Annotated in this window: 40 protein-coding genes and 1 pseudogene (1 of these 41 only partly in view); 25 read left to right on the forward strand and 16 right to left on the reverse strand. The window is 41.0% G+C overall.

Going from position 1 to position 46,522, the window contains the following annotated elements; all coding sequences use genetic code 11:
- The 9 genes from KZZ04_RS05970 to KZZ04_RS06010 form a co-directional block, all read left to right on the forward strand.
- Positions 1–748, forward strand: partial view of an FAD-dependent oxidoreductase gene (locus tag KZZ04_RS05970; RefSeq protein WP_219422129.1) — the 3' portion only. Its footprint begins 1,406 nt before the window's first position; only the last 748 of its 2,154 coding nucleotides appear in the window; its start codon lies beyond the left edge, outside the window; its stop codon occupies positions 746–748.
- 1 nt (position 749) lies between these two features.
- Positions 750–1,556: a DUF547 domain-containing protein gene (locus tag KZZ04_RS05975; RefSeq protein ID WP_219422130.1), complete on the forward strand. Its 807-nt coding sequence runs from the start codon at positions 750–752 to the stop codon at positions 1,554–1,556.
- Positions 1,543–2,820, forward strand: coding sequence for an ABC transporter substrate-binding protein (locus tag KZZ04_RS05980; RefSeq protein ID WP_219422131.1), 1,278 nt, complete (start codon positions 1,543–1,545; stop codon positions 2,818–2,820). Before KZZ04_RS05975 ends, KZZ04_RS05980 begins: the two co-directional genes overlap by 14 nt.
- Positions 2,817–4,571: an ABC transporter permease gene (locus KZZ04_RS05985; RefSeq protein WP_219422132.1), complete on the forward strand. Its 1,755-nt coding sequence runs from the start codon at positions 2,817–2,819 to the stop codon at positions 4,569–4,571. Before KZZ04_RS05980 ends, KZZ04_RS05985 begins: the two co-directional genes overlap by 4 nt.
- Positions 4,572–4,593: 22 nt before the next feature.
- Entirely contained in the window at positions 4,594–5,232 is a 639-nt protein-coding gene (locus tag KZZ04_RS05990) for an ATP-binding cassette domain-containing protein (protein WP_219422133.1), read from the forward strand.
- 27 nt (positions 5,233–5,259) lie between these two features.
- Positions 5,260–5,904, forward strand: coding sequence for a CDP-alcohol phosphatidyltransferase family protein (locus tag KZZ04_RS05995; protein ID WP_219422134.1), 645 nt, complete (start codon positions 5,260–5,262; stop codon positions 5,902–5,904).
- The gene (locus tag KZZ04_RS06000) at positions 5,897–6,685 is read left to right on the forward strand and encodes a sterol desaturase family protein (RefSeq protein ID WP_219422135.1); all 789 of its coding nucleotides are present in this window, start codon (positions 5,897–5,899) and stop codon (positions 6,683–6,685) included. The genes KZZ04_RS05995 and KZZ04_RS06000 overlap by 8 nt, the downstream gene beginning before the upstream one ends.
- Positions 6,686–6,951: 266 nt before the next feature.
- Complete coding sequence (locus KZZ04_RS06005) at positions 6,952–9,615, forward strand: glycoside hydrolase family 16 protein (protein WP_219422136.1); 2,664 nt, start codon at positions 6,952–6,954, stop codon at positions 9,613–9,615.
- Between the two features lie 74 nt (positions 9,616–9,689).
- Positions 9,690–12,683, forward strand: coding sequence for a TonB-dependent receptor (locus KZZ04_RS06010; RefSeq protein WP_219422137.1), 2,994 nt, complete (start codon positions 9,690–9,692; stop codon positions 12,681–12,683).
- A gap of 55 nt (positions 12,684–12,738) precedes the next feature.
- Here KZZ04_RS06010 and KZZ04_RS06015 read toward each other — a convergent pair.
- Both KZZ04_RS06015 and KZZ04_RS06020 read right to left on the reverse strand, forming a co-directional pair.
- Positions 12,739–12,921, reverse strand: a pseudogene (locus KZZ04_RS06015) (peptidase); the annotation flags it as partial.
- Between the two features lie 74 nt (positions 12,922–12,995).
- A complete protein-coding gene (locus tag KZZ04_RS06020) occupies positions 12,996–13,295 on the reverse strand; it encodes a hypothetical protein (RefSeq protein ID WP_219422138.1) in 300 nt (99 codons plus the stop codon).
- Between the two features lie 203 nt (positions 13,296–13,498).
- On the opposite strand from KZZ04_RS06020, the gene KZZ04_RS06025 reads away from it, so the two are divergent.
- The gene (locus tag KZZ04_RS06025; protein ID WP_219422139.1) at positions 13,499–15,160 is read left to right on the forward strand and encodes an asparagine synthase-related protein; all 1,662 of its coding nucleotides are present in this window, start codon (positions 13,499–13,501) and stop codon (positions 15,158–15,160) included.
- 55 nt (positions 15,161–15,215) lie between these two features.
- Here KZZ04_RS06025 and KZZ04_RS06030 read toward each other — a convergent pair whose 3' ends face one another.
- Both KZZ04_RS06030 and KZZ04_RS06035 read right to left on the reverse strand, forming a co-directional pair.
- A complete protein-coding gene (locus tag KZZ04_RS06030) occupies positions 15,216–15,632 on the reverse strand; it encodes a nuclear transport factor 2 family protein (protein WP_257903560.1) in 417 nt (138 codons plus the stop codon).
- Positions 15,633–15,834: 202 nt separating this feature from the next.
- Positions 15,835–16,722 carry a tetratricopeptide repeat protein gene (locus KZZ04_RS06035; RefSeq protein ID WP_219422140.1) on the reverse strand — a complete coding sequence of 296 codons (888 nt, stop codon included), beginning with the start codon at positions 16,720–16,722 and terminating at the stop codon, positions 15,835–15,837.
- A gap of 393 nt (positions 16,723–17,115) precedes the next feature.
- On the opposite strand from KZZ04_RS06035, the gene KZZ04_RS06040 reads away from it, so the two are divergent.
- Complete coding sequence (locus KZZ04_RS06040; protein WP_219422141.1) at positions 17,116–18,147, forward strand: LacI family DNA-binding transcriptional regulator; 1,032 nt, start codon at positions 17,116–17,118, stop codon at positions 18,145–18,147.
- A 52-nt stretch (positions 18,148–18,199) separates the two neighbouring features.
- Here KZZ04_RS06040 and gtfA read toward each other — a convergent pair whose 3' ends face one another.
- The gene (gtfA, locus tag KZZ04_RS06045; RefSeq protein ID WP_219422142.1) at positions 18,200–19,669 is read right to left on the reverse strand and encodes a sucrose phosphorylase; all 1,470 of its coding nucleotides are present in this window, start codon (positions 19,667–19,669) and stop codon (positions 18,200–18,202) included.
- A gap of 176 nt (positions 19,670–19,845) precedes the next feature.
- On the opposite strand from gtfA, the gene KZZ04_RS06050 reads away from it, so the two are divergent.
- The 3 genes from KZZ04_RS06050 to KZZ04_RS06060 all read left to right on the forward strand — a co-directional run bounded on the left by KZZ04_RS06050 (position 19,846) and on the right by KZZ04_RS06060 (position 24,714).
- Positions 19,846–21,075, forward strand: coding sequence for a sugar MFS transporter (locus KZZ04_RS06050; RefSeq protein ID WP_219422143.1), 1,230 nt, complete (start codon positions 19,846–19,848; stop codon positions 21,073–21,075).
- A 167-nt stretch (positions 21,076–21,242) separates the two neighbouring features.
- Positions 21,243–23,639, forward strand: coding sequence for a TonB-dependent siderophore receptor (locus tag KZZ04_RS06055; protein ID WP_058404898.1), 2,397 nt, complete (start codon positions 21,243–21,245; stop codon positions 23,637–23,639).
- Between the two features lie 127 nt (positions 23,640–23,766).
- Entirely contained in the window at positions 23,767–24,714 is a 948-nt protein-coding gene (locus KZZ04_RS06060; protein WP_219422144.1) for a carbohydrate kinase, read from the forward strand.
- Positions 24,715–24,809: 95 nt separating this feature from the next.
- Here the strand turns inward: KZZ04_RS06060 and KZZ04_RS06065 are convergent, their stop codons facing one another.
- From KZZ04_RS06065 to KZZ04_RS06080, 4 genes are all read right to left on the reverse strand, one after another.
- On the reverse strand, positions 24,810–25,214 hold the full coding sequence (locus tag KZZ04_RS06065) for a hypothetical protein (protein WP_219422145.1): 405 nt from the start codon (positions 25,212–25,214) through the stop codon (positions 24,810–24,812).
- Between the two features lie 171 nt (positions 25,215–25,385).
- Entirely contained in the window at positions 25,386–25,766 is a 381-nt protein-coding gene (locus tag KZZ04_RS06070; protein WP_219422146.1) for an STAS/SEC14 domain-containing protein, read from the reverse strand.
- Between the two features lie 103 nt (positions 25,767–25,869).
- Positions 25,870–26,562: a cupin domain-containing protein gene (locus KZZ04_RS06075; protein ID WP_219422147.1), complete on the reverse strand. Its 693-nt coding sequence runs from the start codon at positions 26,560–26,562 to the stop codon at positions 25,870–25,872.
- A gap of 77 nt (positions 26,563–26,639) precedes the next feature.
- Complete coding sequence (locus KZZ04_RS06080) at positions 26,640–27,263, reverse strand: glutathione S-transferase family protein (protein ID WP_219422148.1); 624 nt, start codon at positions 27,261–27,263, stop codon at positions 26,640–26,642.
- Between the two features lie 202 nt (positions 27,264–27,465).
- Here KZZ04_RS06080 and KZZ04_RS06085 point away from each other — a divergent pair, with 202 nt between their 5' ends.
- On the forward strand, positions 27,466–27,993 hold the full coding sequence (locus KZZ04_RS06085; protein WP_219422149.1) for a TetR/AcrR family transcriptional regulator: 528 nt from the start codon (positions 27,466–27,468) through the stop codon (positions 27,991–27,993).
- A gap of 68 nt (positions 27,994–28,061) precedes the next feature.
- Here KZZ04_RS06085 and KZZ04_RS06090 read toward each other — a convergent pair whose 3' ends face one another.
- From KZZ04_RS06090 to KZZ04_RS06110, 5 genes are all read right to left on the reverse strand, one after another.
- Positions 28,062–29,528, reverse strand: a complete 1,467-nt coding sequence (locus KZZ04_RS06090; RefSeq protein ID WP_058404907.1) for a carbon starvation protein A — start codon at positions 29,526–29,528, stop codon at positions 28,062–28,064.
- A 302-nt stretch (positions 29,529–29,830) separates the two neighbouring features.
- Positions 29,831–30,748 (reverse strand): carbohydrate kinase, encoded by a 918-nt coding sequence (locus tag KZZ04_RS06095; protein WP_219422150.1) that lies wholly within the window; start codon positions 30,746–30,748, stop codon positions 29,831–29,833.
- Positions 30,749–30,750: 2 nt separating this feature from the next.
- Positions 30,751–32,271 carry a mannitol dehydrogenase family protein gene (locus tag KZZ04_RS06100; protein ID WP_219422151.1) on the reverse strand — a complete coding sequence of 507 codons (1,521 nt, stop codon included), beginning with the start codon at positions 32,269–32,271 and terminating at the stop codon, positions 30,751–30,753.
- A 39-nt stretch (positions 32,272–32,310) separates the two neighbouring features.
- Entirely contained in the window at positions 32,311–34,032 is a 1,722-nt protein-coding gene (locus KZZ04_RS06105) for a cytosine permease (RefSeq protein WP_219422152.1), read from the reverse strand.
- A gap of 133 nt (positions 34,033–34,165) precedes the next feature.
- Complete coding sequence (locus tag KZZ04_RS06110; RefSeq protein ID WP_219422153.1) at positions 34,166–34,834, reverse strand: HAD family phosphatase; 669 nt, start codon at positions 34,832–34,834, stop codon at positions 34,166–34,168.
- Between the two features lie 364 nt (positions 34,835–35,198).
- Here KZZ04_RS06110 and KZZ04_RS06115 point away from each other — a divergent pair, with 364 nt between their 5' ends.
- The 9 genes from KZZ04_RS06115 (at position 35,199) to KZZ04_RS06155 (ending at position 45,143) form a co-directional block, all read left to right on the forward strand.
- A complete protein-coding gene (locus KZZ04_RS06115) occupies positions 35,199–36,731 on the forward strand; it encodes a catalase (protein WP_306430515.1) in 1,533 nt (510 codons plus the stop codon).
- Positions 36,732–36,794: 63 nt separating this feature from the next.
- A complete protein-coding gene (locus KZZ04_RS06120) occupies positions 36,795–37,289 on the forward strand; it encodes an ankyrin repeat domain-containing protein (RefSeq protein ID WP_219422154.1) in 495 nt (164 codons plus the stop codon).
- A gap of 231 nt (positions 37,290–37,520) precedes the next feature.
- Positions 37,521–38,174, forward strand: coding sequence for a TetR/AcrR family transcriptional regulator (locus KZZ04_RS06125; RefSeq protein ID WP_219422155.1), 654 nt, complete (start codon positions 37,521–37,523; stop codon positions 38,172–38,174).
- Positions 38,175–38,177: 3 nt separating this feature from the next.
- Positions 38,178–38,660 (forward strand): putative 4-hydroxy-4-methyl-2-oxoglutarate aldolase, encoded by a 483-nt coding sequence (locus tag KZZ04_RS06130; protein WP_058404883.1) that lies wholly within the window; start codon positions 38,178–38,180, stop codon positions 38,658–38,660.
- Positions 38,661–38,998: 338 nt separating this feature from the next.
- Positions 38,999–40,207 (forward strand): amidase family protein, encoded by a 1,209-nt coding sequence (locus KZZ04_RS06135; protein ID WP_219422156.1) that lies wholly within the window; start codon positions 38,999–39,001, stop codon positions 40,205–40,207.
- Positions 40,204–41,772, forward strand: coding sequence for a gamma-glutamyltransferase family protein (locus KZZ04_RS06140; RefSeq protein ID WP_219422157.1), 1,569 nt, complete (start codon positions 40,204–40,206; stop codon positions 41,770–41,772). Before KZZ04_RS06135 ends, KZZ04_RS06140 begins: the two co-directional genes overlap by 4 nt.
- An 8-nt stretch (positions 41,773–41,780) precedes the next feature.
- Positions 41,781–42,605, forward strand: coding sequence for a sulfite exporter TauE/SafE family protein (locus KZZ04_RS06145; RefSeq protein ID WP_219422158.1), 825 nt, complete (start codon positions 41,781–41,783; stop codon positions 42,603–42,605).
- A 3-nt stretch (positions 42,606–42,608) separates the two neighbouring features.
- Positions 42,609–43,838, forward strand: coding sequence for an alanine--glyoxylate aminotransferase family protein (locus tag KZZ04_RS06150; protein WP_219422159.1), 1,230 nt, complete (start codon positions 42,609–42,611; stop codon positions 43,836–43,838).
- 15 nt (positions 43,839–43,853) lie between these two features.
- Positions 43,854–45,143, forward strand: coding sequence for an allantoate amidohydrolase (locus KZZ04_RS06155; RefSeq protein WP_058404878.1), 1,290 nt, complete (start codon positions 43,854–43,856; stop codon positions 45,141–45,143).
- 196 nt (positions 45,144–45,339) lie between these two features.
- Here the strand turns inward: KZZ04_RS06155 and KZZ04_RS06160 are convergent, their stop codons facing one another.
- Positions 45,340–45,741, reverse strand: a complete 402-nt coding sequence (locus KZZ04_RS06160; protein ID WP_235591470.1) for a hypothetical protein — start codon at positions 45,739–45,741, stop codon at positions 45,340–45,342.
- Between the two features lie 180 nt (positions 45,742–45,921).
- A complete protein-coding gene (locus KZZ04_RS06165) occupies positions 45,922–46,326 on the reverse strand; it encodes a hypothetical protein (protein WP_219422160.1) in 405 nt (134 codons plus the stop codon).
- Here KZZ04_RS06165 and KZZ04_RS06170 point away from each other — a divergent pair.
- On the forward strand, positions 46,316–46,459 hold the full coding sequence (locus tag KZZ04_RS06170) for a hypothetical protein (protein ID WP_160327103.1): 144 nt from the start codon (positions 46,316–46,318) through the stop codon (positions 46,457–46,459). The two genes, KZZ04_RS06165 and KZZ04_RS06170, sit on opposite strands and share 11 nt — an antisense overlap.
- Positions 46,460–46,522 lie beyond the last annotated feature (63 nt).

Genomic DNA, 46,522 nt, shown 5'->3' on the forward strand with positions numbered 1-46,522 from the left:
AACCTCGCATCAGGCACTGCGCTGTGAAGCGCGCGATGGCAAAAAGTTCATTGTGGTAAAACATAACGATACCGAAATCGATATTGAATACGATGAGCTACTATGTGCTGTGGGCCGAAGCGCTCGCCTTAAAGGTTACGGCCTTGAAGAACTCGGTATTGAAACTAATCGTACCGTAGTCACTAACGAATACCTTGAAACACTCTACCCTAATATTTTTGCCGCTGGCGATATAGTAGGACCGTATCAGTTTACGCATGTAGCCGCTCATCAGGGGTGGTACGCCGCAGTAAATGGCTTATTTGGTAACCTTAAAAAGTTTAAAGTAGATTACCGTGTTATTCCGTGGACCACATTTATTGACCCAGAAGTAGCACGTGTTGGCTTAAACGAGCAAGAAGCGATTGAAAAAAGCATAGACTATGAAATTACTCGCTTTGAATTTGAAGAGCTAGACCGCGCCATTACCGACAGCGCCACCAAAGGCTTTATTAAAGTAATTACACCAAAAGGCAAAGACAAAATCCTTGGTGTTACTGTGGTATCTGAGCACGCTGGCGATTTAATAGCTGAGTTTGTACTGGCAATGAAACACGGTTTAGGCCTTAACAAAATACTAGGCACAATTCACAGTTACCCTACGTGGGCTGAAGGTAATAAGTACGCAGCGGGCGAGTGGAAACGCGCTCATGCACCTGAAAAAGTACTTAACATGCTTGAAAAATACCACTCATGGCGCAGAGGTTAATATGTTTAAAACACCTCTAAAAGCGCTATTGTTAGGGTCTGCTTTGCTTGCAACATCGTTTGCAAGCAATGCTCAAAACATGCACGACAGCTGGAACGTATTATTAAACAATCATGTTGTAGCTATTAATCATGGCCACAGCACAGAGGTCGATTATTCAGCAATTAAAGCCAAGCACAGTGAACTTAAAACCTATTTAGATTCACTATCGGCGGTTACGCAAAATGAGTTTGATGAATGGAGCAAACATAAGCAGCTGGCTTTTTTAATCAATGCGTATAACGCCTTTACTGTTGAGCTTATATTGACTAAATACCCAAGTCTTAAATCGATTAAAGATTTAGGCAGCTTTTTTAGCTCGCCGTGGAGCAAAGAGTTTGTGCCATTACTTGGTAAAACTCGTAGCCTTGATGATATTGAGCATGGTTTAATACGCAGCAGTGGTAAATACAACGACCCTCGTATTCACTTTGCTGTAAATTGTGCCAGTATTGGCTGCCCAGCACTGCGCGAAGAAGCCTACACAGAATCTAAACTCGAATCACAATTACACCATCAAACTGACCGTTTTTTATCTGATATGACACGTAATATGGCGCACGATAACACACTAAGCGTGTCTTCAATATTTAAATGGTACGGTGATGATTTTGAACAAGGTTTTAGAGGCGCTAATTCGTTACAACAGTTTTTCTCACAATACGCAGACGAGCTAAAACTGATACCCGCTCAGCAAAAAGCGCTTGAAAATGACGACATGAAAATTAAGTTTTTAGATTACAACTGGGATTTAAATGCTCGCCAATAAATTTTGGCAAACATTATCGCGATACAGCTTATGCTGTGTCGCTTTTTGCATTTGCCTTGTTATTGGTTTTAAAAGCCTAGCAAGTACACAATTACAAAGCCGCTGGCAGCAAGTTGAGAGCCTAGGCAAAGACCAAAGCGTATATTTTTATGCGTGGGGTGGCGATGCGCAAATAAATGCGTATATTCAATGGGCTGCGCAGCAAGTAAAAACCAAATACAACATTAACTTAGTACACGTAAAGCTAAGCGATACCAGCGAAGCAGTAAGCCGGGTACTTGCAGAAAAATCAGCTAATAATAACGATAAAGGCAGCGTAGATTTAATTTGGATAAACGGTGCTAACTTTGCCACCATGAGCGAGCACTCATTATTACTTAACCAATGGGCTAATAAGCTGCCTAATTTTAGCTACACCGACCCTAGTAATAACCCCGCTGTTAATTTTGATTTTGGAATACCCACCAATGGAATGGAAGCACCTTGGGGCCAAGCATCGCTCACCTTTTATTACGACAGTTTAGCAATTGACGACACTGCAAATAACACACTACCAACAACCCTAACCCAATTACTTAGCTGGAGCGCACAAAACCCGGGGCGCTTTAGTTACCCAAAGCCACCTGATTTTTTAGGAATGAGCTTTTTAAAATACGCGCTTGTCATGCTACATCAACAAAGTGATGACACACTTAAAGCGCAGTTAAATCAGCCAGCTACTGCACAAAACACAGCCCAAGTATTAAACCCGTTATGGGACTTTTTAAATAAGCTGCACCCAACACTTTGGCGCGATGGCAGCCATTTTATGCAAAGTGGTGCACAAATGCGCCGCTTAGTAGGCGACACTGAGCTAAGCATAGCGTTTACGTTTTCAGCGCCCGAAGTACCCGCCGCCGTTAAACGTTATGATTTACCAAAAAGTATTCGCAGCTATGCAATGCAAGATGGCAGTTTAAGTAACACTCACTTCGTCGCTATTCCTTATAATGCAAGCCATGCACAAAGTGCGCAATTGGTGGCTAATTTTTTATTAAGCCCGGAGGCGCAAGCACATAAGCAAAAACCTTCAGTTTGGGGGGATAAAAGTGTATTGATTCAATCTACATTGAGCCAAGAGCAGAAAGCCTTGTTTAAAACGGTGGAACCGCATCCAAGCGCATTACCCTTAAATAGCATTAAACGCACGCTAAGTGAGCCACACCCAAGCTGGGTAAACGCTATTATGCAAGGTTGGCAAGCGCGCTTTGGGGTTAGCCAATGAGTGTTGTTTCAAATAAGTTAGCAGCAAGCCCAACGCTTAAATCACATAAAAGCGCCGATATGTTTAGTAAATTAGTTAAATTAAGCCCACGCTTTTTACTGGCATTGCTTATTTTGCCCGTAATAGGCGGATTAATTAGCGTACTATTACCCGCTTTTGGCTATGCGCCGGTACTTGAACATACAACACTTGGCCTGCATGGCTTTACTATGCTTATGCAAACACCCGGCCTTACACACATGGTTATGCTAAGTGTTGGCACCGGATTAATAAGTACCTTACTTGCCTTTATTATTACGTTAATGATTTTAGCTGCATTTTTTAATAGCCCGTGGCTTAACCGTATTCAACGTTTACTGAGCCCAATACTGGTAATACCCCACGCAGCAGCGGCTATAGCGGTTGGTTTTTTAATTGCTCCTTCGGGTATGATCTCGCGCTTAGTATCGCCTTGGTTTAGTGGGTGGGAACTTGCGCCTAACGGCATATTTCCGCATGATTCGTTTGGTATTAGTATAATTTTAGGCTTAACCCTTAAAGAGCTGCCTTTTTTACTGTTAATGGCGCTAGGTGTGCTTGCCCAACCTGAGCTTGGCAAAAAACTGCGCCACCAACATAAAGTAGCGCTTAATTTAGGCTACTGCCCTATCACTGCCTTTTTTAAAGTGATACTGCCAAACCTTTATCCATTACTGCGCCTACCTATTTTAGCCGTATTGGCTTATGCCAGCGCAAGTGTAGAAATGCCACTTATTTTGGGGCCAAATACACCGCCCACCTTAGCTGTCGCCATTATGCATTGGTTTAACGATGTAGATTTAAACCTGCGCATTAAAGCCTCTGCGGGGGCATTATTGCAGCTTGTACTTACTGGTGGTTTACTAGCTCTTTGGCTTGGCGGCGAAAAAACTATAAAAGCATTATGTAGCGATTTACTCACCAATGGCGAGCGAGAATATGGCGGTGTTTATTGGCAAAAAATAACGACCGTATTAACAGTATTTGTAATTGGCTTTATTTTGCTTTCATTAATTGGCTTAATTATGTGGTCGGTTGCCGGATTTTGGCGTTTTCCGGCGGCACTGCCCGAACAGCTCACGCTATTTCACTTTAAAAGTGCACTAATGCAAATGCAAAGCCCGCTTTGTAATACCCTTGCGATAGGGCTAGTTACTACGTTATTTGCCATTATTATTACGCTTTTGTGCTTAGAGTCTGAGCAGTTAAATGCAAAACCCCTATCGCGCTTTACCAGCTTAATTATTTATTTACCGCTGCTTGTACCAAGTATTGCGTTTTTATTTGGCCTAGTGTGGCTGCAGCAACTAGCAAATAACCAAGCCGCGTTTTTTAATGTGGTATTTACCCATTTATTGTTTGTACTACCGTATGTGTTTTTATCGCTTGCGAGCAGCTATAGGCGATTAGACCCTCGCTTTGCTCATGTAGCAGCAAGCCTTGGCGCAACGCCCTGCAAAGTGTTTTTACAGGTAAAACTACCCCAGTTGTTTGCACCTATTTTGATTGCGGCTGCACTTGGTTTAGCCATTAGCTTTGGCCAATACTTACCTACACTTTTAGCCGGTGGCGGGCGCATAGCAACCATAACAACCGAAGCGGTTACCCTTGCTAATGGCGCAAGTAGGCGTACCAGTGCTGTGTATGCCATTATGCAAATGGCATTGCCACTCATTGGCTTTATCCTGGCGTGGGTTTTACCTAAGTACTTTTTTAAAAGCGCACATCGCTAACCCATAAATTAAAAGGTTTTTAATGCAGTCATCTTTAGAGATTAAAAATTGTGAGCTTTATCGTCAACATGAGCAATTACTAAGCTTAAACGAGCAGGTAAAAGGCGGCGAAATACTTACTATTATGGGGCCATCAGGCAGTGGTAAATCAAGTTTATTAAATTGGCTTACCGGCACATTACCCAACGGCTTTAACGCAAGTGGCGAAGTGTGGCTTAACGGTGAAAATATTAATAACTTGCCTGCTCATTTACGTCACATAGGTGTGCTTTATCAAGATGCGTTATTATTCTCGCATTTGTCGGTAAGCGGTAACATTGCCTTTGCTATGCCTAAAGGCAATAAAAAACAGCGCTTTGAAAAAATAGAGCACGCGCTTGAGCAAGTAGGATTAAAAGGCATGGCTAATCGCCACCCCGACAATCTCTCTGGTGGGCAACAAGCCCGCGTTGCTTTACTGCGTATGCTATTGAGCGAGCCAAAAGCTATTTTGCTTGATGAGCCATTTAGCAAGCTCGATACCCAATTAAGAGTAGATACCCGCGAACTGGTATTTAGCCAAATACGTGAGCATAAATTGCCCGCTATTATGGTAACCCACGATCATAGCGATGCAGAGGCTGCAAACGGCAAACTGATCACCTTAAATTTAGCCAAATAAACGCACAAAAAGCACAAGGCACTAAGTATGTTAGACAAATACATCACCCCGGTAATAAAGCCACTCTTAATTCCGGTTGTAGCGTTAATGTACAAGCGCGGTATAACGCCCGACCAACTCACTGTGGTTGGTTTTTTAATAGGGCTATTAGCTGTGCCATTAATTGCGTATGAAATGTGGTACGCAGCGTTAACAGCTATTGCTTTAAATCGTATTTTAGATGGGCTAGATGGCGCATTGGCACGCCATGCAAATTTAAGTTCAAGCGCTGGCGGTTTTTTAGATATTACCCTCGACTTTTTATTTTACGCGGCAATTCCGCTTGGCTTTATTTTGGCAAACCCCGAGCAAAACGCCATTGCAGGTAGCGTATTACTGGCCACCTTTATAGGCACAGGCTCAAGCTTTTTAGCTTTTGCCATAGCCGCCGAAAAATTTAAGCTCGAAAAACCTCAGTTTAAATACAAAAGTTTTTACTATTTAAATGGCTTAACCGAAGGCACAGAAACCATAGCGCTGTTTATTGCCTTTTGTATTTGGCCGCAGCACTTTGCCATAATGGCGAGTATTTTTGCCACTGCGTGCGCTATTACTATTTTTACACGTATACATGGAGGATATAACACGTTAAAACTCCAAGAAGTTGATGAGGTTACACAAGCCAATGAGTAATGAAATTTGGTGGCGTTTAGGGTTCTTTTTCAGCATTTTGGTTATTATGATGCTGCTAGAATCGCGTATGCCTGCGCGTAAATCGCCTATAAAAAGTAACACCCGATGGTTTGCTAATTTTGGACTCGTGTTTGCTTCATCATTAATTGCGCGCTTAAGTGTGCCCATAGGCTTAACCGCCGTAGCGCTTTATAACCAAGAGCACGGCATAGGTTTATTTAATCAAATAGCCACACCAAGTATTGTTGCTATTATTTTAAGCATGTTACTGCTTGATATACTTATTTATTGGCAGCACCGGCTTTTTCATCAGGTGCCTATTTTGTGGCGCTTGCACCGTGTACACCACGCCGATGCCCATGTAGATACCAGTACAGGTTTGCGTTTTCACCCTATCGAAATTGTACTCAGCATACTTATAAAGCTCATTGCCGTTACCGCCTTAGGTGTGCCCGCTATTGCTGTATTAATTTTTGAAATAGCACTTAATGGTTTAGCGCTGTTTAACCATGCGAATATTCGCTTGCCAAATGCAATAGAAAAACCACTTCGGCTCATATTAATGACTCAAATACTGCATCGTATTCACCATAGTCAACGTGTGAGCGAAACCAATTCGAACTACGGATTTAGCGTTATATGGTGGGACAAACTGTTTGGCAGTTACAAAAATGAAGCGCAAAAAGCCGATAACGAGATAGATATTGGCTTAAAAGAATACCCAAGCCAAAAACAAAATGCGTCTCTTTGGGCTTTGTTAATCATGCCATTTAAAAAATAAGTAACACCTATTCTCTTAAAAAATAAAATATTAAAACAATATTACGCAGTTTGATTACTTTAGAACTACAGTTAATGCGTTAATCAGTAAATTAATTGTAAATAATTTAGACAAATATGTTGACCAAATCACAACTGCACAATACTATTTGTAAGCGCTTACAATTGCACACACAAATGTAAGCGCTTACAGAAAGTATAAAAGCTATAAAATCAACTAAACTTAAACACATATTCTGACAATTATCAGTTGAACGGGGTTCAGTTATGAACATTGAAACAACACGCATTACACGCCTTTTGGCAGCTATTTCATTAGCGTCTTTGGCCGGCTGTGGTGGTGACGCTGCAACAACAAACACGAATACAGAAGTCGTTAATTCTTCAGAGCCAGTCTCAGATTGGCGCATGGTATGGAATGACGAATTTGACGGCACTAGCATTGATACAAACAAATGGAACTTTGAATTAAATTGTGCTGGTGGTGGTAATAACGAAAAGCAATGTTATACCGATAGCGAAGAAAATGCCTTCATCAAAGACGGCATGCTTAATATAGTTGCTCTTCCCGCAGAAGAAGGCGCACCAAAACCTTACACATCAGCCCGCCTTAATACCCGTTACAACGCAGATTTTACTTATGGCCGTTTTGAAATGCGTGCAAAATTACCGTCTGGTCAAGGTAGCTGGCCTGCATTTTGGATGATGCCAACTGATGAAGAATACGGCACATGGCCACGTTCTGGTGAAATTGATATTTTAGAAGCTGTAAATCTTAAAGTAGCCGCTGAAGATGGCACTGTTGAATCATACGTACACGGTACTCTTCATTACGGTCGTGAATGGCCAAATAACTCTAGTTCAGGTAAAGCTTATTTATTACCTGAAGACATGAACCCAGCTGATGATTTTCATACCTACGCTATAGAGTGGCAAGAAGGTGAGATCCGCTGGTATGTAGATGACTATTTATACGCTACACAACGTCGCTCAGAAGTTCGTTACAATTCAAAAGACGAAGCTGTTGGCCTTAAACATAAAGGCTGGTTTGCTGAATACTTTGAACAAGGAAGCGGCGAACTTACAACGCATTGGGATAACGCCCCTTTCGACAAAGATTTCTACCTGATATTGAATCACGCAGTTGGTGGAGATTGGCCTGAAAACGTTAACAATTTAGGTATTGATGCAGACGCGTTTGCACAAGGTCAAAGCTTTGAAATTGATTACGTTCGAGTATACGAATGTGCATCAAACCCAAGCACTGGCAAAGGCTGTGAAACAGTTCGCCCAGGTTACGACAGCCTAGAAGACGCACTTGTAGAAGGTGCAGCACCTGTGCCTACACCACCAAGCGACGGTGTAGCCAGAAACCTTGATATATTTAACGGTAACCTAGACGCCAACTGGATTGCATGGGATTGTTGTGGCGGCACTGTACCAGAAGTTATCACTGATGCAGACAAAGGTGACGTTGTTAAATTTAACATAAATGATAACAACGGCACCGTGCTTGGCTTCTCTACACGCGGTGGTCACTTTGCAGACGATTTCACAGGGACATCGTCTCCATTTGATGCATCTCCATTACTAGATTTAAACGGCCGTTTAACGTTTGATATGAAAGTGGTAACGCCTCCAACATCAGATACTACGTGGATACTAAAAGCAGAAGCAGGTGATGGTGGCCCAAATACAGGCGACGTACCATTAATTGAAAGCAATGAAGGCGTAACGCCTGCAACTGGTCAATGGCAAACATATACTTTTCCATTATCACTACTTCAAGAAAAAGGCTTAGATTTAAGTGCAATTGATGTACTTATGGTGTTTCCAGCATGGCAAACAGGCGAAGGCGCTGAGTACCTTATCACTAACGTAGCAATTGAAGGTGATGTTGGTGCTTCTCCTGAGGTTGTTTTATTCGACAACGGACAAAGTTTAGATTGGCCTATGTGGGATTGTTGTGGTGGTTCAACCCCTGTTGAAGCATTAGACGACGAGGAACACGGTTTGACTGCAGAATTTAGCATTGGTGAAGCGCCTACAGTAATGGGCTTTAACACACGCACTTCTGCGGGTGGAAGCGGCACACCGTTCGATGCGACTAGCATTTTAGAAAATGGCGTTCTTCAGTTTGAACTAAAAGTAATGTCAAATCCTAATAACCCAGATTCAACTTGGTTAATGAAAATAGAATCAAATGAGGGTGACTCAGCAGTAGAGCTTCCGTTAACAGACGCAGGTGACGCACCAGTTGCCGGTGAATGGAAAACTTACACCTATACCTTAGCTGACCTGGCAGGTGCAGGCCTGGATGTTAGCGCAATTGATGTTGTTATGATTTTTCCAGCGTGGGGCACTGGTGAAGGTGCAGTATATCGTGTAGATAACGCTAAAATTTATGACCCAAGTGCAACATCTGCAGCAGGAAGTGAAATTACAATCTTCCAAGATACAGCCGCAGAGCAATGGAGCATCTGGGACTGTTGTGGCGGTTCAACGCCAACTGAAGAAACAGACGATAGCGACCATGGTACCGTTGCTGAGTTTGTAATTGGCTCAGCGCCAACTGTTATGGGCTTTTTAGCCGATGAAGGTGTTTCTTTTGATGCCTCGTCTATCCTTGCAAATGGGGTTGTGCAATTTGAAATGAAAATGGTGACTCCACCTAACGCAACGGATGCTCAATGGTTATTTAAAATTGAGTCAACTGGTGCAGCATCAGCTGTGGAGCTCCCTCTTGCAGAAAGTGTTGAAGGTCAAGTGCCGGTTATTGGTCAATGGCAAACATACACATTTACATTACAATCACTTTTTGACGCCGGTTTAGATATCAGTGATATCAACGTGTTAATGGTTTTCCCAGCATGGGGTACGGGTGAAGGCGCGGTTTATCGTATCGATAACGTGATTATTGCAAACCCGTAGAACAACCATTGAATGGTAGGTGCCTTTAAATAGGCACCCACTAACTGTAATAAATTTAGAAAAGCAGAGCAATTATGAACACATTCACTTTTAAAAAGAGCCAGTTAGCAGCTTCTGTGTCACTTATCATCGCTGCAAGTACATTCAATTTAGCCTATGCAGCAGAAGAAAATACTGCTGAACCTGAACTAGAAGTCATTGAAGTAAAAGGTATCCGCGGATCGTTAATTCGTTCAATGGATGTAAAACGAGATGCCTCTGGTGTAGTTGACGCCATTTCAGCTGAAGAAATGGGTAAGTTTCCAGATACAAACTTAGCAGAATCATTACAGCGAATTACTGGTGTGTCTGTCAGCCGTTCAAACGGTGAAGGTAGCCAAATTACTGTTCGTGGTTTTGGCCCATCGTTTAACTTGGTAACACTAAATGGTCGCCAAATGGCCGGCACAGGTTTTACTCGCTCATTCAACTTTGAAAACTTATCATCAGAAGGTGTAAGTTCGCTTGAAGTAATGAAAACTGCGCGCGCCGATTCACCAACGGGTGGATTGGGTGCAACTGTAAATATTGTTACCGCTAAACCATTACAAAAGCCAGGTGAGCGTTTTTCTTTCATGGCTAAAGGTATTCACGATACATCTGTAGAAGAAGGCGATAAAGTAACACCTGAAATTGCAGGTATCTACAGTAATACCTTTGATGACGAGCGTTTTGGTGTGTCGGCTAACTTTTCATACCATCGTCGTGATTTTCAACGACAAGCAGCAAATGTTCGATCTTGGTTAGTTAACCCTAACCTCTCGGTTGATGCGGCTAATATTGTTGATAACCGCCCAATGGATGCTGAAGGTAACCCGGCTAAACAATTCTTTGACCCAAACGCGGGGGAAAATGGTGAATTTGTTTCAGCCGCTTTCTTTCCGCAAGAAGTTAGCTTTGCGAAAGATGACATTCAGCGCGAACGCTTAAATGCACAAGCAACATTTCAGTTTGCACCAACAGACAACCTGACATTTACGCTTGACCATACAATTTCACAAGCAACAACCGGTAATAACTCATTGTCTTGGGGGATCTGGAACGGCTCGTTCGGTGGTAATGCCAATGCTTATGAGCTTGATGAAAACGGTACAGCAGTTTATTACAACTCTGCAGGTGACGATGCATCATTTACTGCATTTCGTGAAACATCAGAAGTTGACTCAAAAGCGACAGGTATTAACGTTGAATGGTTAGCAACCGAAAATCTGAGCTTTAACTTTGATGCCCACACATCTAAAACAACAACCGATAATGGTAAAGATCCTGGTTTAGGTGCTAATGCACGTATCATTTTAGGCTCGGCAGACATTTCAACTAAAGAATACTTTTTCCGTGAGGGTGACGTACCTGGTTTTAATGTAAATTGGAATAACGGCACGCAAGAAGTTGATCCAAACCAAATTGGTTCTAACTTTAGTATATTTACTAGAACACCCGGTGAATCTGAAGTATCTCAAGTACAACTAGACGGTAAATTATTTACTTACACTGATATTGGTTTAGAAACCGTTAAATTTGGTGCAGCATACACTAAGCAAACACTTAGTGGTTGGGGTGGCTCTAATAATGCGAATGCTCCAGGCTTTAACAATGGTACATTTGCCGAGATATTCCCAGACAGTATGTTCGAGCGTGTAGATTTAAGTGGGTTCCTTGACGAATTTTCGTTTGGTCCTAACGGTGTAGCGCCAGGCTATGCTTATACTTATGATCTTGATGAAGCATTTGCTCGCCAAAGCGCTTTTTTAACTGAAGACGTAATAGGCAGTGATGTTTACCAAATAGGTACTTTTGATGGCTTCCCAACTAATAAAGTAGAAGAAGAAACAATCAGTGTTTATCTATCTACAAATTGGGTATTTAACGTTAGCGACTACGATGTTTTTGTAAATTTAGGACTTCGCTACGAAGAAACTGACATTGTTAGCCCAGCTAAAAGCCGTGTTGCTCAGCAGGTATATTGGGCTGGTGGTTCTGAATGGTTAACAGAATTTGCTAGTGGTGGTGAATTAGTTGAGGTTGATTACAAAGGTAATTACGATCTTCTTCTACCTATGATAGATGTGAAAGTTGACCTTTCTGATAACTTAGTGTCACGCGTATCATGGGGTCAAACAATCACACGCCCTACTCTTGGCGACATGCTTGGCAACTTAAGCTTAACACCGTCACCTAAATTAAATTCAAGAAGCGGTAGTCGTGGTAACCCAAACCTACAACCGTTTAAATCAACCAACTTCGATCTTAGCCTTGAATATTACTACAATGAAGGTAGCTACGCTGCAGTAGGCATGTTTTGGAAAGATGTAGATAATTGGATTGATAACACACAAGTAACTACTACGTTTGAAGGCCTGCATGATGTTTATTTAGGTCAGCGCTGGAATAACGCGGTCGCCGCAATTGAAGGGCGTGGCGATCAGGCAACTGACGCTGCTATCTATAATGAGATTGTTGCAAATGGTGTAGGAATTGGCGAAAACAACCGCGTACTTCCTGACCCAGCAACTGATCCGTTAATTGAGTGGACAATCAACTCACCAGAAAACGTAGGATCTCGTAAAGTAAATGGTGTTGAGTTTGCGATACAGCATTTATTTGGCGAGTCGGGTTTTGGTGCTGGTTTTAATGCCACTATTGTTGATGGTGACGTAGAGTACGACAACTATTACCTCGCATCTCAAGCTGTGTTAGCGGGTCTGAGTGACTCTGCAAACCTACAAGGTTTTTACGAAAAAGATGGCTTATCAGTTAAAATTACTGGTGCATGGCGTGATGAATACTTAATTGCGCAAGGTCTACCGGACTCAGGTGCTACCGCTCCTCCACAATATGCTGAAGAATACTTACAGTGGGATATTAGCGTTAACTACGAAGTTAACGAAAGCACTACCGTGTTTTTTGAAGGGGTTAATTTAACAAACGAAACAGAGCGTTCGTTCAGCCGTTTTGAAAGTCAGTTCTTAAGCGCTGCACAATACGGACCGCGTTATGCATTTGGTTTTAGATACTCAATGGGTAACTAAACTTAAATAAATACCAAATAAAAACCGCTCTAAGAGCGGTTTTTTTATTTTTAAGCTATGGGATGCGCTTAATCTGATCTAATAGTATATTAGTTGTCCAGTCGATGCCGTTATACGCAATATCTGGCTTGTAAAAGTCCCCTGCCCCTCGCGCTCTATTTACATATACTTTATTTGGCACTACAACTTTACCTAAGCCTGAAGGTAAATCGGCTAAACGTACCTCCATATACAGCGTTATCGCCAATTTATGGAGAATAACCACACGACATAAGCTCTGCCTTGCCTAAATACCAAACAGACCCTAATCATTTAATGCTTGAGTAAACGAATCCATTCATCAGGGTTTGCTAAAATAAAATCATAAGTATCTTCATTTTCTAAGGTAATTGTTATTGCATCATATGTAAGTGGCAAAATCGCCGCCCCTTTACCAACTGATTTTTCAATTTTAATAATTGCGCTTCGTGATAATGTATAAGGTCCTAAACCAGCACGTTCATTGTATGGCTCAAAACGTACCTCACCTTGCGTTACATAAAATTTACCATCGGCTTTTGCCACACCATTTTGGTACGTAGCAGTAGATGATTTAAGTATTTTATTGTTCATTCGGCTTTCCTGCTAATTCATAAATTTACTTTTATAAAACTTTTTCACCTTACGAAGTTATACAGTTTTATGTTTTAAGGCAACTAAACTGTACCTAAAAAGGTAAATTCAGTTAGTACCGCGACTCTCTAGCAAAGTATTAATTAATCTTGGTACAAACCTTGATACCTAATTAATAACAAAACGACTTACAGGTACGGGTTATGGCGAAATTTTTTGGAATTTATTGTGCATCTGGGCTAACTCAACATCATGATTTTATTATAAATAAATTTAAAGCTGAAGATGCTAAAGTAAACAGTGGCGCAATAAACGAAGTGCAAGAAGATGCTCTTTACTTGGCTAGTTTAGATTATAAAACCTTTGGCCCGCATGCCTTTTTGCAAACAGATTCGCATATTGCGACGCTGGTTGGCCACCCACTTTTAAGCGCTAATCGAAATAGTGATTTAAGCACCCTAAACACACATTACACCAATGCCAAGCTTAAAGAGTGCGAAGGTGTATTTTGTATGGCGCGATATAACAAGGTCACTAATGTATTAAATTTAGCCACCGACGCACTTGGGATCCGTCCTTTTTATTATATGTTTTATGAAGGTGCTTTTATTTTCAGCACCCAATATAGCTTACTCAAAAACTTAGGCTTACCACTTAGCTGTAATCACGAAGGTATGATGGAATATGCAACACTTGGATATTACCTATTCGAACACACCCATTACAACGAAATCTCATGTATTCGCCCTGGAACTCGCTTAGAGGCATCATCTAGCGGCATTACTAAAACACAGTATTTTGACTGGTGCAGCCTCACTAAAAATAAGGACAATTACGAAAAAACACTGCATAGCTTAAAACAAGACCTATCTAACAATGTAAATAAATATATTAATAACGATCAGCACGTTCTCACTACGCTATCGGGTGGATTAGACTCAAGGTTAATTGCGTGCTTACTAAAAAGGCAAAATGTAAACATCACGGCGCTTAATTTTTCGCAGCATAAAACGCAAGACTTATACTGTGCCACGGCGTTCGCAAAAAGCCAAAAAATTGAGCTTGATGTTATTCAAGTCAACGATACGCAAGCAAAAACAATTGAAGACAGACTAGGTGAGCATTGGTTAAATGGCACACATCCAAACCACTCTTCAGTAACGCGTCCTCGTTTAGCATGGTCTGGCAATGGAGGCAGTGTTGGGCTGGGTGTTATCTACTACTCAGATGAAGTTTACGAAGCGGCATTAACACAAAAACCTGAGCGCCTTGCTGATGCTTATTTATCGCAACAATTTGCTTATATCCCCAAATCAATAATCCATAATGCTGATAAAATGCAAGCCACTTTAAAGGCTAATATCGTGACTTCATTAAAAGAGTTTGGAGATATCCCTCTTGAAAAAGCTTACTATTTATTTTTGTTACTTAACGATCAGCATCACCATTTAGCCATCCCATTTGATAAAGTGGATGAATATCAAATGGATTTTTGCCTGCCCTTTTACTCTTGGAAAGTACTTCGTCATGTTTTGTCGCAGCCCACAGCGCAGGTAAGAAAGCATCGCTTTTATCATGATTTTTTACGCTATGCATTCCCCGAAGCATTAGATTCGCCTTGGCAAGCATACCCAGGTCATGTTCCATGTTTATTACCAAAAGAAGGGATTGATCAATGGCAAATTAAACGACCCAAGCAGTTTAAACCAGCTAAGGTGTACCATATTTTCACGCAATTAATGAAATGCCAACATAAGCAGTTAGTTAAGCTTGTCTCGTTTAGTGCGGTTGCGTTACTGCATGCCTCTGGCATTAAAAGCTATAACGATAAGCTAAAGGTTATAGAAAATATGCTTAAGTGGTAACATTAAAGCACCTTGATGTAGGCTTCGACTCAAGGTGTTTTGAATCAAACCGTTTTTATTTAGTCGGTGGGAACCATACGTTAACAATTTTGCCATTACGCACTTCGTACACCGCAACGGCAAACATATCATCTCTACCGTTACCAAGCCCGGTTAAGCGTTCATAATCAACGACCACAGGACCATTTACAATTCTGTTTTCAAGAATCACTTTAAAAGATTTTGGCGCCGTTTTTAAAAACTGATACGCTTTTATCAAGCTTTCTTGGCCAATAATGTCAGGAGCGCCTTTTTGGCTATTTTTAATTTTTATGTCAGCCGAGTGACAGCTTGCAAATAGCGCTATATTTCGCGCGTTATAAGCCTCTAGTTGCGCTTGCACAACGTGTTCAGGGTCGCTACTTGCAGAGCACGCTAACGCATCACTCGCATAACAAAGGCTAAACAGCGTAAGCATTGATACAACTTTCATAACAATCAACATCCTTGAAAATAAACTGGGTAGTAAAAAAGCTAGTTGTGAAAATGACTACGAAAACTTAAAAAATACAACACTAGCAAGCAGCAAATATAACCTAAAGCAGATTGCAAAATAAAATTAAGTGAAATTACTTGAATACAAAAAAAGGAGAGCATACGCTCTCCTTTTTCAAACGGTCAAGGCCTATCAATTTCTAAAACGATGTACCTGTAACAACATAAGGTATCATGCCTGGAGAGTTTCTATTAAATTGTATATAACAACCATTGCCCGCATCTGAACATGCCTGACCTTGTATTCTAGAAACAGTGCTTCTACCGTCATAATCCGTAGTCTTTAGTTTGGCAATCAAATCTTTAATTTCTGAATGGACGTCCAGTAAAACAGGATCTAAACGCTCAATGTCTTGACTTACCTTTAAACCGTCAATGTTTATATTTTGCTGTTCAATTATTGCAACTAATTTATCTAATTTTTCTTGCGCACCTTCATGACCACGAATAGCCAGCGTTTTATGCATTTTAGCTGACTGATACAAACTAGCTTCAGTACCTATACCATGTTCATAAAAAACAGCTAACAGCTCATAAGCTGGCAAATAAGTTGACTCTTTTGCCTTAATTAGTAGATCGAATGCTAATTTGTCTGAATTTTTATTATTTTCAGCAAACAATTGTTTTGCCTTATCAACCAAAGCAGGCGGGAAACCTCTATCGACAACTCGGTTTAATAACTCATCAGCTCTTGCTATATCTTTATCAAAGATATGCCCTGTTCTATACCAACGCGAAGCCTGATGGATAGCAAAAGGGTCTTTCCACTTAATAGCTCTTAACATAAACTTTCTGGCATATGCGTCGTCTTGGCTTACGCCTTCACCGTTTGCATAAGCAATGGCAAGTAAGCTAGCAGCTTCGCTACTACCGTTAATGGCAAAATTTCTGAGCTTTTTGAAATCCGATGTACATTCAGCAGTTTCACACAAAGGAAGTACATCTGTCCCTTGGTCTGTGTTTGCATAAGCAAAATTAGCTGATAAGGCCGACGCTATAATTAAAGGTAAAACTTTAGATATTCTCATTGTTCTCTCCATGGTAATGATTTTGGTGTACCTGATTTAGATTACAACAGTTTGTTTAAAAATCAAGCTTATAATTACAAGAACATACTGACGTTGTTTATAACTTAAAACCATAATATATATCTAAGTTTCACCGCATAATTAGAGTTTGCAACTTTTAAATATTATTATCGGGTAATAATAATTTAATTTTTCCACTCATTTAAGCCGCCAAATATTATTAAAACACCTTTTTTGTGAAGGGGTAAATTAATTACATGACTAATCGCTTGTTAAATCTAAATACGGTTATCAAATAACTAAAAGATTAACGTTAGAAACCCAATTTTTTATTATGTTAAACAGCACAATATGTTAATTTATGTAATGTAGTTTTTCGGCAAAGAGTAATTAATGAGTAAACAAATTCGATGGACCTTAAAAAGTATTGCTAAAGAGCTAGGTGTGTCTAATGCAACGGTATCTAATGCATTTAATCGTCCAGATCAGCTTTCTGAAAAGCGCCGAGAAGCGATACTCAAAGCCTGCAAAGAGCTTGGTTACTTTGGCCCAAATAAAGCGGCGCAATCGTTAAGAAACGGTACCTTTAACATTGTCGCTTTGGTGTTACCCGACAGCGTGGAATACATGGTGTCGGACCCAGTCGCCAGCAGCTTTATGCGTGGCGTTACCTCAGTACTCGAAAAAAACAATATTAACGTTTTGTTGTTCTCTGGCAGTAACAATAACCTCAATAGTGTTGTTGATTTTGTAGATGGTTTTATTTGTTACGGTCGTCCTCGTAACCACGCATTAGTAGAACAACTTAAAACTACACCAAAACACGTCGTCACTGTAGATTTTGACATTAATCGCAATGCGTCGGTTAACATTAATAACGAACAAGCTAGCTACGAAATTGCCAAGCATGTTTTGCACAATATAAACGATAAAGTCGCCATTCTAGGGCTAAGACTTCTCGATGAAAACGTATTATGCCGCGTTTATGAGCATCACGAGTTTAAAACCGGAGAGTCAATTTCTCACCAGCGTTTACGTGGCTATCAGCGCGCATTAATTGAGGCAAATATTAATGTTGCTGACGATCGTATTTGGAACATACCTGAAAGCAGTGAGCGGTTTGCTAATATAGCTGCAAAAGAAGTTTTATCAGCCTCACCTCGCCCTAACGTTATTATCTGTATGAGTGATTTAATTGCACTGGCCACAATGCGAGAAGCAATCAAGCAAGGTATAAAAATTGGTAAAGACCTGCGTATTGTAGGATTTGATGGGATTGATGAAGCAGCACGGTTTGTGCCTCGGTTAAGTACTATTCATCAAAACAGTGAAGAAAAAGGCGTAATTGCTGCAAACTTATTTATTTCTAAAGAAAACAAAGTACAAGAAGTCAGCTACGAGCTCGACATTGGTGCCAGCAGCTAATAAAAAAGCCAAGCTATCTAGCTTGGCTTTTTGTTAAGCAAAACTCTATTCGTTACAATAAAGAATCTAAACTTATCGATGTTTCTTCTTCGCCATTTACTTGTGTTATGAGAGCGGTTCTTGCTTCAAAATCTACACTTAATGAAATTGATTGCTCACCAAGTTGCCACATTAAACAACACATACTGCCCTCACCTTGCGCTGAAAACTCACCAGAGAACGCAGGGTGCTCGTTACGAAGTTTAATTAGTTCAATTAACCCTTTTACCACGGGCTTATCAAGTGATTGACTTATTTTATCTGCATTTAAATATGGGCGATTAATATCGCGGCCAACGTTTGTTTTTGCTAAAAGATCCATATCGTTTTCGCATGCAAATAGGCCTCCGTAGTACACTTGTGGAACACCTGGTGCAAAAAACTGAATGGCACGAGACAATAAATAATCAAAATCTTTGGCGCCTAACGCATTATAATAAGTACAATTAACCTGATATAAGTCAACATTACTTGCAGCAGCTCCTGTTGCTTGTCGACTTTCATTATTGCTGTTTGCATGCATAGTTTCTACAAGGTTATCAATTTGCTCAGCGTTTAATAAACCTGGTTTGTCGCCCATTGGACCTGCATCAATAATACCAATACCGTCATGTGTATCAAGAACAGTTAAACAGTTACGTGGTGATATTTTTAGCCACTTCAAAAGTGCATCAACATCATTGTTAAATAAGCTATGTAAAATAAGCGGTGGCAGTGCAAAGTCGTAAACCATGTTTACGCGCTTAGCCACCTCAACCTGAGTTTGATAATGGCTGTGTATTTCAGCAATTGTTTCCATACCTAATTCATTTGCTTGCTTAGATAAGTTATCTAAGTAACCAAACGTTTCATCTAGCATAAAACAGTTAGTACCCGCTTGCTTAATAGCGTACCCCGCTGCATCTAAGCGAATAATATTTACATTGTTAGCCGAGAACTTGGTAAGTACGTTATTTAAATACGCAACGCCTGCCTCTACCTTTACATTAATATCAATTTGATTATCGGTAAACGTAGTCCAAAAATCGTAGGTTTCGCCATCACCACATTTCATTGGTGTAAAACAACTACCAGGGCGAGGACGATAAATTGCTTTTTGCTCTGCGTCGCTCATGCCATTTGGAAATACGTCTTCTTTGGTTAAAAACAAATCCCAAAACTCAGAGGCTTTACCTTTTGCAAGCACATCCTGAAACTGAAAAGACTGCGCCGATACATGGTTAACAATTAAGTCAGCCATTAAATCATGATTATTGCCTAGCGCTTTAATATCTTCCCAAGAACCTATTCTTGAATCTACTTCGCTATGGTCGATAGGGTCAAAGCCAGCATCACTGCCGTCAATTGGATTATAAAATGGCAACAAATGCACACCGCCAAATACGCCTTTTAAAGAACTGTTTAAAAGTGTAGTGAGTGCATTAATGTCTTGACCAGTGATTCGATCAGCATATGTGATCAATTGAACTTTGTTTTGCATCATTGTGTGATTACCATGTTGAAACTTAATCGATTAAGATATATCTTTAACTAGAGAGTAAGAATTTACAAGTAATTTTTAAAAATTTTACATACAACTATCGTTGCATGAATAATACTTCACTAAGTAACTAACTGACTTAACGCGTATTAGCCTGCATTTAACGAGGATTAAATAAAATGACAAAATCACACACACAAGCAACCAGCGATCCGTTGCGACAAATACGCTGGCTCACATACATGATGTTTTTTATGTTTGCCATGACCTCTGATGCGGTCGGCATGATCATCCCTGAGCTCATAAAAGACTTTGGCTTAAGTATGACCCAAGCTAGTGCCTTTCATTATGCGCCAATGGCTTTAATTGCTTTTAGTGGACTATTTTTAGGCTTTTTAGCCGACAGCCTAGGCCGAAAGCAAACCATCATGCTGGGCTTACTCATTTTTTCTGCGAGTTGTTTCTTATTTGCAGTGAGTTCTAGTTTTAATTTTTTCTTGGTACTTCTTTGCTGTATTGGTTTGGCAATCGGTTTATTTAAAACAGGTGCATTAGCTTTATTGGGTGATATTTCACACAGTAACGAAGAACACACCAAAACAATGAACAAGGTAGAAGGCTTTTTTGGAATAGGTGCTATTGTTGGTCCTGCACTGGTAGGTATTTTACTCGTTCAAAATGTAAGCTGGACATACCTTTACATTATTGCCGGTGTTATGTGTTTGATCCTTGCTCTTCTAGCATGGCGAGCAGATTATCCGCCAGTTGTAAAAACAACCGAAAAACCCGCTTCACTTGCCACTACCATGAAAATGATTAAAAACCCTTACGCACTCGGCTTTTCAATGGCCATCGCATTATATGTAGCTACCGAAGTGGCTATTTATGTATGGATGCCAACGCTGCTACAAGACTACACAGGTTCATGGCCATTACTTGCAACATACGCACTAACCATATTCTTTATACTTCGCGCAGCGGGTCGTTTTATAGCGGTATGGTTACTAAATCGCTTTAGTTGGCAAGGCGTAATGACCTACCTAAGCCTTGGCATAGCACTGTGCTATGTAGGCACATTAATCGGCGGTGTAGATTGGGCTGTAGGATTGCTTCCACTTTCTGGTTTATTTATGTCAATGGTTTACCCCACTTTAAATTCTAAAGGCATTTCCTGTTTCCCTGTTCAACAACATGGTGCCGTAGCTGGCGTTATATTATTTTTCACCGCATTGTCTGCGGCATTAGCACCGCTTTTAATGGGTATGATCAGTGATTACTTTGGTCACGTACGTTATGGCTTTTATTTAGCAACCGGTTTTGCAGTTATTTTATTTTTGGCTATGCTTTTTAATTATTTTCGCGACCCATCAGCATCAGCTTTAGAACAAAATAACGTAGTTACTAATTAATTTGATAATTATTTAACAAAAAAATTACCCTACAAATCAATGGGTGAGTAAAAAAAGAGCAAATTAATAATAAAATAATTTGCATCTTGTAAAAATTTTGTTATTTTTACTTAATCGATTAAGTAAAAATAAATAACCACTTAGGTTCAACATAACGAGGCGTTCACATGACAACACACAACACTCCTTTATATTTAATCAGTGCATTAGCACTTGCAGTAAGCCAAGGCATTAATGCTCAAGAAGCAGAAACAACTCAGCCAGAAGCATCACAGAACAAAGGACTTGAAACAATCGTTGTAACCGGTGTTCCGCGCCGTACAACTATTATGGCTTCAAGCGTATCAGTAAGCAGTGTTTCGCTTGAACAAGTTCAAGTTTCAACACCTCGCTCTACCGCTGAAGCATTTAGAATCATTCCGGGTATCCGTTCAGAATCTACTGGCGGTGAAGGTAACGCAAACATTGCAGTTCGTGGTCTACCGGTTGCATCAGGTGGCGCTAAATTTTTACAATTACAAGAAGACGGTTTACCTGTACTGCAATACGGTGACATCGCTTTTGGTAATGCTGATATTTTTATGCGCCTTGACAACACGGTACAAACGGTTGAGTCAATCCGTGGTGGTTCAGCGTCTACAGCAGCAAGTAATGCACCAGGTGGTATCATCAACTTTATCTCTAAAAACGGCGAAAACGAATCGGGCAGCGTTGCAACCACTGTTGGCCTAGATTTCGATAGTGTCCGTACTGATTTTGAATATGGTACTTATCTAACTGACAGTGTTCGCTTTCATGTAGGTGGTTTTGTACGCCAAGGTGAAGGCCCACGTGAAACAGGTTACACGTCAAATAAAGGTGGTCAAATAAAAGCTAATTTGACTAAAGATTTCGAAAACGGCTATGTGCGTCTTTACTACAAACACTTAGACGACAAAAGCGTTGGCTACCTTCCAATGCCAATGTACTCAAATGGTGATTCAGTTCCAGGGTTTGACTCTCAGTCAGATACACCGCATTCAGCCTTATTTACTAAAACAGTTCGCTTAAATGGCCAAAACCAAATTAGCAATGGTGACATTCGCGACGGCATGAACCCAAATGTTGATTCTATTGGCTTTGAAGCTGTATTCGACCTAGACAACGACTGGCGTATTGAAAACCGTTTCCGTAAGTCATCAGTTAGCGGAAACTTTAATTCTATTATCCCTGCTGAAGTAGGTGATGCATCAGCAATGGCAGCAAGCATTGGTGGAGCAGGCGCAACACTTAGTAACGCAAATACAGGTGACGCATTCAATGGCGATTTAGCAATGCGCATCCATACGTTTGACGTAACAATGAATGACTTTGACTCTATTGTTAACGACTTTAAACTAACAAAATCGTTTGACGATGACACAAGCCTAACGTTTGGTTACTACGCATCAACACAAAACATAGCTATGTCGTGGTTATGGAACTCTTACGTTATGGAGCTTAAAGGTGACAATGCCGCACTGTTAAACGTAACCGCAGCCGACGGCACTGAGTTTTCTGAAAACGGTTTATACGCTTACGGCACGCCATTTTGGGGCAACTGTTGTCAACGCGATTACGACACTGAATACGACACACGTGCACCTTATGTTGCTTTCTCAACTAAACTTGGTGACTTGAGTATTGATGCAAGTGCGCGTTATGACAGCGGTGAAGCACGCGGTAATTACGCAGGAGCAGTAACCTCTACTGTAGACATGAACCGTGATGGTGTTATTTCAGTACCCGAGCAAAGTGTTGTAGGTATTGATCATGCGAATGCAAGCCCAGTAAATTACGACTGGAGCTATTCGTCTTACTCAATTGGTGCTAACTACCAAATAGACCCTAGCCTTGCAACATTTGCACGTATCAGTAAAGGCGGACGTGCAAACGCTGATCGTCTTTTATTTGGTAAAGTACGCTCAGATGGCTCAGTAGCTGATGAAGATGCAGTTGATGAAGTAAATCAATTTGAGTTTGGTGTTAAAAAGCGTTTTGACTCGCTATCGGTATTTGCAACAGCGTTTTACGCAGAAACTGAAGAACAAAACTTTGAAGCAACATCACAAACGTTTTTTGACCGTGAATACGAAGCCAAAGGTATTGAGCTTGAATCAACGTACTTCATGGATGCATGGGATTTTCGTGGTAACTTAACGTGGACTGATGCCGAAATAGCTAAAGATGCACTAACACCTGACGTTGTAGGGAATACACCACGCCGTCAAGCTGATTTAATTTACTCACTAATGGCTCGTTACAGCTATGAAAAAGGTGCAGCAGGTTTAAGCTTTATTGGTACAACTGATGCCTACGCGCAAGATAACAATGACCTTAAATTTGATGGTTACACGCAGGTAAATGGCTTTGTAAGCTACGACCTATCTGAAAACCTTAGCCTTGCGCTTAATGTAAATAACCTATTTGACACAGTCGGTATTACAGAAGCAGAGGAAGGTTCAGTACCAGCAAACGGGATCATTCGCGCACGTACAATTAATGGCCGTACTACATCATTAACGCTTAAATACGCGTTTAACTAACCGAGTCTGAGTGTGTTAAGCGCTGAAATGCAGTTTTATTTCAGCGCTTTATTCCTCGCTTAGCTCACACTTTATTACTCTCCCGTAAATTTAACCTAGCTTAGCTAGGTTTTTTAGGATTTATAACATGACCAAATTACTTAGCCTTGGCGAGCTGCTTATTGATATGTTGCCACAAGACTCACACAACACAGCTTATTTACCTATTCCTGGCGGCGCACCTGCAAACGTAGCAGTAGGTTATGCAAAGTTGGGCGGAAACGCAGCTTTTTGTGGTGGTATGGGTGATGATTACTTTGCAAAACAACTTACTGACGCAGTAAAGCACTATAATGTCAGCACAGAGTATTTATTTACTATAAAAAATGCGCAAACAGCTATGGTTATTGTCAGCCTAGATGAAACAGGCGAGCGCAGCTTTAATTTTTACCGCAATAACACCGCCGATCTACTGCTTACCCCTGAACATTTACAAAAAATTCAGTGGGATGAAATAAGTACCCTGCATTTTTGCTCAAATACGCTTACAAATATAGCCATTGCAAACACAACAATAAGCGCTCTAAAACAAGCAAAGAGTCATAATAAACTTGTTAGCTTCGACGTAAATTTACGATACAGCCTTTGGCATAACATTCGTGATATTGAACCTAATGTGCATGCCTGCTATGCCCATTGCGACATTATTAAATTATCTCGTGATGAGTTAAATTTTTTAGCAGAACAATCCAATCAGTCAGGTGATGAATATTTACAATCGCTTATAGAGCTGGGTGTTAGTTTAATTTTCTTAACCGATGGACCCGAGCCTGCCACCGTTTACCATAAAACGTTTACCGTAAGTGAAGCCGCTCCAATTATTGACGCAGTAGACACAACCAGTGCCGGAGACGCGTTTATTGCAGGTGTTTTATATCACTTAAATCACTACAACGAGACGCTATTACCAAGCGACAAACTCAACAACGAACAAATAATTAGAGACGCATTAAGTTTTGGCCTTCGCTGTGGCTCAAAAGCTTGTTTATCAAAGGGTGCTTTTCCTGCATTGCCCGTTTTAGACGATGTACTTTGAGCTAATACACTCTGAAGTAGTTTAAAAGTTAATCTAAAAAAGCCCCTGTAGGTAAATACCTACAGGGGCTTTTTTACAATTACTAATTTAAGCGCTTATAAGGCAAGCTCTTCTTTAGCACGTGTTAAGTTGTGCGATACCATATCATTGTTAGATAGTTGTTTTGCTTCGTATAAATCAGCAAGGCCAGCCGTTTCGTTTTTAGCTTTTAAGCGAGCTATACCACGGTTGCTTAGCGCGAATGATGTAAGCTCACGAACTTTAAATTCAGGGGCATCTGCATCTTGTAAAAGTGCAATTGCTTTAGTGCAAATTTCATCAGCTTCGGCGTAATTTTTTGACTTAACATTAAGTGCGCAGCTATTAAAAGATTGCTCAAGCGGCTGCGGTGCAGTTTTCGCTTCAATAACCATTAATTTGTAATCACTTTGATCAGCCATAGCAGCAGCTGAACATGTTAATAGTGAGCCAAGAGCGATAGTTTTGATAAGTGTTTTCATGGTCATAATCCTGTTTAGTTAAGTCGTGCTTGTTGCCGACAACTGAACTTTAGAGGATCCCTATAAAACCGACAAACGATAAAAACAAAACTAATACGTGAATAAATCTAACCTATAGACTTTAGTCTAATAACGCTGCCCTAAGCCTAAAATCATACAACCTATTTAAAACTATTGTTCAAGCCATTCAATAGCCGCAGTGGCATTTTCAAAGTAAACCATTTCACCACAAATAATACGGTTACCAATTTTTGCAACAGTCGCTTGCCATTTTTTATTACCGTAAATTGCCACTTTATTTAGCGCCGAATTGTGCTTTATACCCAAGTGAAAATCGTCAAACACAGCTTTTAACCCTACGCCTTGTATATCAATACCGTCTATTAATACATTAATAATAGGCTTGTTTACCTTTCGAAACGCTGTACCAATCTCAGAGGTAATTGACTCGTAATCGTCGTATTTTAAGTTGCCAACGGCTTTTAAAGTTAAGAAAAATTCGCGTCCTGCGCCTTCTATATCAAGTGTTAAACTAGGAGTTAAATTTGCCATTACATTTGCTCATTCTTATAGTAAGTTTTGAGCATAAAACACCTTATATTAATCAATCATGAAGCAAATCAACAAAACAGCAGTTATCCTGAGCCTTGGTTAGTTAAGCTTGCTGCACTCGCGTAATTTGGTTTTCTACATCGGTTAAATGCCCTTCTTTAACCCATAACTTCGCACCTAGTTTGCCTGCTTTAGCCATAAGCTTAGTGCTCACTGGTGTGCGCAACCAGCTATGTTTTTCAAGCAAGTCTGTCCCTTCTGTCACGGTGCCTTCAATAACTAACATTTCAGCCCCACACTCTGCATCTAGAACAAACTGCGCATTAGGCGCTAAATGAATTAAGCTAACCTCCTCAAACTCATCTTTGTATAAAGGTGTTATTGTGATCCCAGGTTGTGTCGCGAGCGCAACGCTGCCCATAAAATCAGTCTGCAACCGAACGTGCGTTCTATCTTGTGGCTGAAACTGCCAAAGCTTTACAAAAATAATACACCCCTTCTCAGATCCCGGTTTGTGCCTTGATTGCGGTGGATTTCTGATGTACGAACCGGCAGGAAAATCACCATGTTCATCCTGAAAAACACCTTCTAACACAACAAACTCCTCCCCACCGGTATGAATATGTGGCGAAAATTCACTACCAGGTGCATAACGCACAATACTGGTTGCGCGCGCAACCTCGTCACCTATACGATCAAGTGGTCGCCTATCAACCCCGGCCATAGGCGATTTTACCCACGGCAATGTATTACTGTGCACCACCACACGCTGGCTAAAATCGGCTGCTATTTTCATACTTGCTCCTTACATTGTTGTTTTGCCAATTAAACTCTATATACCGAGTTTAACTGGCCTATTGAACACACTTTCACTTACAAGCCAGCTACACTCGGCCGTGCTGCAACTGCTTTTTGCCACGCAAGTAAATGGGTTAAATTACTCGGTAATGCAATATTTGCAAACCCAGCAAACACTAATCCAGCATAAAGGGTTATGTCGGCAATACTAAAACTGTCACCTGCAACAAACGCTGTTTTCGCAAGTATATCGTTAAAATAGTTTAGGCTACTACGCGCCTTTTCACCTTGCTTTTCGCCCCATCCAACATTTTGATATGTCTCAAGTTCTGGGCCTAAACCATCAGTAGCATGATGAAAATACGTTGCAACGGCATCAAGTACCATAAACTCAGCTCGTTTTTGCATCATATTTATTACTGCGCGCTCTTTTGACGTAATGCCCATTAATGAGGGCCCTGTAAAAGCAGTATCAATATATTCAGTAATTGCCGTGCATTCAGATATAAATGTTCCGTCATCAAGCTCTAATACTGGTACACCTGCTAATGGATTTTTGGCTAAAAAAGCCTCTGTTCGGTGTTCACCATTCAGTAAATCTACTGGAATAAATTCAACATCAGCTGTCGCATTTTTCTCTGCCAGTGCAATACGAACGCGAAGCGGATTTGGGAAGTTCTCTACATCATAAATTTTCATTGTGTGACCTCTTTCAATTAACCTATCTACTGATAGGTATTTATATTCCTTAAACTAAAGTAAGTCAAACTTTAAAACAGCCATATAGGCCGAAAATTTTTAAACGATTGAAAATTAATATTTTTATTTATAAAAACATTAAGGCTTGATAATAACTATCTACTGGTCGATAATTTTAGTATCAAGAATAGGATGACGAAACATGAGCAAAAAAGAGGCCTTACTGAAAGCGGCAGAAAATAAAGTACGCCTTGGCGGATACAGCAATTTTAGCTTTAGAGAGCTTGCTAACGAAGTGGGTATAAAAAGCGCAAGTGTACATTACCACTTCCCTACCAAAGCTGATTTGGGCGCAGAACTTGCGCAACAATATACCAATGCGTTTCTGCTTTCATTAGGGGAACCCGCTGAGTTAAAAGCCCAAGGTAAAGATCCCATCGATTTTTACACATCGTTATTTAGGGGCGCGCTAGTAACCGATAAAAAAATGTGTTTATGTGGTTTACTTGGTGCCGAAAGCGACACCCTACCAGAAAAAGTACGTGTAGAAGTAAAACGTTTTTTTACTAAAAATTTAACATGGCTAAGCGCTGCGCATTCAGTTAATGGTGACGAAAACCCACAAAAAGCCGCTATTCAAACAGTAAGTATGCTTGAAGGTGCAATGATGATAAGTAAAACTCTCGACGATCACAGCTACTTTGATTTAGCAACTCGAGACAGTAATTAACCACACGATTTAACGCATAAAAAAAGCGAGCTTATATAGCTCGCTTTTTAGTCTTACACGGAAATTATTTAAACTGCTGGGCTCGGTTTGTGCTTAGCATGCACTATAGCAAGTATAATTAGGCCAACGACCGCTACCACTGCCCCAATAGGTTTACCTAAATCGCTCGATAAATTAAAGCCAATTGCAGCTGTTGTTATGTATGACAAAGTCACTGCCGTTGCAATTACCGCAGGAACACTGGCAATCCAATGAAATGTACCACGGTCAAACAAATACTTGGTCGCTAACCACAATACGCTAGTAGACAGCAGCATGTTTGAAAACGCAAAGTAACGCCAAATTAATGAGAAATCTAACTTCGTCATAAAATAAGCGATAGTCAAAATAGGAAGCGCGAGTAATAAACGATTGCGTATACTTTGCGGAATATTAAAGGCATCAACCACAGTTAAGCGCAGTGAACGAAACGCGGTATCACCTGAAGTAATTGGGAAAACAGCAACCGCAATAATTGCCATAATACCGCCAAATACACCTAAGTAACTATTTGCAATGTGGTTTACAACTAAGCCTGGACCACCTTGGTCAAGCATTGCTTTTAAACCAGCGTAACCTTCAGGGAACGCCGCAATACCAGCTAATGCCCAAACACAACCAACAATACCTTCACACATCATGGCGCCATAATACACAGGGCGTACATATTTTTCATTTGTTAAACAACGAGCAATAATAGGAGCTTGCGTTGAATGAAAACCACTAATTGCGCCACAGGTAATAGTTATAAATAACAAGGGCCAAGTTGGTAAGCCGTCGGGGTTTGGTGCTAAAAAGTCATGCGCGTGATCGGCTTCAAAATACGCCAAAAAGTCGCCAGCAACCGGTAAATGTGGCGCATTAATGAGTAACGACACGGCAACAGCTACAGTCATTACAATCATTAACAAACCAAAAATGGGGTAAAAACGTGTAATTATTTTATCAATTGGTAACAACGTTGCTAAAAAGTAATACGCTAATATAGCTAAAACCCAAAAAGTATTGTTGGCTAAAAATGTACCTTCAAATAGGTTTAGGTTACTTAATAGACCTGCTGGGCTCATAATAAATACAACGCCAACGAAGAACAGTAGCATAGCGGTAAATATAAGCATAAAGCCTTTAAATACAACGTTGTAATAATGACCAGCTATTTCAGGTAAACTTTTACCGTCTTCTTTTATACTCATTACACCTGAAAAAAAGTCATGTACGGCACCACCTAAAACATTACCTAGCACAATCCATACAAGCGCTATGGGTCCGTACAATGCTCCTAATATTGGACCAAATATAGGGCCTACACCGGCTATATTTAAAAATTGAATTAAAAAAGCACGCACAGGGTGGATAGCCACGTAATCAACACCTTCGCTAAAGCGCTTTTGTGGTGTATCAACCGTTGAATCCATGCCTGCTTGTTTTTCTACAAATGGGCTATAAAACTTATACCCCAAAATTAATATGGTGAGGCAAATAAAAAAGATAATCATAAAGCACGTTTCTCTTTTGTATGTGTATTTAGGAGCGCAGTGTGAATCGCTCCGCATTATGTTGACCTAATAACCTTGGAACAGTATCAAAGCTGTTTGTTACAAACAATTAGACGTTTAGCTAATGCCTTGGTCGTAATCGCTCATGATTTGTTCAATTTATAAAGTAATTTTAAAGCTCGTTTTTAAACCTCTCGAATGCAGCTATTTAAACGTTCACAATGTGTGTTTAACACACAAATTTTCGGCAAAAAAAAGCGGCTAAGCATATTGCTTAAGCCGCTTTTAACACACAATTATTTTTAAAGAGGACGCATAAATTCGTTAATTTGTTGATGAGTCAATGTAGGTGTAGCACCTGCGCTTTCTGCAACCATAGCCCCTACCGCACAAGCAAAATCAACCGCATGCTGAGCACAATCGCTGCTACATAACTGATATATCAATGAACCTAAGAATGAATCCCCAGCGCCCACTGTGTCTACAACACTAATTAAATAGCCTGAGTTATAATAATTCTCGCCTTTAATAGTGAGTAGCGCACCGTGGCTGCCTTTGGTTACACAAAGGTATTCGGTGTTAGTTTGCTCTGCAATAAACGCTAAGTTTTGCTCAAGTGAATGGAACTTACAGCCCATTGCTTTGGCAATCTCATAAAGCTCTTCATCGTTTAATTTTATGAAGTCGGCTTTATTCATTAAATCTACTAATGTGTCTAACGTGTAATGTGGCGCACGTAAATTTACATCAAACACTTTAAAGTTAGCCACATCAACTAGCTGGTTTAACGTAGCAAGAGAAGCTTCGCTTCGACCAATTAGGCTACCAAATACAAATACATCACTGGCTTGTACTTTTTCAATAAGGGTGTCAGTAAGCTCAATGTTATCCCACGCAGTGTCGGCTACTATTTCGTAGCTGGCTGAACCGCTTTTATCGAGAGTAACTTGTACGGTGCTGGTTTTTTTGTCGTTATTAACGGCAATATAATCGCAACTAACGCCTTTGCTTTTAATTTCGCTTAAAAGCTCAGTACCTAATTCATCGTTACCTACTGCGCTTATCATATCGGCTTTAATACCTAATGAATTAATGCGCACACACATGTTTAATGGTGCACCACCTAAGCGTTTACCTGCTGCAAAACAATCCCATAGCACTTCGCCAAAGCAACTTACGCTTACGTCTTTACCTTGTTTAGAATCAATTAAAATGCTCATTATTAGTTACCTTTAGGCTCAAGCACGTTTTTCATAATTGCTTTAATTTTACTTGCAGGTGCGTATAACGCGTCTACATTGTTTTTGTAGTGAGACGTAAATGCGCTTTGCGTGTTTAAATCGCCAAATAAGCTTGTTAGCGATAAAAACGCCAACGAATCAGTCGCCGTTTTAGCCGCGGCTTCATGTAACTCGCTTTGCATTGAATCAATTACTTCAAGGCTATTGCCTTGCTCATCTGTTTCTTTGTCGCTGTAAAAACACCATGCAGCAATAACGAGTGCAGCTAGTGATACATCGCGCTTTTGCACTAAGTTTTCATTAATAGTGGCAATTAAAAACTTAGGTAGCTTAGCTGCGCTTTCTGAACAAATACGCGATAAGCTGTCTTTAATGTTTGGATTAGCAAAACGCTCAATTAGCGTGTCTTTGTACACTTCAAGATCAATGCCTTCTAGTTGCTCTAGGTTAGGCGTTACTTCTTTATCCATAAACGCACGTAGGTATTTTGCAAATAGAGGATCTGATACTGTTTCGTCAATTGTGCCATAGCCATGTACAGAGCCCAGTAAACCCAGTACCGAGTGGCCCGCATTCAATAAACGAATTTTCATGGTTTCAAAAGGGGTTACATCTTTTACAAATTGAGCACCGGCGTTGTTCCAATTTGGGTGCCCGTCACAAAATGAATCTTCAATTACCCACTGCGAAAACGACTCACAGGTAATTGGCCAAGCATCACTTACACCATATGTATCTGACACGTAGTCAATATCACTTTGTTTAGAAACAGGTGTAATGCGGTCTACCATTGCATTGGGAAACGAAACGTTTTCTTCAATCCATTCGCTTAATGCTGCATCTTGCTCTGCTGTAAAAGCAAGTAACATTTTGCGCGTTACATTGCCATTGTGTTGAATGTTATCGCATGACTGTACAGTAAATGCTTTTAAACCCTGCTCTTTACGTAGCTTTAACGCAGCGGCTACATATCCAAATGCGGTAATAGGATCGTTCGGATTATTAATGTCGTTAATTATATCCGGGTTTTCATAATCAAACTCACCCGTTACTGGGTTAAAGTTGTAACCGCCTTCAGTAATGGTTAGCGACACAATTTTAGTATCGGGATGCGCCAATTTTTTTATAACTGCTTGTTTATTTTCTGGTGCGAACAAAAAGTCAATCATAGAGCCAATAACGGTATTGTCTATTTTCCCATTAGGGTGTCTTACCGTTAACGTATACAGGTAGTCTTGCTGCTTTAATACATCGCGAAGTCCACGGTTTGCTTCAAGTAGGCCAACACCGCAAATACCCCATTGCTCTGAACCTGGTGTTTTTAATAACTCATTAATATACATAGCTTGGTGAGCACGGTGAAAACCGCCAACACCAATATGAACTATGCCTGCTTTTACTTTACTACGGTCGTAATTGGGTGCATCTACATGGCTTGGCATGTATGCCAAACTTTGTTGGTTTAGCCCTTTAACAAGAGCGTCAGTGTGATGTTGTGTCATGGTGCGGCCTTACTAAAACAAAATTAAAAAACAGGTAAATTACAATGCAGCATTAAGCGCTTTGTGGCGCTTTAACGACCAGTAGGCTGTAACAAAATAAATAACCGTACAAATAAAACACGCTATCTCAAACTGTGATTTATTTGCGCCGTATGTGCTCATGGTATCGCTAAAAAACATGACTTGGCTGGCAAATATACAAATAATGACAAGTGAAATAGTAGAAACCGTATTAAGTATTTTGGTAAAAAATGAGCTATCGATTACAGGCTTTGGAATATCTTTCGCCTGTGCCGCTTGGTACGCTTTTATGTCACTTTGCTCTTGCTCTTCAGCGGCAATGTGTTGTTTGTAATCTTCGCCAGCACCGTATTTTTTGGCTAACAGCGTGTAAATTACAATGGTGAAAAACCAAGTAGGTATAAACAAATAATAAAACGACATTACATCAATCGCATTTAAGCCAAAACCAAACACCAAGGCTAATGCCCAAGACGCTATAGCCGGTACGCTGCGAGTAATATTTTTATACTTAGCCCAATAACGGGTTAAACCAATTTTTGGAAACAATACATGCTCAGCAAATACAATTGCCCCGACAGGCACAACTAACAAACCGGCATAAGTAAGCAGTGGCAACATTTGAGAAAATACGAACGGAAAGCATGCAATTATCACTGTGACAACTCCAACAATAGCGGTTGTGCGTTCACGAGAATGATTTACAAAAATAGATTGTGCAGCCAATCCTGCACGATAAAGATTGGCGTTAGCTGTAGTCCAACCGGCAATAATTACAATAACAAAACCAGTCCAGCCTAATGCGTGATAGGCCACATCACCCGGATCAAGTGATGAAATAGTGGTTTTAAGGAGTACAGCAACACCTGCGCCCATAATGCCGGCCGAGATCCACGCCAAGTAATGACCAAAAAACATGCCTACGCCCGAGAACAAACCATAGCTTTTACGCTTAGCAAACCTAAAAATAGCCATATCTATTAAACCAAAGTGAGTAATAGAGTTTGCAGCCCACGCAAAACCAATAACTTCAAGTAAACCTATTCCTGGTTCTCCTTCGGCATTCGTGCCCGTCCATATAGAAGAGTCGCCAATGGTCATAAAGTCACTAAAGCTTGTTAATGTGGTTGAGCCAATTACATGATTTGAAAGTTCAGGGAAAAGTGCAAACGAACCCGCTATAAAAATAACAAATAGCCAAGGCGCACAAATTTTAGAAAAGTCGGCAACAGTAGAAAACCCATACATAGCCACAAACACAACAATAGAGCCAACGGCTAAAACAATACCCACAAACGCTAAACTATTTGGGTACCAATCTAACTGTGCGGGAATATCAAATAAAAACCGCACCGCCGTAGACGATACAGTAATCATTGCGGCCGATATAACGCTAAAAATAATGACGTTAGCCCAGTTGTAAAGCTTAGTCATTGAATTACCGGCAATCTTATTTAGATAATTATATAAACTTAAGCGCGTTTCTACTGCAATAGGTGCGGTAATTAGCCACCAAGAACACATAGCTAATAAATTACCAATTAATAAACCTAATAAAATGTCGATAGTAGATGCGCCAAGTGCAACAAATGTTGCTCCAATAACAAACTCTGTGGCTGCAACATGCTCGCCTGCATATAAGCCCGCAAAGTGCTTCCAACCATGAAGCTTATTATTAGCAACCGGAAGTTGCTCCTCGTTTACATCTTTAAATGTTTGTGTGTGTGGACTCGTTGCCATGGTACTTCCTATTTATAAACACAGTAAAACTTGCCAAATACGGTGTATTTGGTCGAGTGAGCAGCTAAGCACTCACACTGTTAATTTTTACAACGTCATTCGTGTCAGTGTGGGACAAATTGACGCTGTTTTTCTATACTTTTAGTGTTGGATACATTTCATAAAACATGTGCCAATGTGTTAGGTGATCAACATCTGGGTATGCCTTGTGCACAAAATTAATTGCACCTTGCATATGCCCTCCACCGCTGTAATGCAGTACTTGCATATTTGCAGCGATCGCAGCACTCACACCGGCTTTTGAATCTTCTATTACCAAACAATTAACTGGGTTAACGCCCATTTTTTTGGCGGCGTGTAAAAATAAATCCGGCGCAGGTTTTCCATTTTTTACTTCACTCGAAGTAAACACCTCGTCAAAATAATGGCTCAACTTAACAACATTTAACGCTTTCTCTGTTCGTGCTGGGCTACTACTTGTTGCAATACAGCTAGGCATAGCTAAGTTAGCTAACACCTCTTTAATGCCATTTGTGGGCATTAGGGCTGTTTCAAACTCATGTAAAAGCGCATTTCTATAATCAGCTTCAAATCGCTCAGGCAATTCAACATTAAATGCATCAGCTATCTTTTGAGTAACCGCTTTAAAATTGCATCCTAAAAAATGTTCTTGTACATAAGCACGGTCAATAAACACAGCTTTATCTACAAGCATATCGATGAGCACTTGCGCACTTAAAACTTCGCTGTCAATTACAACGCCATCACAGTCAAAAATAACCAGTTCAATTTTAGGGTTCATTTTTCTACCTTATTGCATTTAGTTTTATGCAAACACAAATCTGAGCATAAGCCCAGCAAGTGAGCATATTCTCTTTATTATTATAATATGTCAACACGTTGTGAACTTAAAAGCTCGCTACATAGCTTAAATAATCAACACCTCAATAAAAAAGCTGTTGATTTTCATTAGTTTTTATTTTAGCTGTTACGACTAAAATCGCATGCCGTATTCATAGCAAGTGTATTTACTGCAGACGACAATCTACTTTTATGATTATTACAATCTAAACAATCAATTTTACCGAAGTTAATTTTACCCATACACTCGTTAACAGTTAAACAGCCAGCAACACTGCCGGCACATTTAAATAACGAGGTCGACAATGAAAACACAAATAAACACAACAAAAACTAAATTAACCTTAAGCGCATTAGCACTCGCTATGGCATTACCTGCAAGCGCTGCCACGACACTTACTAAAGATAACGGCGCAGCTGTTGGCGATAACCAAAACTCAATTACTGCTGGTGAGCGTGGCAGTGTATTACTCGAAGACGTGCACCTAATTCAAAAATTACAACGCTTTGCACGTGAGCGTATTCCTGAGCGTGTTGTACATGCCCGTGGTACAGGCGCACATGGCGTTTTTGTTGCTTCTAAAGAACTAGACGACTTAACTATTGCAGCGCCATTTACTGAAGCGGGTAAAGAAACAGAGGTATTTGTTCGCTTTTCATCTGTGATCCACTCAAAAGGCAGCCCAGAAACACTCCGTGACCCACGTGGTTTTGCAACTAAGTTTTATACAGACCAAGGAAACTGGGATTTAGTGGGTAATAACCTGCCAGTATTTTTTATTCGTGATGCAATTAAATTTCCAGATATGGTTCACTCGTTAAAACCATCGCCGGTTGATAACATTCAAGATCCTAATCGTTTATTTGAATTTTTCTCGTACGAACCAGGCTCTACTCACATGTTAACGTGGGTATACAGCGACTACGGCACACCAGCAAGCCTACGTAAAATGGACGGCTGGGGTGTGCATGCTTATAAAATGATTAATAAATCAGGTGATGTAAAATACGTTAAGTTTCATTGGGTAAGCCAACAAGGAATCGACAACCTTGATGCAAAAGAAGTAACCGAAGTACAAGGTAAAGACTTTCAACACCTAACACGCGACCTTTATGCAGAGATAAATAAAGGCAACTTTCCTAAGTGGGATCTGTTCATTAAAACGCTTGACCCATCGCAGTTAGATGACTTTGACTACAACCCACTGGATGCAACAAAAATGTGGTTAGACGTTAAAGAAACTAAAGTAGGCACAATGACCCTAAACCGTATGCCAACTAACTTTTTCCAATCTACAGAACAAGTTGCAATGGCGCCGGCAAATGTAATTCCAGGTATTGAGCCATCTGAAGACAGACTATTACAAGGGCGAGTGTTTTCATACTCTGACACACAAATGTACCGCCTAGGTGCTAATCACCAGCAATTGCCAATTAACCGTGCAAAAGTTGATGTAGTTAACTACAACCAAGACGGCGCAATGAACTACGGCAATACAACAAGTAACGTGAACTACCAACCAAGTCACGAAAACGTAGTAGAAAACCCAATTGCACGCAGAAGTAACACCGAGCTTAAAGGCTTTGTACAACAAGCCGCTATTAAAAAGCAGCAAAACTTTGCACAAGCGGGTGTGTTGTACCGCGGCTTTAGCAAACAAGAACGCACTAACTTAGTCAATAACTTAGCTGGCGACTTAGGCAAAGTGCAAAACAGCAGTGTTAAACACAAAATGCTAAGCCACTTTTACAAAGCCGATAGCGAGTACGGCACACGTTTAACTAACGCTGTAAACGGCGATATTAAAATGGTTAAACAATTAGCCGCTAAACTTTAATAGACTACCCAACCTAGAGGAAGGACCGACTCTCCCTTCCTCTTTTTTTAAAAGGTAAACCGTATGCGTAAATTACTTATAATATTTACTTTAGTGATAAGCTTTTCAAGCTTTGGTAGTGAACAACAAAATACTGTGAATGAGCCAACAACCGCACAAACCCAATACAACAGCTTATTTGCTTACTATTTTGCCGCAGCACGCACAAACGACACACAAGTAATAGAACAATTTGTTGATGCCGGTATACCAATTGATAGCTACAACAATAAAGGTTACACCGCACTTATGATTGCCACCTACCATGGTAATAAAAACACCGTAAATACGTTACTGCAATTAGGCGCTAATGCCTGCCTTGAAGACAACCGCGGTAACACAGCGCTAATGGCCGCAATATTTAGAGGCGAATTTAGCATAGCTAAAACACTCGTTAGCCTTGATTGCGATAACGCGCATCAAAACAAAGCCGGTCAAACAGCCGAGCAATTTGCACAAACATTTGGCCAACAAAAAGTACTCGACTTGTTAGCGCAGGTAAATAATGAAAAGAAATAACAAGGGGCTGTTGATCTTTGTGAATTAACACGATTATAAACTGGCCGTTATTTGATCAGGGCGCGAGAATTGTAATCCAGTGGACTTAGTAAAGTTCAAAATAAATTAGTAAACGTCATTAGCCGAAGCATTAGCTAATGTGTGTATTTAAGTGTTGAAGCCACTTTAGTAATTGACCTTTCGGTCAGTAAAGCTACAATCAATCAACACGTTAAACTCGCATAATAAATAATGACCACACAAACAAAACCAAATAAAAAAGAAGTCACTCGGGAAAAAAACCAACTGCTTATTTTAAATGCTGCCGAGCAATTGTTTTCTCTTAATGGGTATGACGGTGCAAGCATGAGTATGGTTGCAAAAGAAGCGAACGTGCCTAAAGCTAACATACTGTATTATTTCAAAAGCAAGGACGGCCTTTACGAAGCCGTGATAGACCGCATAATAGCAAACTGGAACTTAGGCCTTGATAACGTCACCGCTGAAGACGATCCTGCTGCAGTGCTTTATAACTACATAAAAAGTAAAGTGATACTTGCTGTAAACCAACCTCTACAATCTCGTTTATTTGCCAATGAAATTTTACGGGGCGCACCGTATTTACAAAACTACTTTAGAACAAATACCCGCCCTTGGGTTAAACAAAAAATTGATGTGTTTCAGTCCTGGATGGACGCAAAAAAAATAGACCAAGTAGACCCCCATCACCTTTTATTTACTATTTGGTCAACAACACAATACTACGCTGACTTTCAGGCAGAAGTACTTTTGGTAATGAATAAACTTGAATATGACGAAACCGACGTGGCACAAATAACACAATCAATTGCCCACATAATTTTAAAAGGTATTGGCTTAAAAATACCCGTTCAAAATGAGAGCTAACACATGGAAAACTTTACAACCCCCGACCTATTCGACGATCACCGCAACTCGGTTCAAGTAGCAGATAGTGGCTTGCATCACTTTGGTAACAAAACCACCTTTAGTGGCCAAGCAGTGACCGTTACCTGCCCAGAAGACAATTCGTTTGCCGCCGATATTTTACATAAAGATGGCAAAGGTAAAGTGTTAGTAATTGATGGATTTGCTAGCAAACGCTTTGCTTTTATTGGCGACATTATGGCCGAACGCGCGCTACAAAATGGCTGGGAAGGTGTTGTAATAAATGGTTGTTGCCGCGATATAGAAATACTTGCAACAATGGATTTACCGGTCATGGCCCTTGGTTCAACCCCTCGCAGCACACTTAAGCGCGGTTTTGGCGATCAAGACCAAGTTATTAATATGCTAGGCACCGCAATAGCGCCAAACGATTGGTTGTACGCCGACGTTAATGGCCTAATAATTAGTAAAACCCCCCTTATTTAATAAGTTCATGTAAAAAACAAACCAACTTGGTGCAGCATTGCACCAAACTGGTTTGTTTTACGCTTAAAAACACCCATTCTTAAACGTTAAAATTATAAATACCCCTCTGCAACGCCCAAAAACCTGACCAATCGGACAAGAATAAAGTTTTGGCATCTGTTTTGCTTATACTAAGTTTGCTAAAACCAAAGTCACCAATTAAAAGTGCACTAATGCTGTGTAAATAAAAATAATATATTACGCAATGAACTTAAAAAAAATAACGACAACAGTCTTTTTTAATCAATTTAAAATTAGTAAATAACCATTTGGTCAGTTTTATTTCGATGGGTTACAAAATGAACACGCAATCAAAAACTAAAAACACAGGCATATTTTGTGACCATGGACCAAGTAATTGGCAATCAAGCCAAACGGGCGCACTTAACAATAAGCGCCTTGCTGTAAAAGATGTATTTGCTATTAAAGAGCATAAAAACAGTGCAGGTAATCCACGCTGGTTTAAAACACATCCACCAGCTAAACAAACCGCAAGTAGCGTAAACAAATTAATGGATGCGGGTTGTATTTTTACAGGCTTTACCCACACCGACGAACTTGCTTACAGCTTAGAAGGTAATAATATTCATTATGGCGCAGCACAAAACCCTAAATTAAAAGGGCACGCGTGTGGGGGGTCAAGTATGGGCTCAGCTGCAGCGGTAGCCGGCAATTTAGCTGACATTGGGTTGGGCACCGATACCGGCGGCTCTATTAGAATACCCGCAAGTTACTGCGGCTTATTTGGCATTAGGCCAAGCCATAACGTGATTGAAAAAGATGGCCTAATCCCGCTAGCACCGCCTTATGATACTATTGGTTGGCTTACCCAAAGCGCAGAACTATTAGAACAAGTAGGCAACGTATTGCTTCCAAATCAAACGGTGAGTAGCGTAAATACCTTGGTGATTTGCGAGCCGTTATTTGAGTTAGTAAGCCCAGACTTGCAAGCCCCCATTAAGCAACTACTAGAAAAAACCAAACCTTATTTTAGACACCACAAAGAATTTGCGCTGCCAAAAAGCAGCATTTTAAGCGAACTTGCCGATAGCTTTAGAATACTGCAAGGTCGTGCTATAGCTAAAGCGCATAAAGATTGGCTTCAATTGCCAGGGCACCCTCCCCAGTTTGCTCCGGCAATTGCTGCCCGTTTTAAAATGGCACTGGCACTCACTGCCCAAGAAGAACAAGAGGCACTTACTATACAAACCCAGTGGCAAACATTAATCGCTAAAAACTTAAGCTCAAACAGCTGCTTATTTTTGCCAACCACGCCAACAACCGCACCTAAACTGGGCGCCGACACAAGCGCACTGCGCATGCAAATTATAACTTTATCTGCTATTGCGGGCTTGAGCCGCTCGGCGCAAGTTCACTTACCATTGGCTAATTTAGATAATGGCCACCCTTATGGGTTTTCACTCATGATGAGCCATAACAACGATAAAAGCCTACTTGCCTGCGCAACGCAATTAGCTGCATATTTTAAACAGGAAACTCTCACATGAACGCACACAACATTGCATTTACAGCCCCGCACTTTGCTGCAACAGAGGCGGGCACATTAATATTAAAACAAGGCGGCACAGCCGTTGAGGCCATGGTAGCGGCAGCCGCAGCTATTAGCGTGGTTTACCCACATATGAACTCGATTGGCGGCGACAGCTTTTGGCTTATTGATTACCCAAATCAAAGCACCCCTACCGCAATTGATGCCTGCGGGCGCGCACCTAAAAACGTAGATGCCTATAAAAATGCCAACCAAATGCCTGAACGCGGCGGTTTAAGTGCGCTTACTCAAGCAGCTACGCTCCGCGGCTGGCAAAAAGCCCTTGAGGTAGATGAACACGCAGTCCTGCCGTTAAGTACTATTTTAGGCCCCGCGATTAAGCTTGCCCGCGAAGGGTTTACTGTTACCAAAAGCCTTCAAGCAGGTTGCGAAAAACTAGCAACGGTTGCTAATACCAATGGTGCCTTTAAAGCGCTATACATTCCCAACGGTAAACCGTTACAAGCAGGGCAACACTTTAAAAACCCAAAACTAGCCAATACCTTTGAACATTTGGCAAAACATGGCTTAAGCGCTTTTTATGAAGGGCCTTTAGCTGACTCATTTGCGGCCGATTTAGCAAGCGCTGGTAGCATTATTACCCCAGCCGACATTGCCAATACACAAGCCGATGTAGTTGCCCCACTGAGCGCTAATTTGTCGGGTATTAATTGCTATAACTTACCGGCACCTACACAAGGGGTGCATTCGCTGCAAATAATTGGCGCGGTTAATAAACTAAAATACAACGCCAACACCGAAGCCGACTGGACCCATTTAATTGTAGAGGCAACCAAACAAAGCTTTACTCACCGCCCTACACTTTGGGCCGACCCAGAAGCACTCGGCGATGATTACAAAAATGCACTAACCGATGATCGCCTAAACGAGCTTGCCAACAATATTGATATGAGCCAAGCCAAAAACTGGCCGTTCAATACTGAGCCCGGCGATACCGTTTGGATGGCAGCACGCGATAAAAACGGCCAACTAGTGAGCTTTATTCAAAGTATTTACTGGGAATTTGGCAGCGGAATACTCATGAGCGAAGGTGGCTTTGTGTGGAATAACCGCGGTTTAAGCTTTAGTTTAAACACTAATGAAACCAACGTACTTAAAGCACATAAAAAACCAGCTCATACACTCAACCCTGCGTTAGCAAAATTTGACGATGGCAGGCGCCTTGCCTACGGCACCATGGGCGGTGAAGGCCAACCTCAAACTCAAGCCGCAGTATTTACAGGTTACGCGTGGCGTAATAAATCAATTACCCAAGCGGTGAGCGACCCGCGCTGGTTACTTGGCCGCACATGGGGCGATACAAGCACTAACTTAAAAATAGAGCACAACCTCGCTTTGCAAATACAAGATGAGTTAAATCAACGCGGCCACGACTGGGTAAGCGTTGAAAACAACAACGAAATGATGGGCCATGCAGGTGCAATTTTAGATACACCCACAACCCTTGAAGCTGCAACGGACCCTCGCTCTGATGGCCGTGCAACTGTTTCATCAACGCAGTAGGAACACACATGACAGAAATAATGAATCAATGGCCAATTATTGCGGCCTTAATAGCAACCGGCATTTTTGCAGGTATTTTAGCAGGCCTATTTGGTGTTGGCGGCGGTATAGTCATTGTGCCTGTGCTGTACTTTTTATTGCAAGGTTTTGGCGTAAGCCCAGAGTCGGCCATGATGATCGCCACGGCCACTTCGCTTGCCACCATAGTGCCTACTTCTATTTCGTCTATTCGCTCGCATCATGCAAAGGGCAACATTGACCTTGCTTTAATTAAATACTGGGCGCCGTTTATTTTAGTTATGGCCGTTGTAGGCAGCTACTTAGCGCACTCAATACGCGGTAATGCACTGGTACTTATGTTTGCTTGTATTGCTATTTTAGTTAGCCTTAACATGTTATTTAGAGCCGGCGCCCCTGCCCTTGTAAGTAAGTTACCGGGTAAATTTGGCCAAGGCATAATGGCAAGTATTGTCGGTGGGTTATCTGTCATGATCGGCATAGGCGGCGGCACAATTGGTGTGCCCATGCTTAACGCATTTAACGTACGTGCCCATGTTGCCGTAGGCACTGCAGCCGTATTTGGCTTATTGATTGCGCTACCGGGCGTAATTACCTTATTAAGTATTGGCAAAACGCCAACCGATGCTCCCCTAGGCACGTGGGGGTTAGTTAACCTCCCTGCCTTTTTACTTATTATTCCGCTGACTATTTTGTTTGCGCCTATTGGCGTAAAAATTGGTAGCAAGCTGGATCAAAAACAATTAAAACGCGCTTTTGCCGTTGTCTTAATGATAACGGGTATTCGCATGCTTATTCAGACTCTGGGAGCCTAAAACATGTTTAGCAACACGCAAATTCAAACCTTAAATCCGCCGCAGCGTTTACTAATGGGGCCAGGCCCAATTAACGCAGATCCACGTGTACTACGTGCTATGTCGGCGCAGCTAATTGGCCAATACGACCCAGTAATGACCGGTTTTATGAACGAAACCATGGCCCGCTATCGCGAAATATTTAAAACCAAAAATGAATGGACCCTGTTAGTTGACGGTACATCACGCGCAGGAATAGAAGCCGTTTTATGCTCTATTTTACGCCCAGGCGATAAAGTCCTTGTGCCAATTATGGGGCGCTTTGGCCACTTGCTTGCTGAAATAGCCGAGCGCGTTGGCGCAAAAGTGCACATCATAGAAGTACCCTGGGGCGAAGTATTTACCCCAGAACAAATAGAAAAAGCCATTGTTGATGTAAAACCCCATGTACTTGCCATGGTGCAAGGCGATACTTCAACAACCATGAACCAACCGCTTGAACACATTGGCGATATTTGCCAAAAGCACGATGTATTATTTTACTGCGATGCCACCGCCTCAATTGTAGGTAACGATTTACCCGCCGATGAGTGGAAGCTCGATGCGCTTTCGGTTGGTTTGCAAAAATGTTTAGGCGGACCGTCTGGCTCCGCGCCATTAACACTGAGCGACAAATGCGCCGATTGGATCCAAAAACGTAAAAAAGTAGAAGCGGGTATTCGTACCGCACAGCATACAGACGGCACCGAGCACTATGTGCGTTCAAACTACTTTGATTTAGGTATGATCATGAATTACTGGGGAGAGGAGCGCCTTAACCATCATACCGAAGCCACCAGCATGCTGTATTGCGCATCAGAATGTGCCCGCATTGTTATTGAAGAAGGCGTTGATAACTGCGTTGCCCGCCACAAATTACACGGCGATGCCATGCTAACGGGTATTCAAGCGCTGGGCTTAAACGTATTTGGCGACATAAGTAATAAAATGAACAACGTAGTGGGTGTGTATATTCCCGAAGGTATTAACGCCGACCATGTACGCGGACAAATGCTAACCGACTTTGGTATTGAAATTGGCACCTCGTTTGGGCCACTGCATGGCAAAATTTGGCGTATTGGTACCATGGGTTACAACGCTCGTAAAGATACCGTATTACAAACATTGGCAAGCCTAGATGCCTGCCTACATGCCAACGGTTACCAAGGCCCTAAAGGCGAAGCCGCTATTGCCGCTCTTGCTCATTATAAATAATAAAAAGGATTTAGCATGACGACTGCAAGCCCCTCTTTAGCGCCATTATTAAATAGTGAGCTAGCTAACACCTATGCTGCGCGCGCCTTAGCGCGTTGTAAAACACTCAGTGGCCTATCGCAAATGCAAGGCGGCATTCACCGCGTGTATTTATCTAAAGAGCATAAAGAGTGTAATAACGTTACTGCCGCGTGGATGGCTGAGGCGGGCATGCAATCGTGGCAAGACGAAGTAGGCAATTTATGGGGGCGTTTAGCGTCATCTAACCCAAACGCTAAACGCTTAATTATAGGCTCACACCTAGACACCGTACCCAATGCCGGTGCATTTGATGGCATTTTAGGAGTATTACTCGGTATTGAAATAGCCGCCCTTGCGCATACACTTAAGCTTGATTTACCGTTTCATTTAGATGTTGTGGGTTTTTGTGATGAAGAAGGCACTCGCTTTGCCACCACATTAATTGGCTCAAAAGCACTGGCGAAAGAGTTTGACCCGCAGTGGTTAAATATACAAGATAGTAACGGCGTTACTATGCGCCAAGCCATGCTGGATTTTGGCCTAAACCCAAATGATTACGCAAAAGCAGCGCTTAATAAAAACGAGTTACTTGGTTACTGGGAAACTCACATAGAGCAAGGCCCCGTGCTTGAGTCGGTAAATCAGGCGTTAGGCATTGTCACTGCCATTGCAGGAGCAAAGCGCGCTATGATCACCCTAACAGGTCAAAGCGGCCACGCGGGTACCACACCTATGAATTTACGTCAGGATTCGTTAGCAGGCTGCGCCGAACTGACGCTTGCCATAGAGCAACTAGCAAAAAATGCGAGTAATGGCGAAGTAGCCACCGTTGGGCAAATTCAAGCTCGCCCAGGCGCTACCAATGTTATTGCTGGTAAAACCACCATTAGCCTAGATGCACGCGCTCAAAACGATGACGACCTAGCCATATTACTTAGTGCAATTCGCACACGCGCAGATCAAATTGCAACATCGCGTAATTTAACGCTCGACTGGCAATGGACACATGCGGCCGACGCCGTAGCGTGCGATACTCAAATTCAGCATTTATTTACTAGTGCATGCAAACTTAATAACCAAGCCTCACCTTCGCTTGCCTCAGGCGCAGGCCACGATGCAATGGCCATAGCCCCTATTTGCCCTGTTGGAATGCTCTTTATACGCAGCCCTGGCGGCATAAGCCATCACCCAGCAGAAGCCGTTATCGACAGCGATGTAACAAAGGCTCTATGTGTGATGTACAGCGCGCTTGTGCTTTTTACTCAAACGTTACAAAAAGAGTGAACTAATAAATAATGCATAGGTTTAAAATATAAGTATTGCTCTATTTAACGATTAACTTTGTGGGGTTATACTCGCATACCAGCAAGGTGAGTTAAAACAGTAGTAGGAACTAGAGTACCTGCTTTTGTATATTAAACTTTAATGTTACTGCATATTTAAACGGCGTATTTACGGCATCACCCTCTTTTGCTATTTGTCATGTTGCATTCACATCCAACTTTATTTTATAACGTAATTTAATACCAAGTAGAGTCCCTAATAAAACTGCAATAACATGCAGCAAAGCTGAAATTAAATACATTAAAGGCTCCATTGTTATTTCTAACAATATATAAAGTAAGGCACCGACACTTAAGTTAATAAACCAATAAACAGCCGCAACTAAAAAGGCTTGTTTATACGGACTCACTGTTTGCCTATATCCTAGATATAAATAAACGATTAAAGAGGCTACAAAAGCGAGGACGTATTTGGTATAGATGTATGATGTGCTTTGAATCATCTCATCAAAGCCAACAATCTTTGTTGCTATTGTTGATGAGGCAATTAGTAATAAATACAAGCCGACTGAAAAAAGTAAAACCCTAGAGTATTTCACGATAAACCTTTAGTAATAAAACGAGGCTGTAGAATAACTCCTATAGCCAAATTATATTAAAAGAAGTAATTCTACAATCTCAACGCCCTAATAATGGGCAAAAAATTGTTGGCTAAAATGTTGAGGAACGAAAACAGCCAACTGTTTTTTGTCCTTATTAATTAGCTTGTTATATGGCATTTACTTTCCAAGTTTTTCTTTTAAGCGATAGTAAATATGGTTACGAACTGCACTTGAACTATCTCCAAATTGATCCAAATACCCACTACCACCACAAATATGAGAAAAACCTTTAGAGCCTGTTACAAAAAGGTGGCGCTGACCTAGCATGATGGAGTGACTATCATGAACAAAATAAACTATTTTCAATGTTTCAGGAGTACCTTTAAGAGTTTCAACTAGATCAAATTCTACGACAGCTCTTTTGCCTCCCCTTAAATCAGCAAACTCTTCAAAATATGCCTTCGTTACAACCCCAACAAATATATTAGTAAATTGATCATTCTCCAGAATAGTGTCTTCATTAACGAAGCACTTAGAGGCAATACTCAAGTTTGAATAAAAGATAATAATAATGAAAAACAAAACTCTCATCGTACTCAATACCTCAGTGCCATATAACGCTTCATTAAGAAGCGAGTTTAGGCTTGCTAAACTAAGTGACGAAGGAACTCGAGCAAGCCGTGACGAGTCTTTCTTTAATGACTTGTATGGATAATAAACCCATAAATTAATTAATACTTTAACCTAGTTCGGGTAATGTGAGGCCCAAGCTTTGGCT

The organism is Pseudoalteromonas sp. CR1, assembly GCF_019392235.1.
Taxonomy (GTDB): Bacteria; Pseudomonadota; Gammaproteobacteria; order Enterobacterales; family Alteromonadaceae; genus Pseudoalteromonas.

What these genes read in the sequence shown, in the direction of transcription:
- KZZ04_RS06030 (WP_257903560.1), bottom strand. Translation starts at nt 15,632, where the DNA reads ATGAAAGTTGTATCAATGCTTACGCTGTTTAGCCTTTGTTATGCGAGT.
- KZZ04_RS06140 (WP_219422157.1), top strand. Translation starts at nt 40,204, where the DNA reads ATGAACGCACACAACATTGCATTTACAGCCCCGCACTTTGCTGCAACA.
- KZZ04_RS06010 (WP_219422137.1), top strand. Translation starts at nt 9,690, where the DNA reads ATGAACACATTCACTTTTAAAAAGAGCCAGTTAGCAGCTTCTGTGTCA.
- gtfA (WP_219422142.1), bottom strand. Translation starts at nt 19,669, where the DNA reads ATGATGCAAAACAAAGTTCAATTGATCACATATGCTGATCGAATCACT.
- KZZ04_RS06080 (WP_219422148.1), bottom strand. Translation starts at nt 27,263, where the DNA reads ATGAAAATTTATGATGTAGAGAACTTCCCAAATCCGCTTCGCGTTCGT.
- KZZ04_RS06120 (WP_219422154.1), top strand. Translation starts at nt 36,795, where the DNA reads ATGCGTAAATTACTTATAATATTTACTTTAGTGATAAGCTTTTCAAGC.
- KZZ04_RS06125 (WP_219422155.1), top strand. Translation starts at nt 37,521, where the DNA reads ATGACCACACAAACAAAACCAAATAAAAAAGAAGTCACTCGGGAAAAA.
- KZZ04_RS06055 (WP_058404898.1), top strand. Translation starts at nt 21,243, where the DNA reads ATGACAACACACAACACTCCTTTATATTTAATCAGTGCATTAGCACTT.
- KZZ04_RS05985 (WP_219422132.1), top strand. Translation starts at nt 2,817, where the DNA reads ATGAGTGTTGTTTCAAATAAGTTAGCAGCAAGCCCAACGCTTAAATCA.
- KZZ04_RS06110 (WP_219422153.1), bottom strand. Translation starts at nt 34,834, where the DNA reads ATGAACCCTAAAATTGAACTGGTTATTTTTGACTGTGATGGCGTTGTA.
- KZZ04_RS06060 (WP_219422144.1), top strand. Translation starts at nt 23,767, where the DNA reads ATGACCAAATTACTTAGCCTTGGCGAGCTGCTTATTGATATGTTGCCA.
- KZZ04_RS06000 (WP_219422135.1), top strand. Translation starts at nt 5,897, where the DNA reads ATGAGTAATGAAATTTGGTGGCGTTTAGGGTTCTTTTTCAGCATTTTG.
- KZZ04_RS06075 (WP_219422147.1), bottom strand. Translation starts at nt 26,562, where the DNA reads ATGAAAATAGCAGCCGATTTTAGCCAGCGTGTGGTGGTGCACAGTAAT.
- KZZ04_RS05990 (WP_219422133.1), top strand. Translation starts at nt 4,594, where the DNA reads ATGCAGTCATCTTTAGAGATTAAAAATTGTGAGCTTTATCGTCAACAT.
- KZZ04_RS06005 (WP_219422136.1), top strand. Translation starts at nt 6,952, where the DNA reads ATGAACATTGAAACAACACGCATTACACGCCTTTTGGCAGCTATTTCA.
- KZZ04_RS06135 (WP_219422156.1), top strand. Translation starts at nt 38,999, where the DNA reads ATGAACACGCAATCAAAAACTAAAAACACAGGCATATTTTGTGACCAT.
- KZZ04_RS05980 (WP_219422131.1), top strand. Translation starts at nt 1,543, where the DNA reads ATGCTCGCCAATAAATTTTGGCAAACATTATCGCGATACAGCTTATGC.
- KZZ04_RS06090 (WP_058404907.1), bottom strand. Translation starts at nt 29,528, where the DNA reads ATGATTATCTTTTTTATTTGCCTCACCATATTAATTTTGGGGTATAAG.
- KZZ04_RS06115 (WP_306430515.1), top strand. Translation starts at nt 35,199, where the DNA reads ATGAAAACACAAATAAACACAACAAAAACTAAATTAACCTTAAGCGCA.
- KZZ04_RS06025 (WP_219422139.1), top strand. Translation starts at nt 13,499, where the DNA reads ATGGCGAAATTTTTTGGAATTTATTGTGCATCTGGGCTAACTCAACAT.
- KZZ04_RS06150 (WP_219422159.1), top strand. Translation starts at nt 42,609, where the DNA reads ATGTTTAGCAACACGCAAATTCAAACCTTAAATCCGCCGCAGCGTTTA.
- KZZ04_RS06095 (WP_219422150.1), bottom strand. Translation starts at nt 30,748, where the DNA reads ATGAGCATTTTAATTGATTCTAAACAAGGTAAAGACGTAAGCGTAAGT.
- KZZ04_RS06020 (WP_219422138.1), bottom strand. Translation starts at nt 13,295, where the DNA reads ATGAACAATAAAATACTTAAATCATCTACTGCTACGTACCAAAATGGT.
- KZZ04_RS06130 (WP_058404883.1), top strand. Translation starts at nt 38,178, where the DNA reads ATGGAAAACTTTACAACCCCCGACCTATTCGACGATCACCGCAACTCG.
- KZZ04_RS06100 (WP_219422151.1), bottom strand. Translation starts at nt 32,271, where the DNA reads ATGACACAACATCACACTGACGCTCTTGTTAAAGGGCTAAACCAACAA.
- KZZ04_RS06085 (WP_219422149.1), top strand. Translation starts at nt 27,466, where the DNA reads ATGAGCAAAAAAGAGGCCTTACTGAAAGCGGCAGAAAATAAAGTACGC.
- KZZ04_RS06155 (WP_058404878.1), top strand. Translation starts at nt 43,854, where the DNA reads ATGACGACTGCAAGCCCCTCTTTAGCGCCATTATTAAATAGTGAGCTA.
- KZZ04_RS06170 (WP_160327103.1), top strand. Translation starts at nt 46,316, where the DNA reads ATGAAAAACAAAACTCTCATCGTACTCAATACCTCAGTGCCATATAAC.
- KZZ04_RS05995 (WP_219422134.1), top strand. Translation starts at nt 5,260, where the DNA reads ATGTTAGACAAATACATCACCCCGGTAATAAAGCCACTCTTAATTCCG.
- KZZ04_RS06035 (WP_219422140.1), bottom strand. Translation starts at nt 16,722, where the DNA reads ATGAGAATATCTAAAGTTTTACCTTTAATTATAGCGTCGGCCTTATCA.
- KZZ04_RS06040 (WP_219422141.1), top strand. Translation starts at nt 17,116, where the DNA reads ATGAGTAAACAAATTCGATGGACCTTAAAAAGTATTGCTAAAGAGCTA.
- KZZ04_RS06145 (WP_219422158.1), top strand. Translation starts at nt 41,781, where the DNA reads ATGACAGAAATAATGAATCAATGGCCAATTATTGCGGCCTTAATAGCA.
- KZZ04_RS05975 (WP_219422130.1), top strand. Translation starts at nt 750, where the DNA reads ATGTTTAAAACACCTCTAAAAGCGCTATTGTTAGGGTCTGCTTTGCTT.
- KZZ04_RS06105 (WP_219422152.1), bottom strand. Translation starts at nt 34,032, where the DNA reads ATGGCAACGAGTCCACACACACAAACATTTAAAGATGTAAACGAGGAG.
- KZZ04_RS06070 (WP_219422146.1), bottom strand. Translation starts at nt 25,766, where the DNA reads ATGGCAAATTTAACTCCTAGTTTAACACTTGATATAGAAGGCGCAGGA.
- KZZ04_RS06065 (WP_219422145.1), bottom strand. Translation starts at nt 25,214, where the DNA reads ATGAAAACACTTATCAAAACTATCGCTCTTGGCTCACTATTAACATGT.
- KZZ04_RS06050 (WP_219422143.1), top strand. Translation starts at nt 19,846, where the DNA reads ATGACAAAATCACACACACAAGCAACCAGCGATCCGTTGCGACAAATA.